This window comes from Enhygromyxa salina, from assembly GCF_002994635.1.
GTDB lineage: Bacteria > Myxococcota_A > Polyangia > Nannocystales > Nannocystaceae > Plesiocystis > Plesiocystis salina_B.
Window position 1 is genome coordinate 1 of the sequence record NZ_PVNL01000053.1, and the last position, 45489, is coordinate 45489.

The 45489-nt window shown below is 68.9% G+C and carries 36 protein-coding genes and 1 pseudogene; 32 read left to right on the forward strand and 5 right to left on the reverse strand.

Features of this window, described 5'->3' with window-relative positions; all coding sequences use genetic code 11:
• The coding region (locus ENSA7_RS45040; RefSeq protein WP_219907964.1) for a hypothetical protein at positions 1-366 on the forward strand (366 nt) is incomplete at its 5' end.
• 257 nt (positions 367-623) lie between these two features.
• On the forward strand, positions 624-1265 hold the full coding sequence (locus tag ENSA7_RS14045; protein WP_106089795.1) for a TetR/AcrR family transcriptional regulator: 642 nt from the start codon (positions 624-626) through the stop codon (positions 1263-1265).
• Here the strand turns inward: ENSA7_RS14045 and amrB are convergent.
• Positions 1258-2490 (reverse strand): AmmeMemoRadiSam system protein B, encoded by a 1233-nt coding sequence (gene amrB, locus ENSA7_RS14050; protein ID WP_181233718.1) that lies wholly within the window; start codon positions 2488-2490, stop codon positions 1258-1260. The genes ENSA7_RS14045 and amrB overlap by 8 nt on opposite strands.
• An 87-nt stretch (positions 2491-2577) precedes the next feature.
• On the opposite strand from amrB, the gene ENSA7_RS14055 reads away from it, so the two are divergent.
• The 4 genes from ENSA7_RS14055 to ENSA7_RS14070 are packed head-to-tail and all read left to right on the forward strand — an operon-like array spanning position 2578 to position 7112.
• Positions 2578-3813, forward strand: coding sequence for a hypothetical protein (locus tag ENSA7_RS14055; RefSeq protein WP_146157671.1), 1236 nt, complete (start codon positions 2578-2580; stop codon positions 3811-3813).
• A 57-nt stretch (positions 3814-3870) separates the two neighbouring features.
• Positions 3871-4857 carry a lysophospholipid acyltransferase family protein gene (locus tag ENSA7_RS14060; RefSeq protein ID WP_181233719.1) on the forward strand — a complete coding sequence of 329 codons (987 nt, stop codon included), beginning with the start codon at positions 3871-3873 and terminating at the stop codon, positions 4855-4857.
• The gene (locus ENSA7_RS14065) at positions 4835-6394 is read left to right on the forward strand and encodes an HAL/PAL/TAL family ammonia-lyase (RefSeq protein ID WP_106089799.1); all 1560 of its coding nucleotides are present in this window, start codon (positions 4835-4837) and stop codon (positions 6392-6394) included. The genes ENSA7_RS14060 and ENSA7_RS14065 overlap by 23 nt, the downstream gene beginning before the upstream one ends.
• A gap of 25 nt (positions 6395-6419) precedes the next feature.
• Positions 6420-7112, forward strand: coding sequence for an outer membrane lipoprotein carrier protein LolA (locus ENSA7_RS14070; RefSeq protein WP_106089800.1), 693 nt, complete (start codon positions 6420-6422; stop codon positions 7110-7112).
• A 69-nt stretch (positions 7113-7181) separates the two neighbouring features.
• Here ENSA7_RS14070 and ENSA7_RS14075 read toward each other — a convergent pair whose 3' ends face one another.
• Positions 7182-9014 carry a serine/threonine-protein kinase gene (locus ENSA7_RS14075; protein ID WP_181233720.1) on the reverse strand — a complete coding sequence of 611 codons (1833 nt, stop codon included), beginning with the start codon at positions 9012-9014 and terminating at the stop codon, positions 7182-7184.
• Between the two features lie 84 nt (positions 9015-9098).
• Here ENSA7_RS14075 and ENSA7_RS14080 point away from each other — a divergent pair, with 84 nt between their 5' ends.
• The 7 genes from ENSA7_RS14080 to recJ all read left to right on the forward strand — a co-directional run bounded on the left by ENSA7_RS14080 (position 9099) and on the right by recJ (position 19698).
• Positions 9099-11048 carry a Kelch repeat-containing protein gene (locus tag ENSA7_RS14080; protein WP_146157673.1) on the forward strand — a complete coding sequence of 650 codons (1950 nt, stop codon included), beginning with the start codon at positions 9099-9101 and terminating at the stop codon, positions 11046-11048.
• A gap of 55 nt (positions 11049-11103) precedes the next feature.
• Positions 11104-12147 carry a tRNA preQ1(34) S-adenosylmethionine ribosyltransferase-isomerase QueA gene (gene queA / locus ENSA7_RS14085; RefSeq protein ID WP_106089803.1) on the forward strand — a complete coding sequence of 348 codons (1044 nt, stop codon included), beginning with the start codon at positions 11104-11106 and terminating at the stop codon, positions 12145-12147.
• A gap of 45 nt (positions 12148-12192) precedes the next feature.
• Positions 12193-13488 (forward strand): tRNA guanosine(34) transglycosylase Tgt, encoded by a 1296-nt coding sequence (tgt, locus tag ENSA7_RS14090; protein WP_146157674.1) that lies wholly within the window; start codon positions 12193-12195, stop codon positions 13486-13488.
• 191 nt (positions 13489-13679) lie between these two features.
• A complete protein-coding gene (gene yajC / locus ENSA7_RS14095) occupies positions 13680-14120 on the forward strand; it encodes a preprotein translocase subunit YajC (RefSeq protein WP_106089805.1) in 441 nt (146 codons plus the stop codon).
• 3 nt (positions 14121-14123) lie between these two features.
• Positions 14124-16286 (forward strand): protein translocase subunit SecD, encoded by a 2163-nt coding sequence (gene secD, locus ENSA7_RS14100; RefSeq protein WP_106089806.1) that lies wholly within the window; start codon positions 14124-14126, stop codon positions 16284-16286.
• A gap of 11 nt (positions 16287-16297) precedes the next feature.
• A complete protein-coding gene (gene secF / locus ENSA7_RS14105; RefSeq protein WP_106089807.1) occupies positions 16298-17875 on the forward strand; it encodes a protein translocase subunit SecF in 1578 nt (525 codons plus the stop codon).
• A 26-nt stretch (positions 17876-17901) separates the two neighbouring features.
• Positions 17902-19698 carry a single-stranded-DNA-specific exonuclease RecJ gene (gene recJ / locus ENSA7_RS14110; RefSeq protein ID WP_106089808.1) on the forward strand — a complete coding sequence of 599 codons (1797 nt, stop codon included), beginning with the start codon at positions 17902-17904 and terminating at the stop codon, positions 19696-19698.
• Positions 19699-19725: 27 nt separating this feature from the next.
• Here recJ and ENSA7_RS14115 read toward each other — a convergent pair whose 3' ends face one another.
• The 3 genes and pseudogenes from ENSA7_RS14115 to ENSA7_RS14125 form a co-directional block, all read right to left on the reverse strand.
• Entirely contained in the window at positions 19726-20154 is a 429-nt protein-coding gene (locus tag ENSA7_RS14115; RefSeq protein WP_106089809.1) for a hypothetical protein, read from the reverse strand.
• Between the two features lie 548 nt (positions 20155-20702).
• Positions 20703-21413, reverse strand: coding sequence for a hypothetical protein (locus ENSA7_RS14120; protein ID WP_146157675.1), 711 nt, complete (start codon positions 21411-21413; stop codon positions 20703-20705).
• Positions 21410-21979: pseudogene (locus ENSA7_RS14125) on the reverse strand (RNA polymerase sigma factor); the annotation flags it as partial. The gene ENSA7_RS14120 and the pseudogene ENSA7_RS14125, both read right to left, overlap by 4 nt.
• A gap of 394 nt (positions 21980-22373) precedes the next feature.
• On the opposite strand from ENSA7_RS14125, the gene rimP reads away from it, so the two are divergent.
• The 19 genes from rimP to ENSA7_RS14220 all read left to right on the forward strand — a co-directional run bounded on the left by rimP (position 22374) and on the right by ENSA7_RS14220 (position 45052).
• Positions 22374-23093, forward strand: a complete 720-nt coding sequence (gene rimP / locus ENSA7_RS45045; protein ID WP_219907965.1) for a ribosome maturation factor RimP — start codon at positions 22374-22376, stop codon at positions 23091-23093.
• Between the two features lie 36 nt (positions 23094-23129).
• Positions 23130-24530 carry a transcription termination factor NusA gene (gene nusA, locus ENSA7_RS14135; protein ID WP_106089813.1) on the forward strand — a complete coding sequence of 467 codons (1401 nt, stop codon included), beginning with the start codon at positions 23130-23132 and terminating at the stop codon, positions 24528-24530.
• Between the two features lie 78 nt (positions 24531-24608).
• Positions 24609-25070, forward strand: coding sequence for a YlxR family protein (locus tag ENSA7_RS46145; RefSeq protein WP_372237563.1), 462 nt, complete (start codon positions 24609-24611; stop codon positions 25068-25070).
• Positions 25063-27894 (forward strand): translation initiation factor IF-2, encoded by a 2832-nt coding sequence (infB, locus tag ENSA7_RS14145; RefSeq protein ID WP_106089815.1) that lies wholly within the window; start codon positions 25063-25065, stop codon positions 27892-27894. Before ENSA7_RS46145 ends, infB begins: the two co-directional genes overlap by 8 nt.
• Positions 27895-27901: 7 nt before the next feature.
• The gene (gene rbfA, locus ENSA7_RS14150) at positions 27902-28315 is read left to right on the forward strand and encodes a 30S ribosome-binding factor RbfA (RefSeq protein ID WP_106089816.1); all 414 of its coding nucleotides are present in this window, start codon (positions 27902-27904) and stop codon (positions 28313-28315) included.
• Entirely contained in the window at positions 28308-29450 is a 1143-nt protein-coding gene (gene truB / locus ENSA7_RS14155; protein WP_181233721.1) for a tRNA pseudouridine(55) synthase TruB, read from the forward strand. Before rbfA ends, truB begins: the two co-directional genes overlap by 8 nt.
• Before the next feature lie 95 nt (positions 29451-29545).
• Positions 29546-29815, forward strand: a complete 270-nt coding sequence (gene rpsO, locus ENSA7_RS14160; RefSeq protein WP_052547238.1) for a 30S ribosomal protein S15 — start codon at positions 29546-29548, stop codon at positions 29813-29815.
• A gap of 218 nt (positions 29816-30033) precedes the next feature.
• A complete protein-coding gene (gene pnp / locus ENSA7_RS14165) occupies positions 30034-32136 on the forward strand; it encodes a polyribonucleotide nucleotidyltransferase (RefSeq protein WP_106089818.1) in 2103 nt (700 codons plus the stop codon).
• Positions 32136-32615, forward strand: a complete 480-nt coding sequence (gene dut / locus ENSA7_RS14170) for a dUTP diphosphatase (protein WP_106089819.1) — start codon at positions 32136-32138, stop codon at positions 32613-32615. Before pnp ends, dut begins: the two co-directional genes overlap by 1 nt.
• A gap of 114 nt (positions 32616-32729) precedes the next feature.
• Positions 32730-33701 (forward strand): phosphoribosylaminoimidazolesuccinocarboxamide synthase, encoded by a 972-nt coding sequence (locus tag ENSA7_RS14175; RefSeq protein WP_106089820.1) that lies wholly within the window; start codon positions 32730-32732, stop codon positions 33699-33701.
• 10 nt (positions 33702-33711) lie between these two features.
• Positions 33712-35118 (forward strand): amidophosphoribosyltransferase, encoded by a 1407-nt coding sequence (gene purF / locus ENSA7_RS14180; protein ID WP_106089821.1) that lies wholly within the window; start codon positions 33712-33714, stop codon positions 35116-35118.
• 86 nt (positions 35119-35204) lie between these two features.
• A protein-coding gene (gene prfB, locus ENSA7_RS14185) for a peptide chain release factor 2 (protein ID WP_181233722.1) occupies positions 35205-36333 on the forward strand; the annotation gives its coding sequence in 2 pieces (ribosomal slippage) (positions 35205-35291 and positions 35293-36333; 1128 coding nt in all).
• A gap of 19 nt (positions 36334-36352) precedes the next feature.
• Positions 36353-38599 (forward strand): FtsX-like permease family protein, encoded by a 2247-nt coding sequence (locus tag ENSA7_RS14190; RefSeq protein WP_106089823.1) that lies wholly within the window; start codon positions 36353-36355, stop codon positions 38597-38599.
• Between the two features lie 225 nt (positions 38600-38824).
• Positions 38825-39613 carry an ABC transporter ATP-binding protein gene (locus tag ENSA7_RS14195; RefSeq protein WP_244923797.1) on the forward strand — a complete coding sequence of 263 codons (789 nt, stop codon included), beginning with the start codon at positions 38825-38827 and terminating at the stop codon, positions 39611-39613.
• A gap of 48 nt (positions 39614-39661) precedes the next feature.
• Entirely contained in the window at positions 39662-42268 is a 2607-nt protein-coding gene (gene bamA / locus ENSA7_RS14200) for an outer membrane protein assembly factor BamA (protein ID WP_146157676.1), read from the forward strand.
• 442 nt (positions 42269-42710) lie between these two features.
• A complete protein-coding gene (locus tag ENSA7_RS14205) occupies positions 42711-43283 on the forward strand; it encodes an OmpH/Skp family outer membrane protein (protein ID WP_181233723.1) in 573 nt (190 codons plus the stop codon).
• Complete coding sequence (locus ENSA7_RS14210; protein WP_106089826.1) at positions 43280-43864, forward strand: OmpH/Skp family outer membrane protein; 585 nt, start codon at positions 43280-43282, stop codon at positions 43862-43864. The genes ENSA7_RS14205 and ENSA7_RS14210 overlap by 4 nt, the downstream gene beginning before the upstream one ends.
• Positions 43865-43949: 85 nt before the next feature.
• Positions 43950-44402, forward strand: coding sequence for a 3-hydroxyacyl-ACP dehydratase FabZ (gene fabZ / locus ENSA7_RS14215; protein WP_106089827.1), 453 nt, complete (start codon positions 43950-43952; stop codon positions 44400-44402).
• Positions 44402-45052, forward strand: coding sequence for a hypothetical protein (locus ENSA7_RS14220; RefSeq protein ID WP_106089828.1), 651 nt, complete (start codon positions 44402-44404; stop codon positions 45050-45052). Before fabZ ends, ENSA7_RS14220 begins: the two co-directional genes overlap by 1 nt.
• Positions 45053-45489 lie beyond the last annotated feature (437 nt).

The following is a 45489-nucleotide window of genomic DNA, read 5'->3' on the forward strand; positions in this document are numbered from 1 at the left end:
GGCTTGGGGCGGGCGGGCGTCGGGGTTGCCTCCGGGGCCTCGCCGGCCTCGCTGGCGTCGGCGATCGGCTCTTCGCTCGGGCTGGGGGCTGGCTCGGGGGTCGGCTCGGACTTCGACGGGTTTGGCTTCGAGTCGCTGTGGTTCGAGGCGCTGGGCTTGGACCCCGAGTTGGGCTTGGACCCCGAGTTGGGCTTGGACCCCGAGTTGGACTTGGATCCGGAGTTGGGCTTGGAGCTGGGGCTGGCGGACCCCTTCGAAGCGCTGACGGAGACGGAGCAGGCGGGCAGCACGAGGCTGGCGCCGAGGAACAAGGCAAGTATGGATGTACGGTGCATGGGGCCCTCGGATTCGGCTGACCGACGCTAGCCGATCGCCGCTATTCACGGGATATGGCGCGGCTGAGCGGGGCGGGGGCGCGCGCTGTCGCTCGACGCACGAGATCAGCTATGTTGGTCGAAGATCGTGACACCCCGCGGCGCGACAGCTCGCGTGTGTCGCGCAACCGTGTTGTCCAACATCTACCCGGTAGAATTCTACATATCGATTTTGTTATTGGCATGGGGCGCCTCTTACATTAGGGTGATTGGCGTGTGCCGGGTTGCGACTTCCTGTGGAGGTAAAGTGTGACAAGACAGCGCAGTGACGATCACAGGAAACAGCAGATCCTGGCAGCGGCCACGCGGTGCTTTGTGCGCCGGGGCTACGCCGCCACCCGGCTCCTGGACATTGCCCGCGAGGCAGGCCTCAGCAAGGGTGGGGTCTACTTTCACTATCGCGCCAAAGAGCAGCTGTTTCACGACATCCTGGAGAACCTGTCGAGGTCGCTGGAGGCGCGCTGGAGCTTCGACGCGATCAACGAGCAACCCGCGGATCGCAGCATCGGTCAGATCGTCAAAGCCCACCTGCGGACCATGCAGGACGAACCCGAGGAGGTTCAGCTGCACAACCTCCTGGTCGCCATGGCCGTCCAGGACCCGACGTTTCGAGACAAGCTCGAGGAGATCACCCGGATCATGCGGGGCCTGTACGCCGGGGTGATCGAGCGTGGGATCACCGACGGCATGTTCTCTCCAGGTGATCCAAACACGCTGGCGATCGCCGTGTTGGCCTACCTCCACGGGCTTGGGTCGTTCACCGTGCTCGACGCCAATGGCCGGCTGCCCGTCACGCCGGAGGCCGCCGCCGAGCACGTGCTTCGCATGCTCAAGCGCCACAGCAGCGCGAGCGCGGTCGAGTTCGCCGCCGAGCCCAACAAGCTCAACTGATCCTGATCGTCGGGCAGCCGATCCAGCCGGGTTGCTCGCCCGGCGCGGGGATGGCCCGATAGTCGACGAGCGTGGCGCGGTAGCCCGCAGGGAGCAGATCGGCGAGGGTGACCAAGCACGCGGTCCCGCTCGGGCGGCTGGCGGCGGGGCGCTCCATGCACTGCTTGGCGAGCTGCTCGGGGTGGTTGTCGAGCAGCGGCGCGAGCACGCGGCGGTCGTCGTCGGCGACCTGGTCGCGGTCCGGGAGCTCCTGGTGGCCATAAGCCGGCCCGACGTGGCTGAGTTCGGCGGCCGCCCAAACCAGGACCTCGCCCGCGCGGGTCGACTCGCCGAGCAGCTCGCCGAGCACCTCGAGCAGCTCACGAGCGCTCTGCGCCCCGTCTTGGGTGGTCAGGCGGGTCTGCCCACAGGCGATCGGCAACACGGGCGGGCAGCGATCGCCCCACATCGCGCGCAGCAGCAGCGTCACCCACTCGATCGGATCCGACAGGCGCAGGCGGGTCTGCTCGCGCAGCAGCCAGGGGATCCGCTGGTCGAGCTTGGCGAGCAGCTCGAGGTCGCAGGCCACGGTCCCGAGCGGCGTCGCCCAGTCTTTGTCGGCGCTGGCATAGGGCAGCAGACCTGGGGTGTGATCGGTCGCGAGGATCACGATCCGACGGTACTGCTCGGGCGGCGGCAGGCTCGAGAGTAGTCGGCGCAGGCCTTCGGCGATCGACGGCGGTGGTTGATGCGGGGTGACGACCGCGATCGGTGCGGGGAGCCAGGCAGGGGCCGGGGCCTCGCCCGCGTGCTGACCCGTGCTGGGGGTGGCTGTTCGCGCGGCGGGGGGCAGCGCGTCGCTCAGCCACGCGCGCAAGCTCTCGGGATCGTCGGGGTACAGCAGCCCAGCCCGACGTGGCGCACGGATCTCCTCGTCGACGAAGGACTCGTGCGCGGCCGCCCACGCGCCGCGGAACTGGTCATCATCGAGCAGCCCAGCGTCGCCGAGATCCTCGACGAAGTCCTCGAGATCCTGCAGCTCGACGCGGGCCAGCCCACGCATGAGCAACGACTGCCGGACTTGCGCGAGGCTGCGCTCGCCGTCGAGCGCGTCGAGCACGGGCTCGTAGCCCGGGTCGATCGCAAACGGCTCGGCCAACTCCAAAGGATCGCGCAGGACCAACAGCTCCTCGTCGCCGCGTCGCATGCGAAGCCGCTCGAGTCGCCGCAGCTTGGGTCCGGGCATCGCTCGACGATGCCAGCAAGCTCGGCGCCCCGTCCATGTCTGTGTCCAACCCGGCGGGAGGCGAGTGACGGCTGGTACCATGTGGGTGTGTGGGCGCTGGCGCTGGCCATGGCGATCGTGATGGGCCCGGCCTCGCCGGAGCCGTCGGCGATCGCGGTGCACTGGCAGGTCCAGTCCGATCGGCCGGACCAGCAGCCCGACGACGCGCTGCGCGTGAGCGTGCGCGAGCGGGTGGCCGCGCGCGACGCTCGACCGGTCGCGGCGGTCTCCGATCGCGCGCTCGAGCGGGCTCGGATCGCGGTGTCGCACGAGCTCCCGGTCGAGACCCGTGCGCGGCACCGAGCGCTGCGCAGCGAGCTCGACGACGCCGACGCGGCCTACCGGGAGGGGCGCTTCGAAGCTGCCCGCGCGGCGCTGGTCCGGGTCGACGAGCAGCTGCACCAGACCCCCGAGCTGCCGGGCGCGGCGGCGAGCGCCCGCGAGGCGGAGCTGCTGGCTGCCAAGATCGCGTGGGCCAGCGGAGAACCCGAGCTGGCCGAGCTCGCGTTGGCCGCGGCCTTGCGCCTCGATCCCGAGGCCCAGCTGTCCGTGCGCGAGGCCGCGCCCGAGCTGGTCGCGCGCTACCACGCGATCCAGGCGTCGCTGCTCGCGGCGCGCGAGCTTACGTGGATCGTGCCCGAGCTGTCGGATCGATCTGGGTCCAGCTTCAGGGTCGAGATCGACGGCGTGCCCGGGCTGCGCGCGGTGCCGCCCGGTCCACACTTGGTGGTGGTTCGCCGCGACGGTCACGAGCCGTTCGCGGCCTGGCGCAGCCTCGACCAGGCGTGGGTGCTGCCAGATTCCCCCGAGCGGATCGCCAGCGCGCCAGCCCTGACCGCCGCCACGATCGCGGCGGTCTGCGAGGCGCTCGCGCTCGACGTCCTGCTGCTCGCCGAGCGCCGCGACCACCAGATCGGGCTGCAGGCGCATCAGTGTGGCGTCGGCTTTGGTCCGCGCTGGACCGGCCGGCGAGAGGCGCTCGCGGATGGGATCACGGTCGCGCTCGACGGCCCCTTCGTCGAGCCGACCCCGAGCCTGGCTGAGCTGTGGCCAAGTCCGCTCGTCGAGGTCGCGGCGGGCCCCGAGCTGGACCCAGACCCGGTTGGTTCAGGTGGCGCGGAGCCTGCACGGCCCTGGTATCGGCGCGGATGGATCTGGGGCACCAGCACCGGGGTCGCGGCTGCGATCGCGGGTGGGGTCGTGGCTGGCGTGCTGCTCAATGGACGCGAGCCGCGACCGAGCTCGCTCGAGATCGACGCCAACGAGTTCATCGGCGGCGGGTGACCGCTGGGGGCAGCGGGGCCGGTGGACGCCGGGGGCTGGATGACACATGGTCTGGCCGTGACCGAGCTCCGCGAAGCGGCGTCGCCAGCGGGCGCGCTGGACCGGGCGTCGCCCAACGCGGAGGCGACCGAGGCGTGGTTGGCCCGGCGTGAGCGTGGCTCCCGAATGGGGATCCGGGCGCTGCTGCTGGTCACGCGGGTGCTCGGCCGCCGGGGCGGGCGGGCGTTGCTGCGGGTGATCATCTTCTATTTCACGATCTTCGCTGGGCCGGCGCGTCGCGCCTCGCGGGCCTGGTATCAGCGGGTCGTCGGCCGCTCCAGCTTCTGGACCGCGTACCGGCACCTGCTTCGATTCGCCGAGGTCGCGCTCGATCGGGTGTTCTTGGTCCGGGGCGAGCTCGATCAGTTCGAGTTCGATCACCAGGGCACGCAGCTGATGCGATCGGCGCTCGCCACCGGTCGCGGCGCGATCTTGCTGGGGGCCCACTTTGGTAGCTTCGAGGCGATGCGCGCGGCCGCGAGCGACGCCCAGCTGCCGATCAACATCCTCGCGCACAACGCCAACGCCCGGTTGATCGCGGCGTTCCTCGACGAGGTCAGTGGCGGGCGATCCCGGGTGCGTGTGATCGAGATCAACCCGCAGGACAAGACCTACATCCTCGAGGTCAAGCAGCGGATCGACGAGGGTGAGCTGGTCGCGGTGCTCGGGGATCGGCTGGGGCTCAACGATCGCTCGACGATCGTCGAGTTCTTCGGCGCGCCCGCGCGGCTCCCCAGCGGGCCGTACATCATGGCCAGCGTGCTGCGCTGCCCGGTGTTCATGGTGTTCGGCACCTTCGAGCCCCCGGCCCGCTACGTGCTGCGCTGCGAGCTGCTCGCCGAGCAGGTCGAGCTGCCGCGCGCGAACCGGGAGCAGGCGATCAACCGCTACGCCGCCCAGTTCGCCCGGCGCGTCGAGCACTACGCAGGCGCCGCCCCCGACAACTGGTTCAATTTCTACGATTTTTGGAAGATGCCAGCAGATGACCAGCAACCACAGCAGTGAGGCCCCCGCGGTCGTTTGCGTCGGCGCGGCGCCGATCGGGGTTGATCAGATCGTGGCGATCGCCAGCCACGGCGCCCGCGTCGAGCTGGCCCCCGGGCTGCGCGAGCGACTGAGCGTCGGCGCCACGGCCCTGGCCGATCGCCTCGCGGCGGGCGAGCGGGTCTACGGGGTCACGACCGGGTTCGGCGAGTCGTGCGTGAGCGAGGTGCCCGCCGCCCACGTACCGGAGATGCCGCTCAACCTGCTGCGCTTCCATGGCTGCGGGACCGGTCAGATGTTCGACGAGCGGCAGGCCGCGGCGATCGTCGCGGCCCGGATCGCGTCGCTGGTCGGTGGCTGGTCGGCGGTCCGGCCGGAGCTGGTCGAGCGCCTGTGCGTGCTGCTCAACCACCGCGCGCTGCCGCGGATCCCCGCCGAGGGCTCGGTCGGCGCGAGCGGGGATCTGACCCCGCTCAGCTACATCGCCGCGCTGCTCGTGGGCGAGCGCGAGAGCAGCCACGCGGGCGAGGTCTTGCCGGCCTCGGAGCTGCTGACCCGCCTGGGCCTCGAGCCGCTGCGGCTCGCCCCCAAAGAGAGCCTGGCGATCATGAACGGGACCTCGGTGATGACCGCCCTGACCTGCCTGGCGCTCGCGGGCGCCGAGCGGCTCGCGCGGGTCAGCGCCGTGATCACGGCGACGGCCAGCGACGCGATGGCCGGCAACCCGGCCCACTTCGACGCCCGGATCTACGCGGCCAAGCCCCACCCTGGTTCGATCAGCTACGCCCGCGCGGTCCGGGACCACCTCGAGTACACGCCGGGGCCCGCGTTCGAGGGCCGGATCCAAGATCGCTACTCGATCCGCTGCGCGCCGCAGGTCGTGGGCGTGCTGCTAGACTCGCTGCCGTGGATGCGGCAGTGGCTCGAGGTCGAGCTCAACGGCGCCAACGACAACCCGCTGATCGATCCCGACTCGGGGGCCACGCTGCACGGCGGCAATTTTTATGGTGGGCACGCGTGCTTCGTCGCCGACGCGCTCAAGAACGCGGTGGCCAACCTCGCGGACCTGCACGATCGGCAGCTCGCGCTGCTGTGCAGCGGGCACACCAACAACGGGCTCCCCGAGAATCTCAACGGTCGTCAAGGGCCTGACAGTGCGGCACATCACGGGTTCAAGGCGATGCAGATCGCCGCGTCGGCGCTCGCGGCCGAGGCCTTGAAGACCACGATGCCGGCGAGCGTCTTCAGCCGCAGCACCGAATGCCACAACCAGGACAAGGTCAGCATGGGCACGATCGCCGCTCGCGAGGCGCTGCGGATCGTGGAGCTGACCGAGCAAGTGTGCGCAATCTTGCTGTTGGCCGTCGCCCAGGCCGTCGATCTGCGCGAGCGGGCCGGCGGCGAGTGTCGACCCCGGAGCCTGGCCCTGCGCGACGCGGTCCGCGAGCACGCGGCCTTCGTCGACGTCGATCGGCGCCAGGATCTCGACATCGCGGCCGTGCTTCACATGCTGCGTCACGATCGGGCGGCCGAGTCGTCCTGGCCGGCGTTCACCTGATCCCCCACGCCACCCCATCATCATCATGATCGTCCGCTCTAACTCTGGCTCTGGAATTGTTCGTCGTCTGGTCCTCTGCGCCGCGCTGCCGTGGCTGGCGGGCGGGGCCGCGGGGTTGACCACCGGCCTGGTCGCGCCGGTCGCCGAGGCGGCCGCGCCCGTGAGCGTCGATGAGCTGCTCGTCGGGTTCGCCCAGATGCCCGGGCTCTACGCCGAGTTTCGGCAAGAGAGCCACTTTGGCCTGCTCGCCGAGCCGCTGATCGACACGGGCACGCTGCACTTCGCCAACGGCAGGCTCGCGCGCCGGACCCTCGCGCCCACGCCCTCGGTCGTGATCATGGACGCCAAGGGGATCGAGTACGGCGACGCCAGCAAGACCGAGCGCATCGAGCTCGACGGCAAGCCGGCGGTCCGGCAGTTCGTCGACGCGTTCACCAAGATCTTCGCCGGTGATCGCAGCGGCCTCGAGGCCCTGTACCGGATCGAGTTTCAGGCCGGTGAGGACCGCAGCTGGACGATGACGCTGGTCCCCAAGGTCTCGCCGATGGACAAGATCATCGCCAAGGTCGTGGTCAGCGGGACCAACCTCGAGATCGGCAGCATGCGGGTGGTCGAGCGCGGCGGCGACGAGACCATCACGGTGTTCTCGAAGGTCGACACCCAGCGCAAGTACGCCGCGGCGGAGCTGGCCAGGCTGTTCTCGGTCGCGGGCTCATGAGCCGACGGCGGTGAGCTGTTTTCAGCTCGGGCGAGACTCCTCGCCCGCTTGCAGGCGGCATTGCTAGCGCTAGGCCGGTCCACCGTGCGCGGTGAACTTGTTGGGGCGCCCGGCTCGGATCTGAACGCTGCGGTCGAGCAGCACCCGGTCCTCTCCGCACACGGCGGCGGTGCAGCGGACCTGCAGCTTGTGTCGACCCTCGCGCACGGGCTTGTCGGACAGCGGGGTGGTGCCGAGCTTGGTGCCGTCGACCCAGACCTCGGCCCACGCGACGGTCGGGGCGACGACGCTGAGCTGGCCGAACGCGAGCGGGGACAGGACGATTGACATCGGGTCTGGCGGTGGCGCCATGGGGTCGAGCTCGAGCGTCTTGGGGTGGTGATCGGCGTGGCGGATCACCAGCACCCGGGGGTGATCGCCCGCGAGCTCGACCACGAACGGCGGGCCGGGGAGGGGGGTGCCGTCGACGGTGACTTGAGCGTCGGTGGGGGTGAGGTTCAGCGCGACAGTTGGTGGTGGCTGGGGGACGGGCGGCAGGTCGGGGGCCACGGGTCCGCCGTCCGCGAGCTCGGAGTCGGTTGGCTCGGGGGGCGGCTCCGGAGTCGGCTCGGGACGGTCCACGTCGGCTCGGGCGGGCGCGGGTGGACGCTCGGTCGGGTCTCGCTCCGAGCGGGCGACGACGTAGCCGATCGTGCCGGCGAGCAGCGCCAGGATTGCGACGGCCCCACCCACGATCGCGGCGCCCGGCCACGACCACGGCAGCCCAGCCCGGCGCCCCGGGGCGCTGGTGAGCTCGTCGCTCGTGGCGGGGTCGGCATCCACCCCGATCGGCACGGCGACCGCCAGCGCGTGCTCGGGATCCGTCCCCAGCTCGGGCGTGGTGCTCGATCGCAGCCGGGTCGCAAACGGCTGGACCGGTCCGGTGAGCTTGGTCGCGGGCGTGTGCGATGAGCCGCCCGCGTCGCCAGCCTCGGACTGCCAGTCGTCGGGGAACAGCTCGCGGAGGATCGCGGCGAGGTCACGGGTCGCGAACACCGGGGCCAGCTCCGCGAGGATCGGGGCGAGCGCCCGCAGGAACTGATCGGCGTCGGCGAACCGCGCCCGGGGCTCGATCGCCAGCGCCCGCTCGAGCAGCGCGTGCAGCTGCACGGGGATGCTGCGCAGGTCGGGCGCCATCCACACCCCCTCGCTGGTGAACGCGCGCTCGCGGGTCAACAGCTCGTAGAGCACACAGCCGACGCTGAACACGTCGGCCCGCGGATCGACGGTCTCACCGCGGGCCTGCTCGGGGGCCATGTAGCCGGCCGAGCCCATCGCGCCGACGGCCTCGGTGTTGGCCGGCTTGGCGATCCCAAAGTCGACGATCTGCACGCGACCGCTGCGATCGACCAGGACATTGCGGGGGGTGATGTCGCGGTGCACGACGGGCTGGCGGTCGCGGCCTGGGCTGTGCGCGTGGGCCAGGCCGTCGAGGATCTCGCGCACGATGAACAGCGCGGCGTCGAGCTCGAGCGGCCGGTCGAGCTCGCGCAGGCGATCGCCCAGCAGCTGCAGCGAGGGCCCGTCGACCCAGCCCATCGCCGTGTACAGGGTGCCGTCATCGGCCCGACCGAGCTCGTAGATCGGCGTGATGTTGGGGTGACTGAGCGCGACGGCGGTCTTGGCCTCCGCGGCGAACAGCTCGACGAAGCGCGGATCTGCGGCCAGATCGGCCCGGATCGTCTTGACCACGAGCAGCTTCTCGAAGCCCAGCTCGCCGGGCAGCCGGGCCAGGTAGACCTCGCCCATGCCGCCGCGGGCGAGCAGGCGCAGCAACTGATACTTGCCGAGCTCGCGGGTGGCTTGGCTCGGATTGCCAGCAGGACCGGGTCCTGGGTCGGCGTTGGCGGACGAATCCCGCAAGCGAGGCATGTTATCATGCGCCGACTGATGACGGCGTCGGCCCGAAACGTCCCCACTCGGGCGCGCGCGCGGACAGGTGGAGCGTTGTTGGACGCGGGCGCGTTGGTGCTCGGGCTGGCGCTGGCGGGCTCGGGCTGCGGGCGACCCGAGTCGATCGAGCTCGCGGCGATCCGCGGCTGCGGTCTCGATCAGGAGTTCTCGGGCTTGCGGGTCCGGGTGCTCGGCGACTTCCCGGCCAGCGGCGGCAGCGAGATCCTGCTTGGACCCACGCAGCGAGGCACGATCCCCGAGCTGCCGGACGGGGCGACCGGGGTCGCGGCCGAGGGATTATTTGGCACCACGACCACCGCGATCGGCCGCAGCTGGGGCGTCGATCCCGAGCTCGCGCGCGGCCGCCTGCGTGGGTTCGACGAAGACGCGGCGGTGCTGCCAGTGTTCTTCGCGGCCCCGGATTCGCTGTGTGAGCTCGAGTTCCAGCCGGAGCCGGGCGCGGAGCTGATCGCCGCGGCCCACCCTGCTGGTGACGTGCTGCTGGTCGGGGGTCTGAGCCCAGGCTTGGCGCTGCGCGAGCAGGTAGTCCACGTGGATCTGCTGACCGGCCGGACCCGGGCCCTGGGCGCCAGCTTGGCGCAGCCTCGCCGTGGGCACAGCGTGTACCCGATCGACGGTCGCCGGTTCGTGATCGTCGGCGGTGCGTGGCCGGGCGCGCTGGCGCAGGACCGGGTGCTCGTCGACGTCGACGGGGCCGGGAGCGTGACGTCGGTGGGTCCGCTCGAGCTCGAGGGCGACGCGCTGCTGGTCAGCGATCACGCTGCAGCGCGCTCGCCGAGCCCGGCCGGACAGCTGCTGATCGCCGGCGGCTGCGACATCGTCGATCCGCAAGCGCGCTGCGACCCCGCGAGCGCGTTGACGGCCACCTACTGGATCGATCCGGCCCAGCCCGGCGCGACCGTGCCGCTGCCACCGCTGACGCAGGCCCGGTATGGCGCCCACGCTGTCGTCTCGACCGACGGTGTCGCGTGGGTCGCCGGTGGGTTCGGCAGCGATGGGACCCGGCTGCGCAGCCTCGAGCGCCTGCGTCCGGGCGGGACCTGGGCACCCGTGCACGAGCTGGCCGACGCTGGCGTGCACGGGCTCGCGGTCCTCGACGGCGGCCTGGTGGTGCTCAGCGACGACGCTGGCCTGATCCACTGGTGGTCCGAGGCGGGCAGCGGCAGCCTGGATCCGACCTCGCGGGCGCCCCCGCTGGCGATCGTGGCGACCGAGCGACCGATGCTCGCGCTCCCCGGCGAGCGCGTGTTGGTCGACACGTGGTTGTTCACGCCCGGGACTGCCGCCGTCGATCCGGCCTCGGGCCGGGTCGAGCTGCCGCCCCTGGCTCGGCACGGCGGTCAGCTCCTGGGGCTGCACGACGGCACCGCGTTGATCGTGGGCGGCTGGATGACGGACTCGCAGGCGCTCGCCGACGCGCCGCTGCTGCGTCTGCGCCCGCGGCTCGACGGCCCCGACGAGTGGACGCCCGAGCTCGCGGGCCCGCAAAACGACGCGTTCGTGGGCAACACCCCCGGTCGCGCGACCGTGATCGTCGGCGGCCTGCGGCTCGACGCGCTCGGTGGTGAGCCCGACGCGCTGCCGCCCGTGCGCGCCCACGTCCGCGGGTTTCGCAGTCGCGCCATGCGGCTCGAGTTCAGCTATGAGGCGGAGCCGGGCTCGACCGCCCACGTGATCGTGGGGCAGGGGAGCGAGTCACTGGTGGCGATCGCTTTGGGCAGCGAGATCGTGGTCCGGCGCCGCGGGCCCGACGGCAGCACCGAGACCCTCGACTGTGGGCCGGCCCCCGCCGACGGTGCGCTCGCCGGAGAGCTGGTGCTCGAGCTTGGCGCGGGCGGAAACCAACTGCGGCTCGACGCCGCCGGCACCACGCTCGCGACCTGCGAACTCGAGTGGCCGTCGAGCGCGGGCCTGAGCGTGGGCTTTGGCGTGACGGGGGCCGAGGGCGCGCGCTTCTTTGGGTTGCGCCTGGCTAGGCGCTGAGCGCCGGGCCGACACGGTGGCCGGCGTGGCGGCGGTCCGGGTATGGTCCGCGACCGTGCCCAGCCCCGCAGACTTCGACTTCGAGCTGCCGACCGCCCAGATCGCCCAGCGACCGCCCGAGCGCCGCGACGCGGCCCGGCTGTTGCTGGTGCCCCGCGCTGGTCCGGTCCAGCACCGCGGCATCGTCGACCTACCCCAGCTCCTCGCGGATCGCCCGCTGATCGTCGTCAACGACTCGAAGGTCGTCCCCGCCCGGATCCACGCTCGCCGCGAGACCGGCTCGCGCTTCGAATTGTTGATCGTCGATCCGGCCGCGCTCGGTCCGGGCGCGCGTGTGCATGCGTGGATCCGCAAGGCCAAGCGGCTGCGCGTGGGTGAGCTGCTGCAGGTCGAGGGCGCCGAGCTGACGCTGCGCTACCAGGGCCGCCCGACCGACCAACCAGACTCGCGCGCGTGCGTGCTCGAGATCGTGCATGGCCAGCTGCTCGCGGGCCTCGACGCCGCGGGCGAGCTGCCGCTGCCGCCCTACATCGCGCGCCCCGACGGCCCCTCGGCCCAGGATCTCGAGCGCTACCAGACCGTGTTCGCGCGCGACCGCGGCTCGGTCGCGGCGCCCACCGCTGGGCTGCACTTCGACGACGCGCTGCTGGCCAGCCTCGATCACACCGCGATCACCCTCCACGTCGGGCCCGGCACCTTCTTGCCGCTCGAGGCCGAAGACGTGCGCGCCCACAGGGTCGGGGCCGAGCGCTACGAGATCAGCGAGCAGGCGGCGGCGCAGATCGAGTCGGCGCGCGCCGAGGGTCGGGCGATCCTCGCCGTCGGCACCACGGTGACCCGGACCCTCGAGTCGGTCGCCGCGGCCCACGGCGGCCGGATCGTCGCGGGTGCGGGCGCGACCGAGCTGGTGATCACGCCGGGCCACCCGTTCTCGATCGTCGATCGGTTGCTCACCAATTTTCACCTGCCCCGCTCGAGCCTGCTGATGCTGGTGTGCAGCTTCGCCGGGCGCGAGCGGGTGCTCGCGGCCTACGCCGAGGCCGTGCGGGCCAACTACCGCTTCTATAGCTACGGCGACTGCATGCTGGTCGAGCGCTGACTCCGGCGTGGCGATCCGTGGCGATCCGTGGCATCCCAGCCGCGCGTGACGACCTCGAGTGAGCCCCCGAGCCAGATGACGCTCCGCTGCGACCCCTGCGAGGGCCTCGCGTCCTTCGCCGAACTCTCTTCCGATCTGGCGTCGGGTCTGGCATCAGATCCGGACCCAGGCTCGGCCACCAGTCCGCGACCGGGCACGCTCGAGCTGGTCGCCGAAGATCCGGCCAGTCCGGCGCGATCGTGCCGCCTGTGGACGGCCCACGGACCGGTCGAGACCCCCTGTTTCATGCCTGTCGGCACCTACGGGGCGGTCAAGGGGGTCATGCCCGAGGAGCTGCGCAGCGTCGGATCGCAGGTGGTGCTGGCCAACGCCTACCACCTGACCCACCGGCCCGGGCCCGAGCGGGTCCGCGAGGTCGGTGGCATTCACGCGTTCATGCGCTGGCCCGGGCCGATCCTCACGGACTCGGGCGGCTATCAAGTGTTCAGCCTGCGCGGGCTGCAGAAGATCGACGACGCGGGGGTCGACTACCGGACCCACTTCGACGGCACGCCTGCGCGCATGAGCCCCCGCAGCGTGCTCGAGGCCGAGGCCGCGATCGGCCCCGACATCTGCATGATCCTGGACCACTGCCCGCCGGGTGACGGCGATCCGGCGCTGGTCCGCGAGGCGATGGATCGCACGACCAAGTGGGCGCGCGAGGCCGCCCAGATCCGCCGCGAGATCCTGCGCCCCGAGCAGCTGTGCTTTGCGATCGTCCAAGGCGGCACGGATCTGGCGCTGCGGCGCGAGCACCTCGAGACCCTCTCGCCCCTCGACTTCGACGGGTTTGCGCTCGGCGGGCTCAGCGTTGGCGAGCCGATCCCGCTGATGCACGCGACGCTGGCGGAGATCGCTCCCCAGATGCCGCGGGACAAGCCGCGCTACGTGATGGGGATCGGGACCGCCGCCGATCTGCTCGCGGCGATCCGCGCTGGGGTCGACATGTTCGACTGCGTGATCCCGTCCCGCCACGCCCGCAACGGCCAACTGATCAGCTTCTTGGGCCGGTTCAACATCCGCAACGGCCGGTTCCGCGACGACGATCGCCCGGTCGACCCGGGCTGCGGCTGCATGGTGTGCGCCCGGTTCTCTCGGGCCTACCTGCGCCACCTCCACGCCCACACCGATCCTCTCTACGTGCGTCTCGCCACGATGCACAACCTCTACTTCTTCCACGAGTGGGTCGCCGTGCTCCGCCGGGCGATCCGTGCGGGCACCTTCACCGCCGTCGCGGCCGCCCTCGAGCAGGTTCTAGAATCCCAGGGCCAACCCGGCGCCGAGTCGCGCGCCGATTGGTAACTATCTGAAACTACTCATGAATGTGCGAGGTTTGCCCGCGCGGGGGCGGCGGCTGGCCGGCGCCCGGGCGGTGCAGCGGCCCGATTGACCCCGGCGGGCGCCGCTGCTACTAGGCCGCCATCGTGAGGTGATCGCGTGTCGGCCGTCAGATAGAGACCGATATCGCGTGATACTCCCAGCCACTTCCGGCCATGTTCGCTTCAACACCGATGCTGCTCGCCGAAGGCGCCATGGGTCCCCTCGGGGACTTCTTGCCCTTCATCCTCATGATCGGCGTCTTCTATTTCCTGGTGCTCCGCCCAATGAGCAAGCAGGAAAAGGAGCGCAAACAACGGTTGGCCGAGCTCAAGCGCGGTGACCGGGTTGTCCTCACGGGTGGACTGATCGGGCGCATCAGCCGGGTCGACGACGACATCGTCGTGGTCGAGATCGCCGACAAGGTCAAGGTTCGCGTGCTCAAGAAGGACGTGGCGGACTTCGAAGAGGCCGCGCTGAGCCAGGCCAAGAAGGACCGGGGCGACAAGGGCGACAAGTCCAAGGACGAGGCGAAGAAAGACGACAAGTCCAAGGACGACGACGCCAAGACCGCCGCCTCGGACAAGGACGACGACGCGTCACGGAAGGCCGGCTGATCCATGCGCCGCTTCGTCAAGATCAAGGCGCTGTTCCTGGTGGTGCTGCTCTCGGTGGCGACGCTCTCGATCCTGCCCTCGTTCGCGCAGATCGGGAAATTCGAGCTCCCGAGCTGGATCACCGACACCTTCACCCGACAGTTCAAGCTGGGGCTGGACCTTCAGGGCGGTCTGCACCTCGAGTACTCGGTCGCCGTCGACGAGGCGCTCGAGAACAAGCTCGATCAGATGGCAGGCGAGCTCGAGTCCGCGTTCAAGGACAAGAAAGACGTCGTCATCACGACCGAGCGCGACGGCAAGAACGCGCTGCTCGTCCGGTTCGAGAACCCCGAGGACATCAAGCTCGCGACCGAGGACGTCATGGCCGTGGTCGCCGGCTACCTCGAGCGCGAAGACGACTCCGATCTCGCCGCGCAGGGCGTCATCCGCATGACGGTGCCGGACTCGGTCATCGAAGAGGCCCAAAAGGCCGTCGTCGGCCAGGCGATCGACACCGTGCGGCGCCGCGTCGACGCGGTCGGTGTGGCCGAGCCCAACATCTATCCCAAGAACCGGCAGGTCGTGATCGAGCTGCCCGGCGTCAGCGACACCGCGACCGAGCTGCGGGCGGCCGCCAACGAGGCCGCCAACCAGCTGATGACCCTGCTCACCGCCAACGGCGGGGTGCAGGTCCAGGGCATCGAGAACCGCGACGATCCCGGCGCGATCGACTTGCGCGTGCCGGGCCAGGACGCCCGGGCCGTGATCGAGCAGGTGTTCGGCGCCCAGAAGCTGGTCCCGCAAGAGGACGGCTCCACCTTGATCTTCGACGATCGCCTGGGCGACGAGGTCGTGATCCTGCCGCCCGATCCTGGCGCGGCGCCGGATCCCGAGTCGGTCACGATCTCGCTGACCGAGGCCGCGCGCGACGAGGTGCTCGACAGCTCCTCCGACTTTCGCCGACTGCTGAAGATCATCGAGCGCGCCGCGGTGCTCGAGATGCACATGGTCGACGACGAGACCCTGTTCAAGGACACGGGCAAGCCCTACCTGCAAGCGCTGTTCGACGCTGGCTTCGTCACCCAGGGCATGGGCATCTCGGTTGCGATCGAAGACGACTACGGCAAGCCCGACAAGGGCGCGCCGATGGTCAAGGGGCCGATCGCGTTCTACGCGATGGAGCGCGAGACGCTCGAGCGCTTCTTCAACAGCCTGCCCCCCGAGTGGCGGATCCCCAGCACCCACAAGGTCGCGTACGGCAAGCAGCCGTGGCTGCTGCGCCGCAACGAGGAGCCCGTGCAGCTGTGGCGCACCCACATCATCCGGGCCCGCGCCGACATCACCGGTGACCGGATCACGACCGCCAACGTCGGCTACAAGTCCGACACCGGGACCCCGCAGGTCGAGGTCAGCTTCGACAAGATCGGCGCCCGCGACGTCGATCGCATGAGCGGCGACAACATCGGTCGCAAGATGGCGATCATCATGGACGACATGGTCGTCTCGGATCCGATCTTCAACGAGCGGATCCCCAACGGCAACGTCGTGATCACGCTCGGCTCGCAGGCCGGCGACACGCTCCGCCAGCAGGCCAACGACCTGGTCAAGGTGCTCAAGAGCGGCTCGCTGCCCGCGCGGCTCAACAAGGAGTTCGAGATCCGCGTTGGCGCCGATCTCGGCAAGGACTCGGTCACCCGTGGGTTCAAGGCGTTCTTGGTCGGGCTCGGGTTGGTCATCGTGTTCATGGCCATCTACTACCGGGCCGCGGGCGTGATCGCCGTGTTTGCGCTGGTCATGAACATGGTCCTGGTGCTCGCGTTCATGGCTTTGTTCGGAGCCACGCTGACGCTGCCCGGCATCGCTGGGGTCGTGCTCACGATCGGCATGGCCGTCGACGCCAACGTGATCATCTTCGAGCGTGTGCGGGAGTTCCTGCGCGAGGGCTTCACCGCCCGCGCCGCGATCGAGGCCGGCTACGATCGGGCGTTCACGACGATCCTCGACTCGCAGCTGACCACGGCGATCGCCGGGCTGGTGCTCTGGCAGTACGGCTCCGGTCCGATCCGCGGGTTTGCGATCACGCTGCTGATCGGCATCGCAACTTCAATCTTCACCGGCGTGTTTGCGACGCGGGTGTTCTTTGACTGGCAGGCCAACCGGCGCGGCTTCGACCGTGTCTCGATCTGAGAAAGGGGGGCATGAACATGGCTGACAACGACAACGATCAAACGACCCCCGAGGGCGCCACCAGCGGCTCACGCCGTCGCCGAGGACGCGGCAGCGGTGCCGGTCGAGGCGGCGATGGTTCAGGCCGGGCCGCGCCGCCGGATCCGAGCAAGCTCAAGTTTTTCAAGCTGATCCCGGACGACACCCACATCGACTTCGTCGGGCGGACCAAGGTCGGTCTGGTGATCTCGATGATCCTGGTGCTGCTCTCGCTGGGCACCATGGTGTTCAACACCGTGACCTCCGGGTCCGCGCTCAACTTTGGCATCGACTTTCAAGGCGGCTCCTCGGTCCGGCTCGCGCTCACGAAGGACGTCGACATCGAGGATCTGCGCAGCCTGCTCGACGAAGAGGGCTACTCGGGGAGCTCGGTCGTGGCGGTGCCCGACGCCGAGAACGAGGTGCTGATCCGCGTCAAGGAGGTCGTCGCGATCTCCGAGGCCGAGCTCGCCGTCTGCCGCGACTCGCTCGCGGGCCTCGAGGGCACCAAGCTGCTGCCCGAAGACGACGGCTTCGTGCACCCGGCCGAGAGCTCGAAGATCTTCATGAAGTTCACGGCCCAGCCGAGCTACCCGGACATCGAGCGGCTCATGACCGCGTCCGGGTGTCACGGCACGGCCTCGGCTGGGACCGGCAAGCCCGGTGAATTTCCGGTCGAGTTCGCGTTGGTCGGCGTCGGGAACGACATCGCCAACACGATCAACGAGCGACTCGGCGAGGGCACCGTTGCGCTGCCCGTCGTTGCGAGCGAGACCGTCGGCGCCAAGGTCGGCAGTCAGCTCAAGAAAGATGGCGTACAGGCAATGCTGTACGCGATCGGCTTCATCTTCCTGTTCGTGATGATCCGCTTCGACCTGCGCTTCGCGCCGGGTGGGATCGTCGCGCTGGCGCACGACGCGATCATCGTGGTCGGGGCGTTCGCGCTGACCGGCAAAGAGTTCAACCTGACGTCGATCGCCGCGGTCCTGACGATCATCGGGTACTCGATCAACGACACGATCGTGGTGTTCGATCGGGTCCGGGAGCGGGTCGCCCTCAACCGCGACGCGCCGATCCGCGAGACCACCAACTCCGCGCTCAACGAGACCCTCAGCCGCACGATCCTGACCTCGTCGACGACCCTGATCGTGGTGCTCGCCACCTGGATCCTCGGCAGCGGGCAGATCAAGGACTTCGCGTTCGCGCTGGTCGTTGGCCTGATCGCCGGGACCTACTCCTCGTTGTTCGTGGCCTCGCCCGTCTTCTTGTGGATCAACGACAAAATGTACAAGGGCAAGGGCCACCTGCTCACGGCCGACAAGGACGTCGAGCGGGGAACGGGGACGCTGCTCGGTCCCCAGATCGAGGGCGAGGGCGAAGGCCCGAGTGAGGGCGACGCCGTCGATGTCGAGGCTGTCGAGGCCGCGCCAGACGCTGAAGGTGCAGAATCGGATGCCGATGACAGCGACGGAGACGACGCTGACGACGACCTGTCCGTGAAGGTCTCCGACGCCGACAAGGGCCTCGGCGAGCGCAAGACTCGTCGGCGTCGTCGGCGACCCAAAGACTGATCCGCGCTGACCTCCTCCCTCTCCTCATGGACGAGCGCGCGGCCGAGGACGATGACGCGGCCGACGGCGAGTCGCAGGCGTGGGCGCTCGGTGAGCCGCCGCGCGTACGCCTGCGGGGAGCGCTGGCCGACTACACCAAGGCCGAGCTGCGCGAGCGCGCGGAGGCCCTCGGTATCCACCCGATCCTCGTCGAGCTCATGGTCGGGCGCGGGGTCGAGGCGCTCGAGGACCAGCGTAGCTTCCTCGAGCCGCGCCTGCGGGATCTCTCGCGGCCGACCGACATGGCCGGCTTCGCCCCCGCGATCGAGCTGCTGCTCACCGCGCGTCGCCGCGGCTGGCGGGTCGGCATGTTCGGCGACTACGACGTCGACGGGGTCACGACCACCACGATCCTGACCACCTTCCTCGAGTGCCTGGGCGTCGAGATCGTGCCCAAGGTCGCGAGCCGCGAGGGCGGCTACGGGTTTGGCCTCGGGCCCGCGCAGGCCCTGCACGAGGCCGGCGTCGACCTGGTCCTGACCGGCGACTGCGGGACTTCTGATCACGAGGCGCTCGCGTGGCTGAGCGCCCGCGACGTGCCGACGATCGTCATCGACCACCACCAGGTGCCGACGACGATGCCGCCCGCGACCGCGCTGATCAACCCGCACCAGACCGACTGCGGGTTCCCGTTCAAGGGGCTGTGCAGCGCGGGCGTCGGCTTCTACCTGGCCGCGGGCATGCGCTCGGCGATCGCCAAGGCCGAGCCGTCGAGCCGCGCCAACCTGCCTGACCCGCGCGCGTGGCTGGACCTGGTCGCGCTCGGGACCGTGTGCGACATGATGCCGCTCGTCGGCGACAACCGGGTGTTGGTCCGCGCGGGTCTCGAGGTCCTGAGCCAGCGTCGCCGGCCGGGCGTGCGCGAGCTGCTGCGCCGGGCACGGGTCGAGCCCGAGGCCAGCGTCGACGAGGGACACCTGGGCTTCATGCTCGGTCCGCGGCTCAACGCGCCGGGCCGACTCGGCAGCGCCGAGCCCTCGCTCGAGCTGCTGCGCTCGCGCTCCGGGGCCGAGGCCCAGGCGCTGGCCGCCAAGGTCGAGATGTTCAACAGCCAGCGTCGGAGCCTGCAGGAGCGGATCGTCGCCGAGGCGCTCGAGCTGCTCGCCGAAGATCCAAAGACGCCGCGACGCAGCGGGATCGTGGTCGCGCGCGACAACTGGGCGCCGGGGATCGTCGGGATCGCGGCCGCTGGGATCGTCGAGCGCTTCGCCCGACCGACCCTGGTGATCGGCGTCGATCCAGCCAGCGGCGAGGCCCGCGGCTCGGCTCGCAGCGCGGGTGGGGTCGACGTCCGCGCCGCGCTGGCCGAGTGTTCGGGGCTGCTGCGGCGCTTCGGCGGACACAAGGCGGCAGCCGGGGTCAGCCTCGACGCCGCGCAGATCCCCGCGCTGACCGAACAATTTGATCGAGCCTGCGCCGCCCAACTCGGCGAGGACGCTGGCACCGATCCTTATGACGATCACGACGGTGAGCTCGCCCTCGAAGACATCGATCTGGGCCTGATCGGCGCGATCGAGTCGCTCGGTCCGTTCGGCGTCGGCTTCGCCCGGCCCCGCTACCTGTGCGCGGGCGCCACGGTGGTCAACCTTCGCGTGCTTCAGGACCGCCACCTCGCGCTCACGCTCCGCCAGGGCCGGCACCAGCGCGACGCGATCGCGTTTCGCAAGGCCGAGTTCGAGGTCGGGCGAGGGGACGCGGTGGGCTGCCTGTTCACCCCCTCGCGCAACAGCTACCGCGGCAACGATCGCGTCCAGCTGATCATCGACCGGATCTGGCGGGCATGAGGGGCGAGCGCGAGCGGCGGAGCGCGACTACTCGCTGACCGTGCCCACGCGGCGATAGCAGACCGGCTCACAGTCGGGGCCGTTCGGCTGGATCGTCTCGTCGACGATCAGGGGCACCAGCGCGCTGGGGATCACCGCCTCTTGCGTCGACAGCGGGACCACCGTGACGCTGATCGTGGTGCCCTGCGCGTCCTCACCGGTGACCTCGAACCCGTTGGCGTCGCACGAGAGCCAGTCTGGCAGCGGCTCGCCGTCGGGATCATCGTTCAGGCAGGTCACCGTGGTGGTCTGGCCGCCGGGGTTGATCGTCAGCGCGTAGGGCTCGTTGACGACGACGTCGCCGTAGCTGACCTCCAGCGTCGAGACGCACCCGATGAGCGTGCAGGCTTGTTCTCCGCAGCCCGACGTGGCGACGAGCACGGACATCAGCGGGATCAGATAGCCGAGGCGTGACACAGCGCGAGAGCTTACCCGGTATACTGTCGCCCGTGTTTCGTCCGTGGTTGAGAGTCGCGCGACCCGACGACTGGACTGGCACCCTGGCGCGCTTCGGCCTGTGGCCGCTGTACTTCGTGGCGTTCCTGGTCGTCGGGATCGTTCGGCTGCCGAGCTCGTGGTGGGTGATCGGTGCGGGCTCTGAAGCGCTGACCCGCGTGCTGATCGGGCTCGTTGTCCTGTATGTGCTGGGCTGGGTCCGGATGATCGTGTGGGCGCTCGTCCCTGGCTCCGTGGTCCAGTACGGCCGGCGTCTGTGGTTTCGCCATCGCGGCCGCCGGATCCGCGTGATGATCCGCGACATCACGACGATCGACGTCGAGCAGCGTCCGCCGCCGATCGGCGAGGTCTTCGTGCTCGAGCTGGGCGGGGCGAACCACGAGCTGTGCCCGGTCGCCTGGGACGGGGCGGTCCGGATCTATGCAGTCATCGCCCGACGGGTCCGGCGCACACGGGGTCGGGCGGCCCGCCGGGACGCGCGGATCCAGCGACGTCAGGAGGGGGCGGCCTCAGCTTCCGGCGGGCCCGGGCTTGCGGTCGGGCTCGCGGTCGGGCGTGGGGGTCGCCCGGCGGTCGCGGAGCCGGCGGCGGTGGACGAACACGCCGATCGAGGAGGTGCCGATCATCAGGGCGGCCGCGACCCCGAGGTGACTGGGGACGACGTGGGCGGCCCCGGTCATCGGACACTGCCAGGTGATCGCGGTGAGGGCAGTGAGTGAGATCCCCGCCGAGATCCAGTAGACAGCCGAGGCCTTGCGACGCTGGATGAACGCGCCGCTGAGCAGCCCCATGAGCAACACCACGGTCGCGTACACGGTGATCATCAGGCCACAGCCGCCAGCGAGCTGAAAGTGGTGGTCGGACCCGAACATCGCGGGCTCGGGGACGCCGAGGGTCGCGGCCATCGTCAGCCCGACCGCACCCGCGGCCAGGCCGATCCGAGCGCCGCGGCTGGGGAACATCAGGCCCAACCCGATCGCCGGAAACACGATCAGACACAGGACCCACAGCACGCACTGCACGACCAGCTGCCACCATGGCTGCGCGAGCAGATCGGGGCGCAGCCCCATCATCAGCAGCGCGCCGCCGACCGCCAGCGTGACGATAGCGAGGGCTGGGAGGAAGTGGCGCCGACGCTCGCGCTGACACGACTCGAGGTCGGCGACGATCAGCTGGGCGGCGTCGATCGTGGGCTGCGGCGTGTGGCGTGGTTCTGTCATGAGCCCGACCCCCGCAGTATCCACACCTGCGCCACCCAAGCGAGCGTCGAGCCGAGCAGCAGCGCGCCCGACGCTCCGACACCGAGGCTCCGCGCCAGCGCCTTGTAGCCGCGGTGGGCCCGCACGCGCACCGCCCCTTCGCGGATCTGAAGTCGTTCGGCGACCTCGGCCATCGTCATGCCACGCAGCTTGTGTAGCTCGACCACCTCGCGCTCGCTGGCGGGGAGCAGGGCGATCGCGTCGCGAACTTGGTCGATGATCTCGTCCGCGCGCTCATGCTCGAGCGCCAGCGCTTCGACCGAGGCCGCGTCATCGGCGAGTTCACGCTCGGGGCCGCCCGCGTGGGCGTCGAGCTCGACCCGCCGTCGATCTCGGCGGCCCCGCTGGCGCAGGTGATCGGGCGCCACGTTGCGCGCGATCGCGAAGTACCAGCCCTGCACCGCGCCGTCTGGGTCGCCGCCCTGGACACAGAATCGATCGCGGGCCAGGTGAGCCTCGAGGAAGGTCAGCTGCAAGAGGTCATCGACCGTCGGCTCATCGCGCACGAGCTTCATCAAAAAACCACGGAGACGGGGCTGAGCGAGGCGTGGAGCGCTGAGAACGCTCGTGAGTCACCGTCGCCGTAGCGGTCGATCAAGACGTGGAGCCCACGCCTGTCGGTACCTCGCGTCACGCCTCCTGCCCGTACACTACGCCCGCCTGCGCTCGCTGTTTCGCAGTCCGAGCTGATATCAGCCATGTGATTTAGGTCGCTTTGTCTCGGCGGCTGGCGGCCCCCCTAAATGCCCTGATCGCTGGGCTTGCTCGCGCGAAACGGCTGTGATACCGATTCGTCCACAACTCCGAACTCGGCAAAGGGCGGGGGCCATCCTCCGCTCTTTTTTCGTCCCGGCGCCGACACCCAACTTTGGGTGAATGTCGCCAAGCCAAGGACGAACGCCGGGCGAGGAACGGTTTCGCATGACTCCAGCCCACGACACCCATGACTCCGACCGCTCTACGGCGGGTGCGGCGCGTCCGTCTGATCAGCAGGATCAGGACTCCGAGGGCGCGCGCGAGCATGGTCGCCACGCGGCGGCGGTCACACTGGTCGAGCAGGCGATCGAGCCGGCGATCGAGGCCATGGGCTACGAGCTGCTGCTGCTCGAGTGGATCACCTCGGGCAAGCGCCGGGTGCTGCGGGTCTACCTCGACCATCCCGCTGGGGTCTCCGTGGGCGACTGCTCGAAGATGAGTCGCATCATTGGCAACACGCTCGACGCCAGCGATCCGGCCAGCGCTCCGGCCAGCGCTCCGGCCAGCACCACCGCCCCAGCTGAGCCGGCGGACACGCCCGAGCCGAAGCCCGTCAACCCGGCTCTGGCTGCGCTGCTCAGTCGGCCCTACAGCCTCGAGGTCTCGTCGCCGGGCGTCGATCGGCCGCTCACACGGCTGCGCCACTTCGCCGCCCAGATCGGCGGCCGCGTGAAGCTCGAGACCTGGGAGCCGCTGGACCTACCCGAGCAGCAGGACAGCGAGCAGCGTAAATTTCATGGGCGAATCACGGCGGTCGAGCCAGACCCCGCCGCGCCCGAGCACCCCGGTCGCGGAGTCGTGGTGATTCAAGACGCCGATCGCCCCCGCGAGCTCCGCATTCCCTTGCCCCGGATCCGCCGGGCCAACCTCGTGTGGGAGGGCTGACCCCCCACCAGGTCGCTTCGTTTCGAGGACAACGACATGGAAGAGAACGTCAACCTCAGCACGGTCATCGACGCGGTCTGTCAGGAGAAGAACATCCAGCGGGATGTGCTGATCGACACGGTCGAGCAGGCCGTGGCGACCGCGGCCAAGCGTGTGTTCGCCGATCGTGAGATCGAGGCCAGCTTCGACCTCGACACCGGCAACGTGAACCTGTTTCAGGTGCTGTATGTGGTCGACAAGGTCGAGCTCGCGATGCGCGAGATCAGCGTCGAGCAGGCCCGTCGCGCCGGGCTCGAGGCCGAGGTCGGCGACGAGCTCCTGTTCCAGATCTTCTACCTCGAAGAAGACCACAAGCAGGCCGAGGCCCAGGCCAAGCAGTACCCAGAGATCCCGGCGCTGCAGAAGGTCAACACCGCGTTCGGACGGATCGCCGCGCAGACCGCCAAGCAGGTGATCATCCAGCGGGTCCGCGAGGCCGAGCGTGAGAACCTCTACGATCGCTACAAGGACAAGAAGGGCGAGCTGATGACCGGGATCGTGCGTCGCTTCGAGCGGGGCTCGATCGTCGTCGAGGTCGACAATGGCCGGGCCGAGGCGATCCTGCCCTCGCGCGACCAGGTCCCGCGTGAGTCGCTGCGCCCAGGCGATCGGATCGTTGCGTACGTCAAGGACGTCGACAAGTCGGCCCGCGGCCCGCAGATCATCCTGTCGCGCACCCACAAGGGTCTGGTCGAGAAGCTGTTCGAGCACGAGGTCCCGGAGATCTTCGAGGGCATCGTGCGGATCGAGGCTTGCGCCCGCGAGCCGGGCGCGCGATCCAAGATCGCCGTGTCGAGCCGCGACCGCGACGTCGATCCGGTCGGCGCCTGCGTGGGTATGCGCGGCAGCCGGGTCCAGGCCGTGGTCCAGGAGCTGCGCGGCGAGAAGATCGACATCGTGCCGTTCGACGAGGATCCGGCCCGGTTCGTGTGCAACGCGATCCAGCCGGCCCAGGTCTCGCGGGTCCTGATCGACGCCGAGCGCCACACGATGGAGCTGGTCGTGCCCGACGACAAGCTCAGCCTCGCGATCGGCAAGAAGGGCCAGAACGTGCGCCTGGCCTCGCGGCTGACCGGCTGGCGGATCGACATCCACTCGCAGAGCAAGATCCGCGAGATGGAGCGCCGCAGCCGGGCCGAGATGGCGGCGATCCCCGGGGTCGGTCGTGACCTCGCCGCCCACATGTTTGATCTGGGCTGGCGGTCGCTCCGCGATCTCGCCGTCGCCAACGTCGACGAGCTGGCCCAGGTCGTCGGCAGTGCCGACGCCGCCGACGACATCATCGACACCGCCAACGACGCCGCGAGCGGCAAGATCGAGCTCGAGGTCGTCTACGACGTCGAGGACGACGACGACGACCACGACAGCGCCCCTGCATCACCGGGAGGCGATGGCTGAATGACGATGACGGGTGACCAGGAGATCGCTCCCGCTGGGAGCGGGCTGCCGGCCGTGCCTCAGGCCGGCCCCGTGCGAATGTGCGTCGGGTGCCGCGCGCGTCACGCGCAGTCGCAGCTGCTCCGCTTTGGTCTGCGCCCCGGCGCAGACGGCAAACCGGCCCAGGTCACCCCGACGCTGAGCGCTAGGCGGTCCCTCGGGGGCCGCAGCGCCTACCTGTGTCCCCGTCGGGCGTGCCTCGATCGCGCGATCAAGCGCCGCGTGTTTACCCGCGCCTTCAGCAGCACGAGCGGTCGGCCCCGCGCCGGGCGCGACACCCTCAGCGCGATCGACCCAGCCGCGGCCGACGCCCTGTGGACCGCCACAGTTGACATTCTCCGTCGTGAGATCGATCTGCTCGATCGCTGCGCGGAAAAGACTCACGCCCACCTCGGTCGACGGGGACTCGAACGCCTCTTGTTTGAACTATCATCCCAGCCCGCACCCTCCGACCGCCGTTCCAGCGCGAACCGCCAGGGAGGTACCCCCACACATGGCTAAGATCCGCATTTACGAGCTCGCCAAAGAGCTCGGCACCGAGAACAAAGACCTCGTCAACGAGGTCCGCTCGCTCGGCATCGAGATTAAGGGTGTGATGAGCACGCTGACCAACGACGAGGCCGATCGGGTTCGTCGTCGGCAGCAGGGAGCCGGCGCTGCCCCGAGCACCGCTCCCGCTCCCGCTCCCGCTCCCGCCACGACCCCACCTGCTGGCGTCACCACCCGCCCGGGTGCTGGCCGCAGCAAGCCGGCGTCCAGCTCACCCGCCGCGGCCGAGGCCAGCTCGGCGCGACCGATCCGACGTCGGGCCAAGGGTCCACGCCCGGCGGTCAAGGAGCGCGAGAAAGAGCAGGAGCGCGAGCGCGAGGTCGAGGAGGCCCAGCGGGTCGCCGCGCCCGTCGCCGCCGCGCCACCGGTAGCTCGCCCACGCTTGACCGAGGTTCGCCGCAGCGAGCCCAGCCCAGCTGTCGCACCCGCTAGCGCTGCGCCCAGCGTCGAGTCGGCCAGCGAGCGACGCAGTCCGCCGGCCCAGCCGCCGGTCGAGGACAGCGACGCGGACTTCGACAGCGACGAGCCCAAGATCCCGCCGAAGGTCGGTGATCGGATCGAGCTGCCCAAGGGCACGCGCCGGTTCCGGACCGGGCTCGCGGCCAAGATCGAGCAGCAAGAGAAGGACGAAGAGATCCGCAAGGCGGAGGTCGTCGAAGACGAGCGGCGCGAGCAGGTCGAAGCCGAGCGTCGCGCCGTCGCCCAGGAGCAAGCCGCGGCTGCGGCCGAGGCCGCCAAGCCGTCGCGCAGCGACGAAGAAGATCGCCGGGTCGTCCGCAACGCCGACGGCGTGATCGTGGCCGCCGCGTCCAAGCGATCCGAGCCGAAGATCCTCGGCTTCATCTCACTGCCCTCGAGCCCCCGCCGCCAGCAGGTGATCATCACCGAGGCCAACAAGGGCAAGACCGAGGGTCGCGCGACCGCCCGCAAGCGGCGCGAGGAGCGATCGCAGCAGCGGGGCCGTCGGCCGCGCTCGCGGGTCCGTCGCGATCGCGGCGGTCCCAAGCAAGTCTCGACCATCGAGATGAGCGACGCGAAGAAGCGCATCCGCGTCGACGAGGCCATCCAGATCTCCGACATGGCCCACCAGATGGGGGTCAAGGCGTCCAAGCTGATCCGCACCTTGTGGGGCATGGGCATGCGCAACGTGACGATCAACAACGCGGTCGATGTCGAGACCGCGGAGCTGGTCGCCGCCGAGTTCGGCTACACGATCGAGAACGTCTCGTTCCAAGAGGACGAGTTCATCGGCGACTACGAGGACGAGGACGAGAGCCCGCTGCGGGCCCCGGTCGTCACGATCATGGGTCACGTCGACCACGGCAAGACCACGCTGCTGGACTACATCCGCAAGGCCAAGGTCGCCGAGGGCGAGGCCGGCGGGATCACCCAGCACATCGGCGCCTATCGGGTCGAGACCGCCCAGGGTCCGGTCGTGTTCATCGACACGCCCGGCCACGAGGCGTTCAGCGCGATGCGATCGCGCGGCGCCGCGGTCACCGACATCGTCGCGCTGATCGTCGCCGCCGACGACGGCGTGATGCCGACCACCAAAGAAGCGATCGACCACGCCAAGGACGCCGACGTCCCGATCGTCGTCGTGATCAACAAGATCGACAAGCCCGACGCCAACGCCGGGCGCGTCGAGCAGATGCTCATGAAAGAGGGCCTCGTCGGCGAGAACTACGGCGGCGAGACCACGATCGCGCACATCTCGGCCAAGACCGGCCAAGGTGTCGAGGAGCTGCTCGAGACCCTCGCGGTCCAGGCCGAGGTCCTCGAGCTGCGCGCGCCGATCGACGGCCCCGCGGCCGGCACCGTGATCGAGTCGCGGGTCGACAAGGGCCGCGGCACCGTGGCCACCGTGCTGGTCCAAGCCGGAGATCTGCGAAAGGGCGACATCGTGGTCGCCAACGAGTTCAGCGGCAAGGTCCGCGGCCTCTACACACCGGCGGGCAAGCGGGTCAAGAACGCGCTGCCGTCCACGCCGGTCGAGGTGCTCGGGCTCGACGGCGCGCCGCCAGCTGGCGAGCGCTTCTACGTGGTCGAGAGCGAGAAGGACGCCCGCCAGATCGTCTCGCACCGCCGCGAGCAACGGCGCCGCAAAGAGAGCGTGCTCTCGGGCCCGTCGCTGCTCGAGCGGATCAAGAGCAAGAAGGTCCCGGTCCTCAAGATCGTGGTCAAGGCCGACGTCCAAGGCTCGGCCGAGGCCCTCAAGGAGACCCTCGAGGGGCTCTCGGTCGACAAGGTCCGCGTCGATGTCATCCACGCTGGCGTCGGCGGCATCAACGAAACCGACGTCAAGCTCGCGGCCGCGGCCGGCAACCCGCTGATCATCGGCTTCAATGTGAAGACCGTGGGCAAGGCCTCGCAGCTGGCCGACCACGAGAAGATCCCAATCGAGACCTTCTCGGTCATCTACGAGGCGTCCGATCGGATCCGCGAGATGATGATCGATCTGCTCGAGCCCGAGTACCGCGAGGTGGCGCAGGGCGAGGCCGAGGTCCGGGCGCTGTTCCCGATCCCGCGCCTCGGTGTCGTCGCCGGTTGTCGCGTCATCAAGGGCAACGTCACCCGCAGCAGCCACGTCCGCGTGCGCCGCCAGGGCCGGGTGATCTACGAGGGCAAGATCGGCTCGCTGCGGGTGTTCAAGGACGACGTCAAAGAGGTCAAGGAAGGCCAGGAGTGCGGCATCGTCGTCGACGGCTTCGCCGAGGTCGAACCCGACGACATCCTCGAGGCCTTCGAACTCGAGACGATCCGCCCGGAGCTGTAGGAACAGCATGGCCAACCGGCGTCAGCAACGGGTCGAACAGCTCCTGCGTCGCGAGATCGCGCAGCTGCTCCTGCGGGGGGAGCTGCGCGACCCTCGGCTGTCGCCGGCCAGCGCGGTCTCGATCACGGGCGTCGACATCAGCGGCGATCTCTCGGTCGCGCGCATCTACGTCGACGTGCTCGCCGAGAGCCTGCGCAGCGCCGACGTGCTCGAGGCCCTCGCCAGCGGCGCCGGGCTGATCCGCCACAAGATCGGCGAGCGCCTGGTGATGCGGCGGGTCCCCGAGCTGCGCTTCGAGGCCGACGAGAGCATCGCCCGAGGTGCCCGCGTCGAGCGGATCTTGTCGGAGCTGCGCGACGCCGGGGCGCTCGAACCAGGCAGCGATGGTCCGGCGGCTGGCGACGCCCCCGAAGATGGCTAATCGCAAGCGCCGGCGGTCGACCGAGTTCGGCATCTTGTTGATCGACAAGCCCCCTGGCCCGACCTCTTTCGATGTCGTGGGCTGGGTCCGCTGGGCGCTTCACGAGCGCACGGTCGGCCACTGTGGGACCCTGGATCCGCCCGCCAGCGGCCTGCTCGTGGTCTGCCTGGGCGAGGCGACCAAGCTGGTCGAGCACCTGACCAACGACGACAAGCGCTACCGGGCCCGGTTCGCGCTGGGCCGGTCGACGACCACCGCCGACGCCGAGGGCGAGACCCTGAGCGTCGCCGAGGTGCCACCGGGCGCCGAGGCCGAGGGCGCCGAGATCTTGCGCTCGCTCATCGGGGAGCTGCAGCTGCCGCCGCCGGACTTCTCGGCCGTCAAGCTCGACGGCAAGCGCGCCCACGAGCTGGCCCGGGCTGGCAAGCCGCTCGATCTGCCCGCGCGCTCGATGGCGATCCACTCGCTCGAGCTCCTCGGCCACGGCCGCGACCCGGACGGGGGCGCGTGGATCGACGTCGAGCTCGAGGTCGCCAAGGGCACCTACGTGCGCTCGCTCGCAGAGGAGGTCGGTCGCCAGCTGGACGTCCCGGCCCACCTCGCCTCGCTGCGGCGGGTCGGTTCGGGCGACCTGCGAGTCGACGACCCTCGCGTCGTGACCGGGCTCGTGCCCGTGCACCTGCCCGAGATCGAGGGCCGCCCGCCCAAGTGGCGCGTCGAATTTCCGGCGGATCCAGCCGCTGCAGGGGCCAGCGTGACGCCAGGTCAGGACCCAGGGCAGGGCAGGGGCGACGCCGACGCCCAGCAGCGGGCCGAGGCCGGGGCGCGCCTGCGAGGCCACATGAGCAAGCCCTGGGACCGACTGCCGTTCCCGGTCAGCCTGCTCCCGGATGCGGGCGCTCACGAGGGCCTGATGACGCGCATGATCCAGGGCCAGCGCCTGGGGGCCTCGCCGAGCAACTGCGCGACCTTGCAGATCCCGGACGGAGAGGGCCTGTGTGTCCTCGTCCACCAAGCCCGGGGGCTCATGATGCTCGTTCGGCGCGAGCACCACGACGGCGGGCCGCTCCGGCGCCTCGCCCCGACTCGGGTCCTGCGCTTCGAGCCCGAGCCAGAGTCGAATCCAAGCCATTGACAGCAGCCCCTCCGATCTGGATGCTGCGCACCTTCGAACGAACGAAAAGTCGAACGACCAGAACCGGGGTGGGTCCCCGGAGAAGAGAAACCACCATGTCCCTTTCAGCCGATCGCAAGGCCGACATCATCGGCAAGTTCAAGCGGCACGACGGCGATACTGCCTCCCCCGAGGTTCAGATCGCACTCCTGACCGAGCGGATCATCCACTTGACCGAGCACTTCCGCACCCACGACAAGGACCACCATGGTCGTCGGGGTCTGCTCAAGCTCGTCGGCCAGCGCCGACGCCTGCTCGACTACCTGCGCGCGCGTGGGTACGACCGCTACAAAGCTCTGATCGAGGAGCTCAACATCCGCAAGTAGGTCCGCTGGACCGACCTCGAACGCGCTGCTCATCGAAACCCGTTTTGATGAGTGGCGCGCCGGTGTGTGGCGGATCCGATCGGATCCGGGTCTTGGACCCGACACCCAGCATCGTCCCCGAGGTCGAGCGTGCGCTCGTACCTGCTCGCCGTGGCCAGGTCACGCCCGCTCAGCGGCGCCAATTTTTTTGATCTGCCTCGGCGAGGGGAGCGAATGCAATGGAAGTCATACGTGAAATAGCGAAGGTCGGCGACAAAGAGATCATCTTCGAGACCGGCAAGATCGCCAAGCAAGCCAACTCGGTGGTTCTGACCCTCGGCGAGACCGTGGTCCTGGTCGCGGTGACCATGAGCCGCGAGCCCAAGAACCTGCCCTTCATGCCGCTGACCGTCGAATTCCGCGACGCCAACGCGGCCGCCGGCAAGATCCCGGGCGGCTACTTCAAGCGTGAAGGTCGGCCGACCGAAAAAGAGATCCTCACCTGCCGGCTCAGCGATCGCCCGATCCGCCCGCTGTTCCCCAAGTCGTACCGCTACGACACCCAGGTGATCGGCAACGTACTCAGCAACGACCTGCAAAACGAGCCTGACGTGCTCGCCATGACGGGCGCCTCGGCCGGCCTGATGCTCAGCCCCGCGCCGTGGGCCGGGCCGGTCGCCGGGATCCGCGTCGCGCGGGTTGGCGGCAAGCTGATCGCGTTCCCGACCTTCGACGAGATCGAGGCCTCGGACCTGACCGTGATCGTGTCGTGCACCCGCGACGAGATCGTGATGGTCGAAGCCGGCGCCAAGCAGGTCAGCGAGGCCGAGATGATCGACGCGCTGATGTTCGCCAAGGACCAGTCGCTGCCGCTCATCGAGGCCCAGGAGCGGCTTCAAAAGCGCGCGGGCAAGCCCAAGATCGAGTGGAAGGATCCCGAGATCGATCAGGTGTTCCGCGACATGGTCATGGATCGCGCGCGCGGGGACATGACCTCGGCGCTCGAGATCCTCGGCAAGCACGATCGCCACGGCGCGATCGCGGCGGTCACCGCCAAGGTCACCGCCGAGCTGGGCGACGCCGCGAGCGGCCGCGAAGACGAGGTCTCGGCCGCGATCGGCAAGCTCGAGAAGCTGCTGGTTCGCAAGTCCACGATCGCCGGTCGCCGCGTCGACGGACGCAAGACCACCGACATCCGGCCGATCTACATCGAGGTCCACCCGCTCACCCGCCCGCACGGGTCGGTGCTGTTCCAGCGCGGCGAGACCCAGGCGATCACCACGACCACGCTCGGCACCGAGCGCGACGCCCAGCGGCTCGACACGATCCGCGGCGACGTCAACAACACCTTCTTGCTGCACTACAATTTCCCGCCCTACTGCGTGGGCGAGGCTCGGCCCATGCGTGGCACCTCGCGCCGCGAGATCGGCCACGGGGCCCTGGCTCACCGGGCGCTCGAGGGCGTGCTGCCCGACAGCGAGACCTTCCCGTACACGATCCGGATCGTCTCGGACACGACCGAGTCCAACGGATCGAGCTCGATGGCGGCCGTGTGCGGCGGCTGTTTGAGCATGATGGACGCGGGCGTGCCGATCACCGCGCCGGTCGCTGGCATCGCCATGGGCCTGATCCAAGAGGGCGACCAGTTCGCCGTCCTGTCCGACATCCTCGGCGACGAGGATCACCTCGGCGACATGGACTTCAAGTGCTGTGGGACCAAAGACGGGATCACGGCGCTGCAGATGGACATGAAGATCCACGGCCTGCCCCGCGAGGTGCTCGAGCAGGCGCTCGAGCAGGCTCGCGTCGGCCGCCTGTACATCCTCGACAAGATGCTCGAGCAGCTCGCCGAGCCGCGCGCCGACATCAGCCAGTACGCGCCGCGCGTCGAGACCGTGTGGGTCAAGATCGACAAGATCCGCTCGATCATCGGCCCCGGAGGCAAGGTCATCCGCGGGATCACCGAGCAGACCGGCGTGGTCATCAACATCAACGATGACGGTCGCGTGACCCTGGCGTCCGCCGACCTCAACGCGATCGGCCGGGCCAAGGCGATCATCGAGGGCCTGACCTTCGAGGCCGAGCCGGGCCAGTACTACAACGGCGTGGTCAAGCGGATCGTCGACTTCGGCGCGTTCGTGGAGATCATGCCCGGGACCGACGGGCTCGTGCACATCTCCGAGCTCGAGAACCGGCGGATCGAGAACGTCACCGACGTGCTGTCCGAGGGCGATGACTGCATCGTCAAGGTCGTCAACATCGATGACACTGGCCGAATCCGGTTGAGCCGGAAGCAGGCGTTCGGGGTCGACCCGGACGAAGTCCTCAACCTGCGGGGCTAATGTCCAGCGCGGGGGAGCAGCGCGAGCACGTCCACCCACCGCTGCAGCTGCGCCGCCTCGACGCGCGCGCGGTGCTGCCTCGGCGGATGACCGCGCTCGCGGCAGGTCTCGATATCGCCGCCTGCCTGCCCGAGGGTGCCCCCCTCGAGCTGGCTGTCGGCGCCCGCGCGCTGGTTCCGACCGGCTGGGCGCTGGCGATCGCGCCCGGTTATGAGGGCCAAGTTCGTCCGCGATCGGGGCTGGCGCTGCGTCATGGGCTGACCGTGCTCAACGCACCCGGGACGATCGACGCCGACTACCGCGGCGAGCTGCGCGTGCTGCTGGTCAACCTGGGTACCGCGCCGATCCGCATCGAGCACGGCACCCGCGTGGCCCAGCTGGTCGTCGCGCCGATCGCCACGGTCGAGGTCGTCGAGGTCGAGCAGCTGCCGCCGAATTCCAAGCGCGGCGCCGGCGGCTTCGGCAGCACTGGATCCTGATCGAAGTCGGACCGCTGCGGAGCTGTCTGCGGGGTCATCGACGCCGTGGGATCACCCGACGCCGCGGGTTTCGACGCTGGGCCGGTCCGGTAATTTGGGCTAGGTTCCGCAGCGATGACGGTGTCACGCGAGACCCTCGCCCGCGCGATCGCCGAGGACCTGGTCCTCGACGAGCTCCCCGCTAGCTTCGACGTCCTCGGTCAGCGCTACAGCGGCAAGGTTCGCGAGAACTTCACCCGCGCTGGCGAGCGGCTGATCATCGTCAGCGATCGGGTCAGCGCGTTCGACTGCGTGCTCGGGACCATCCCATTCAAGGGCCAGGTGCTCAACCAGCTCGCCGCGTACTGGTTCGAGATCACCGGCGACCTGTTTCCCAACCACCTGATCTCGATCCCCGACGCGCAGGCCGTGCGCGCGGTCGAGTGCGAGCCGTTCATGGTCGAGATGGTCGTGCGCGGGTACCTGACCGGATCGAGCTCGACCAGCATCTGGCGCGCCTACGACCGCGGCGATCGAACCTTCTGCGGGCACCAGCTCGCCGACGGCATGGTCCGGCACCAGCGACTGCCCGCCAACATCGTCACCCCCACGACCAAGGCGGCCAAGGGCGAGCACGACGAGAACCGCAGCAAGGCCCAGCTGGTCGCGGATGGCGTGATCAGCATGGAGCTGTTCGATCGGCTCGAGCAGCAGTGCCTGAGCCTGTTCGCCCACGGCCAGCGGCTCGCCGCCGAGCGCGGGTTGATCCTGGTCGACACCAAGTACGAGCTCGGTCGCCGACCCGACGGCGAGATCGTCTTGATCGACGAGATCCACACCCCCGACAGCTCACGCTACTGGTACGCCGACGGCTACGACGACGCGATGGCGGCCGGGCAGGATCCGCGCGCGCTCGACAAAGAGTACGTCCGGACCTGGCTGGTCTCGCAGGGGTTCACGGGTGACGGCCAGCCCCCCGCGCTGCCCGATGAGGTCCGGATCGAGGCCGCCGCCCGCTACATCGAGACTTACGAGCGCATGACCGGCCGAACCTTCGAGCCCGACATGGCGCCGCCCGTCGAGCGTCTCACCGCGAAGTTGCTGTAGGACTACCCGCATGTGTGGCGTGTTTGGCATCTTCAACCATCCCGAGGCGGCGAACCTCGCCTACCTCGGGCTCCATGCGTTGCAGCATCGCGGCCAGGAGTCGGCGGGCGTGGTCAGCAACGAGCGCGGCACCCTCCACGCCGTGCGCCAGATGGGCTACGTCGCCGACGTGTTCGATCAGGGCCGGCTCGCGCAGCTGCCCGGGCGCCTGGCCGTCGGCCACGTGCGCTACACGACCGCTGGCGGCTCGCTGCCCAAGAACATCCAGCCGCTGACGGTCGAGTACCGCCACGGGTCGGTGGCGATCGCCCACAACGGCAACCTCGTCAACGCCGATCAGCTGCGCGAGGAGCTCGAGGCCGAGGGCTCGATCTTCCACACCAACTCCGACACGGAGGTGGTCCTGCAGCTGATGGCCCGCAGCGCCGACCATGACTGGGTCGAGAATTTGTTCGCCGCGCTGGTCCGCCTGCGCGGCGCCTACAGCCTGGTGATGACCGCGGGCGAGCGCCTGGTCGCCGCCCGCGATCCGCATGGGTTCCGGCCGCTGATCCTCGGTCGGGTCAAGGGCGACCACCCGCACCCGCACTACGGCAAGCACGCCTGGGTGGTGGCCTCGGAGACCTGCGCCTTCGATCTGATCGACGCCGAGAAGGTCCGCGACATCGAGCCCGGCGAGGTCCTCGTCATCGACGGCGAGGGGCTCCGCAGCAGCCGGCTCAAGCCCCAGCCCAAGCGGTTTTGCGTGTTCGAGCACGTGTACTTCGCTCGGCCCGACAGCGTGCTCGACGACGTCGCGGTCTACGAGGCTCGGGTCGAGATGGGCCGCGCGCTCGCGCGTGAGCAGCCGGCCGCCGCGGATGTCGTGATCCCGGTCCCCGACTCGGGCGTGGTCGCGGCGATGGGCTACGCCAAGGAGGCCGGGCTGCCGTTCGAGATGGGGTTGATCCGCAACCACTACGTGGGGCGGACCTTCATCGAGCCCAAGGACTCGATCCGGCACTTCGGCGTCAAGCTCAAGCTCAACGCCGTCGCGCAGCTGCTGCGTGGCAAGCGGGTCGTCGTCGTCGACGACTCGATCGTGCGCGGGACGACCTCGCGCAAGATCGTCAAGATGATCCGAGCCGCGGGCGCCTCCGAGGTCCACGTCCGAATCTCGTCACCGCCAGTCACCGGCCCATGCCACTACGGCATCGACACGCCCACCCGCGCCGAGCTGATCGCCTCGGGTCACAGCGTCGAGGAGACCGCTCGCTTCATCGAGGCCGACAGCCTCGGCTACCTCAGCCCCGCTGGCTTGCTCGCGGCCGTGGGCGAGGATGGCGAAGAGAACTTTTGCTCGGCCTGCTTCACGGGGCGCTACCCCGTCGCGCTTCAGACCACGGGTCGGCGACAGCTCCGCTTGATCGAGGTGTAGCCGCGACGAACTTGCGGCCCCCGGGCCCGACGGGCAGGGGCCGCGTCGTTGCACAGCTCGGCTAGACCGGCTAGCTTGCCGGGGCAATGACCGACGCCGCCTCGTCCATCCCCGAGCACGCCAAGGTGACGGATCTCGTGTCTCGCCTCGAAGACCGGATCGGCGAGCTGCGGAGGCATCTTTGACTACGAAACCAAGATCGAGAAGCTCGAGGAATTCGAGATCGCCACGGCCGACCCTAGCTTCTGGACCGACAACGATCGCGCGCAGAAGCAGCTCCGCGAGCAGGCCACGATCAAGAAGCTCGTCGCGGAGATCGACGGCGCGCAGCAGGTGTTCGACGACGGCCGCGAGCTGTACGACCTGGGCCGCGAAGAGTCGGATCCCGACAGCATCCGCGAGGCCTGGGCCAACCTCGAGCGCGCCGACGAGCTGCTCGGCAAGCTCGAATTTCGCCGGATGCTGGGCGGCGCGCACGACCAAGACAGCGCGCTGCTGTCGATCAACGCCGGCGCTGGCGGGGTCGACAGCCAAGACTGGGCCGAGATGCTGCTGCGCATGTACCAGCGCTGGGGCGAGCGCCACGGCTTCGGGGTCAGCGTGCTCGACATCCAAGAGGGGGAGCAGGCCGGGATCCGCGGCGCGGATCTGTCGATCGAGGGCGAGTACGCCTACGGCTGGCTCCGCTCGGAGATCGGCGTGCACCGGCTGGTCCGGATCTCGCCGTTCGACTCCCAGGCCCGGCGCCAGACCAGCTTTGCGAGCGTCATGGTGCTCCCGGATCTGGGCGAGAGCGACGATCTGGACATCGAGGTCAACCCCGCCGATCTGCGGATCGACAAGTACCGGGCCTCGGGCGCCGGCGGCCAGCACGTCAACAAGACCGAGTCGGCCGTGCGCCTGACCCACGCGCCCACCGGGATCGTCGTCGCGTGCCAGCTCGAGCGGTCCCAGCACAAGAACATGGCGACGGCCATGCGCATGCTCAAGGCCCGGCTGTGGGAGGTCGAGCAGCAAAAGCGCGAGAAGGAGATCACCGCGCTCGAGGGCGACAAGAAGAGCATCGAGTGGGGCAGCCAGATTCGGTCGTACGTCATTCACCCGTATCAGCAGGTCAACGACCACCGCACCGAGCTCAAGCAGTCCAACGTCAGCGCCGTGCTCGACGGTGAACTCGACTCCTTCATGGAGGCGTTCTTGCTCATGCAAGGCTGAGGCTGATCGAGTTTAGATCATGGCTGCAGATCCCTGGACTCACGCGCTCGAGTGGCGCATCGCCTGGCGGCACTTGCGGGTCGGCGAACGGCACCCGCGCTGGGTGGACGCGCTCACGCTCGTGAGCGTGTTCTTGTTGGTGGTGGGTCTGGCCTTCGTCGGCTGGGCCGCCCACCTGGGTCCGTCGCCGGAGCCGGGGGAGCAGTTGTTCTCGGCCGCGCTCGCGACGGCGCAGCAGCGCCAGTACGGTGTGTTTGGCGGGGCGAGCATCGCCATGGGCGTGATGCTGCTGGTCCTGGCCATCCTCGCCCGGTTCTTCAACCTGCTGGCGACGATCATCACCGAGTCGGTGCTGCTCGGGTGCATGGCGCTTGTCGTCGTGCTGTCGCTGATGAGCGGGCTCGAGGCTGATCTGCGCGACAAGATCCTCAATCAAAAGGCCCACCTGCGGGTGTCGAGCAGCGACGGCAATCGGTTCACGGACTACGAGTCGCTGGTGTCCGCGCTCGACGATCTGCCCGAGGTCGCCGGCGCCAGCCCCTACCTCGAGGCCGAGGTCATGGTTCGCAGCGGCATCAACCGCCAGGGGGCCGTGCTGCTCGGCGTCGAGCCCGAGCGCCTGAACTTGGTCTCGAACCTGGCGGAGATCATTAGCGAGGGCAGCTTCGACTCGCTCGCGCACCCGGAGACGATCGCCGATCCCGATCCGTTTGCGACCACCGATCCCCAGACCCCGTGGCGCTTGCGGCACCTCGACAAGGCCGAGGTCCAAGTCGGCGAGAAGGTCGGGCTGACGGGCGCCCTCGCGCCGGCCAAGCCGGCCGTCAAGATCGATCGCGCGCTGCCCGACACCTTGCCCGACACCTTGCCTGACGTGGACGACGACGACGAGGGCGCCGACACCGAGCAAGATCCAGACGCCGCGGATCCCGAGCCGCGCGTGGGAGCTGGCGTGGGGCTCAACACCGGGCGGCTGCCCCCGCCGACCGAGCTCTTTGGTGGACCTGGCAGCGGAGAGCCGTTCGCCGGTCCGTTTGGGCGCAGTGGGTTGCCGAAGCCGTTCGCTGGCGGCGACGACGGCTGGGAGGATCCCGTCGAGGTGCTCGGGCTCGACGAGGAGCCCGCGGCTGCGCGCGCTCCGTCGGCGGTCGCCCCGATCCCACCCGGTGACGATGTCGGCGTCGACGAGGTCGAAGCGGACGGCGGTGACGACGGCTGGGAAGATCCCGTCGAGGTGCTCGACATTTCAGAGGAAGGGTCAGAGGATGGGTCAGAGGACGCGCCAGCAACCCCGCCAACTCCAGCGATTGCCCTGAAGCCCGAGCCCGAGTCGGAGCCCCGCCAGGAGGGCATCGTGGATCCGATCCTGATCGGCCGCGAGCTCGCCAACGAGCTGGCGGTGGGTGTCGGCGCGCGCGTGCAGCTGATCACGCCGGTCGGCCGCTTGACCCCGGCAGGTCGGGTCCCGGGGATCCTCGCCGCCAAGGTCGGCGGAGTGTTCCACTCCGGCATGTACGAGTACGACCGCAAGAACGTCTACACCCCGCTGCCGGTCGCGCAGGCGTTCTTGCGCACGGGTGACCGGGTGTCGGGGATCGAGGTCAAGCTGCACGAGATCGACCGCGTCGACGCCGGCAAGCTCGCCGTCGAGGCCAAGCTGCGCGAGCTCGGCCGCTCGGCTCCGCTGTTGCGGCGGACGGTGACGCGGCTGGTCAACAGCATCTCCGACGTGGCCCTGCGCGAGCAGGTCGCCGCCACTCAGGGGATCTCGCTCGGCGAGTCCGAGCTGATCGTCGAGAGCTGGAAAGAGCTCAACCGCAACCTGTTCTCGGCCATGTTCCTCGAGAAGATCGCCATGTTCGTGGCCCTGATGTTCGTGGTCCTGGTCGCGAGCTTCGGGATCTTGGCCTCGAACCTGATGAGCGTGCTCGAGAAGTCCAAGGAGATCGCCATCCTCAAGGCCATGGGCAGCCCGGATCACCTGATCCAGCGCGTGTTCGTGGCCGAGGGCCTGTGCCTGGGGGTGCTCGGCGCGATGGGGGGGATCAGCGTGGGTCTGGCCCTGTGCTGGGCGCTGGATCGGTTCGGCTTCCCCTTCAACGAGAACGTCTACTACATCGAGCGGCTGCCGGTCGTGGTCAACCCGGTCGAGGTCGGGGTCGTCGGGGTCGCGGCGCTGGTGATCGTGTTCTTGTCCAGCCTGTACCCGGCGCGTGTGGCTTCGCGCATGCGCCCCGTCGACGGGCTCCGGCACCAAGAAAAGTAAACTCTCGTGTGCAGGGTGTAAGGGGCGTTCTTTGCCCCCACAGACACCATGTGTGGCCCCCTCGGAGGGGGCGCTGAGCACATGTCTGTGGGTCTGTGGGTCGCACGACGTTCAACGAGCTCTGGCCACGAAAGCGATGCGGCTGCACGGCGGGCACGCGGCGACTGCCCGCCGTTGACACCCCCGGATCTCGGCTCTAGGGTTGGCCCCGTTTCGCGCTCCAAGATGCCTTCGCCCGCCAAAGACGCGCCCGTGCTCGTGCAAGTGCGCGACATGTACAAGAGCTTTCGGCATGGGTCGCGCAAGCTCGACGTGCTGCGTGGCGTCAACCTGACCGTTCGCGCGGGCGAGATGGTCACGATCATCGGCGCCTCGGGAGCAGGCAAGTCCACGCTGCTTCACTGCCTGGGCACCCTCGACCTGCCGAGCTCCGGTGAGATCCTGTTTCAGCCGGTCGGCGGCGGGACGCCAACCGACATCACCCGGCTGCCCCCGCCCGACCTCGCGGAGTTCCGCAACCGCACGATCGGCTTCGTGTTTCAGTTTCATCACCTGCTGCCCGAGTTCTCGGCCCTCGAGAACGCGATGATGCCCGCGTTGATCGCCCGGACGCCCACTCGCCAGGCCCGCGAGCAAGCCGAGGAGATGCTCGCGGCCGTGGGCATGAGCCATCGGCTCGCGCACCGCCCCGGCGAGCTGTCGGGTGGCGAGCAGCAGCGGGTTGCGATCGCCCGGGCCCTGGCCATGCGCCCCCGGCTGCTGCTGGCCGACGAGCCGACCGGCAACCTCGACACTCGCACCAGCGCAGAGGTCCACGAGCTCCTGTTCCGACTCAACCAAGAGCACGATCTGAGCATGCTGATCGTGACCCACAACATGGAGCTCGCGCAGCAGATGCCGCGCGTCGTTCGAATGGCCGACGGCCGCATCCTCGAGGGCGACGGCCAAGACGCCGAGACCGCTCCGCAACTCGCTGCCGCTGGCGCAGACCCGTTCGGCGCGGGTCCCGAGTGAGCCGTGATCCGTAGGCTTGCTCAGTCTGACGGCGGGAGGCGAACCCGCGTGCACGCGGCTGGTTCGGGCCTGCCTGCCATGCTGGTCATGCTGGTCATGCTGGTCATGCTGGTCATGTCCGTCATGACGCTGGTTCCGCGGCTCGCGGCTGCCGGCGACCCGGTGCCCGGGTTTGGCCCGCCGAGGCTGATCGACCCCAGCCTCAGGCCTTCGCTGCTCGAGTTTCAGGACGTCGAGGACGACGTCTGGAACCAGCCGATCGCCGAGATCCGGTTCCGCGGCAACCGGCGGGTCGAGTCCGACGCGATGCTGCTCGAGCTCGACAGCAACGTCGGTGAGCTCGTCACCCCCGACAAGCTCGCCCGCGATCTCAAGGCCCTGTGGGCGCTCGGCTACTTCGAAGACGTCTACGTCGAGGGCGAGCTGGCCGCGGCCGGGGCGGTCCTGACCTACGTCGTCAAAGAGCGCCCAACCATCCGCAAGCTGATCGTAGAGGGCAACTCCAAGGTCAAGCTCGACGACATCAACGAGATCCTGGATCTCGAGACCAACGCGGTGCTCGAGCTCGGGGCGGTCAAGGCCAACGTCGAGAAGATCAAGGCGCTCTACACCCAAAACGGGTTCTTCCTGGCCGAGGTCGACTACGCGGTCCGACCGGTCGAGGGCCAGCCCGGCAAGGTCGACGTGGTGTTCGTCGTCAACGAGGCCGAGGAGGTCATCGTTCGCAGCATCACCTTCGTCGGCAACACCGCGCTGACCGACGACGAGCTGCGCAAGGTCATGATCACCCGGGTCGGCGGCTACCTGACGATCGTCAGCAAGAAGTCCGGCGGCGTGTTCAACCGCGAGGCGTTCGTCGCCGACTACGCCAACCTGCGGGCCTACTACGCCGACGTCGGCTACTTCGACGCCGACTTCGAGGACGTCGAGCTGGCCCTGAGCCCCGATCGCCGCTTCGTGCACCTCACGCTCGCGGTCGACGAGGGCCCGCAGTACCGGATCGGCGCGATCTCTGGCCGCGAGCAGACCCGCGCGGGCGAGGATCCTCTGTTTCCCCCGGCGATCCTGGCCGAGTCGATCGACCCGCTGCTCCGCACCGGTGACGTCGCGTCGGCCGGCAGCCTGCAGCTGATCCAGCAGGACATCGAGCGGCGCTACAAGGACAAGGGCTACGCCTACGTCAACGTCCTGCCCAACTATCAGCAAGACCGCGAGAAGCTGCTCCTGTACGTCGACTACCAGATCGACAAGGGGCCGCTGGTCTACATCGAGCGCGTCAACATCTTCGGCAACGACCGCACCGCCGACAAGGTCATCCGTCGCGAGATCGTGCTGCGCGAGGGCGACCTCTACTCGGAGAGCGCCAAAGAGGCCACGCAGCTGCGGGTCCTGCGGCTCGGCTACTTCGAGGACGTCCAGATCTCGAGCTCGCGGGGCACCGCCGACGATCGGATCGTCGTCAACGTCGAGGTCGTCGAGAAGCTGACCGGCACCTTCCAGATCGGCGCCGGGTTCTCGACGATCGAGAACTTCGTGCTGCAGGCGCAGATCCAGTACGACAACTTCTTGGGCCGGGGGACCACCGTGACCCTGGTCGCCCAGCTGTCGAGCCTGCGCCGGCTGTTCAACTTCAGCTACTCCACGCGCTACTTCCTCGACAGCAACTGGTGGTTCATCATCAACGTGTTCAACACGTCGAACGTGTATCCCACGTTCACGCGTGGCAGCACCGGCTTCGCGGTCTCGTGGGGCTATCCGATCCCCAAGGTCCGGGGCTTGACCGCGTTCATCGGCTACAACCTCGAGTACGTGCAGGTCGGGTTTGGGGCGGTCGGAGCGGTCGGAGGCATCTTCGCCCCAGGCGCCACGACGGCGCTGCCCGAGCAGTCGCTGATCAACAACCTGTTCGCCAACGGCCTGACCTCGGCCGTGACCGCGCGACTTGTCTACGATACCCGCGACAACGTGCTGTTTCCGACCTCGGGCATGTTCCACCAGCTCAAGGGTGAGTTCGCCAGCAAGTATTTCGGCTCGGACAACGAGTACAACCGCTACACCTTTGACGCGCGCTTCTACGTGCCGGTCATCAAGACCGAGCGCAGCTTCCGAGCCTGGGTGGTGTTCCGCTCCAACTTCCAGCTTGGCTACATTCAGAGCCCGACGGACGGCGGCGTGCCAGTGTTCGAGCGCTACTTCCCGGGCGGCATCTATGGCCACGGCTCACTCCGTGGCTATCGCCTGCGCTCGCTGGGTCCGCGGATCCTGGTCCAGAGCTCACCCAACCCGTCGGCCGCCCTGTATCCATTCGAGGTCGGCGGCAACCTGCTCGCGGCCCTCAACCTCGAGCTCGAGTTCATGGTCGTGCCGCCGGCCAACATCAAGGCCGTGGTGTTCGCCGACATCGGCAACGCGTTCAACACCGAGGCGCAGTACTGCCAGGAGCCGAACCCCGAGCAGCTGCCCAAGGCCGATCCGTGCACGTCGTTCGCGTTCCAGAGCCTCCGCTACAGCATGGGCTTTGGGTTCCGCTGGCAGTCGCCGATCGGCCCGCTCCGGTTCGAGTGGGGCTTCCCGCTGGATCGCCTGGGCGGCACGTCGCTGCTCGCCCCAGAGGACCCCGTGGTCTTCGAATTCAACGTCGGCACGGGGTTTTAGTCATGACCCCCACAGAGGGTTTCGCACTGCGCGGTCACTCGCTTCGCTCGCTCCCATCGGGCTGGCTGGTTGCGACCGCATGTGTGGCCCCCTGAAGGGGGCTCGATATGATCCCCACAGGCGCACTGCGCTTCGCCGACCGCAGCCGCTTCGCTCCTCGGGGCCGTTTGTTCGCGGGCGCATGTGTGGCCCCTGGAAGAAGGCTCTCAACGCATGTCCTGTGGGCATGGGGCGCGCTGGCTGCGATCGCTGAGGGGCGTCCGGAGCCAAGTCGGCGCCACGTGGGGCGGGAGAGCTGCGCTGTCTCACGGCCGCGGGGCCTGATAGCGACGGGGTCTTGGCGAGTTTGCTCCCGGCCGCCGTGAATCGGGTCGCGGCAGGTGCCGTCCCACGCCCCGTCGGCTTGCCCGAGACCGAGACCAAAGGTATGTCCGCCTCAACCATGCGCTCGCCAATCTGCTCGTTGCTGCTCGCTAGCGCAGTGTTCGCCGCCCCGCTCGCAGCCCCCTTGGTGGCGCTTGGGGTCGGCGCGGCGCCCGACCTCGCCCACGCGGCGGTCCCAGAGACCAAGCGGATCGCGCTCGTCGATCTCCAGCGGGTCCTGATGGAGACCACGCAGGGCAAGAACTCCAAGAAGGATCTCGAGAAGGCCGTCGCCAAGAGCAGCGCCAAGCTCGAGCGCAAGGCCGCGGATCTGCAAAAGCAGTACGAAGATCTGCAGGCCAAGGCCGCGATGCTGTCCGAGTCCGAGCTGATGCGCCGCCAGCAGGAGCTGATGGTCGCGGAGCAGGAGCTGCAAGAGCTCTACGCAGGGGCCCAAGAGGACCTGGCCAAGAAAGAGGGCCTGCTGATGGAGAAGATCTACAAGAACGCCTCGGCGATCGTGCAGTCGATGGCGGCCGAAGAGGGCGTCCAGATCGTCCTGGTCCGGTCCGAGCTGACCGTGCTCTACGCCAACCCCCAGCTGGACATCACCAACAAGGTGATCGTCGCCTACGACAAGAAATTCAAATGACCATGTCTACTTTTGTTGGTTCAGAGCTCGGTGCAAAGCTGGGCCGTCTGTCTCGGGTCGCGCTGCTGTCCCTCGCCGTGTTCGGCACCAGCTTGGCAGTCGACGCGGTCGAGCAGCGCGCCGAGGCAGCTGGTGTCCCCGAGATCGGCAAGGTCGCCGTCGTCGACATGCAGCGGATCCTCAACGAGACCGCGGCCGGCAAGAAGGCCCGCAAGGACCTCGAGACCAGCTCGCTGGCCAAGCAAAAGAAGCTCGACAAGCGCCGTGAGAAGCTCGAGGCCGACCAGGCCAAGATCGGTAGCCTCCAGGGCGACGCCCAGCAGCAGGCCGCAGAGAAGCTGCAGCGCGACTACTACGAGCTTCAGAGCATGTACATGACGCTCCAGCAGGAGCTGGCCGAGCAAGAGGGCCGCACGCTCGAGAAGATGTACGCGAACTGCCAGGTCCTGGCCAAGGAGCTGGCCAAGGACTTCAGCCTGGACCTCGTCCTGATCCGCGATCAGTCGACGGTGCTGTACGTCGGCAACGGCGTCGACCTCACCGATGAGGTCATCAAGCGCTACGACAAGCAATACAAGTAGGGTGGGGGCGATCGCGCGAGAGCCGACGGTGGGACACCGTCGGCTTTTTCGTTATGCTCGGCCGCTCCCCCGCGCCGTGTCGCCAATGGCCCTCGACATCATCCAGATCCAAGCGATGCTCCCGCATCGGTACCCGTTCTTGTTCATCGATCGGGTGTTGTCGTGGGAGGCCGAGCAGTCGCTCCACGCCCGCAAGCTGGTGTCGATGAGCGATCCGATCCTGCAGGGGCACTTCCCTGGGCACCCGATCTTGCCGGGCGTGGTCCAGGTAGAGGCCATGGCCCAGGCGGCCGCGCTGCTCGCCCAGGTCTCCGGCGCGTTTGATCCAGCCACGCAGCTGTGCCTGTTCATGGGTATCCAAGAGGCAAAGTTTCGGGCGCCGATCGTCCCGGGGGACATCCTCGACATCCACGTGGAGTCGCACCGCTTGGGGCGCATCGGGAAATTCTCGGGTCGGATCGAGGTCGAGGGGGCGCTGCGCAGCTCCGCCAAATTTACGGCGATCATCGAAAAGCGACCTGACCAGGAGGCAACCTGATGGCACGCGAGCGCGGGATGGGGTGGGCCCTGACCGTCTGTCTGGTGACTACGGTCGTGGCCGGCTGTGGCGGGCACGCTCGGGCCTTGGTTCACGCCAGCGGAGATCTCGGCAAGTCCGTTCGCCGAGCTGACCGAGCGCAGATCGACGAGAGTGTGCTGCCCGCCACGCGGTCGAGGGTCGACTACCAGGTCTTGCTCGAGGACGCGTCTGGGTGGAGCGATCGGCTGCGGCGCCCGACCGGCGCGCGACCCGAGGCGCTGCTGTATCTGGGCAACGACGAGGTCGTAGAGGCGGTTTGGACCGACAAGGGCTGGCGCTTCTCGACCGACCCGACCGAGTACTTTGGCCAGTCGACCCCCCGCGAGGCGCTGCGCAGCCTGGTGCGTGCCAGCCGCCAAGGTCGGTGGGACATCATGCTCAACCTCGCGCCAAGGCGCTACCGCATGGGTCTCTCGGAGCAAGACCTCACGGCCGCTTGGACCGAGGGGCCGCAGGCGCAAGCGCTCAACGAAGCCCGAGATCGCCTCGCCGAGCGGCTCGCTGGCACGATCCGGGCTGATGCACATCAGGCGATCTTGGACCTCGGAGACGGCGAGTACGCCCGGCTCGAGCGCGAGAAAGATCGCTGGGTCGTCGTCGACTTCTAGCTGATCTCGGGTAGATACGCCGCCCTGGCGGCTATTTGACCACGATCTGGCGCCGCGCTGGCGCTGGTGTGGGGACGCCCCAGCTGCCAGGTAGCCACAACGGTTGTGGGTATACGTGCTCGGTCGGAGCACCGGTTGCCAAGGACGGATGCTGCATTAGCCTCGAATCGTAGGCCGATGTTCATTCGCGATTGCCACACCATGACACGCTTGTCCCGGTTTGACGCGGCCGGGACAACACGGGCCAGGACCGGGACCTGCCAGGAATTTGAGCGCGAACGGCAAGTAGGCGAGAATTGTGGCCATCTCGGCCAAACCGGCGCGAACGCACGCTTGGTTTATGAGTTGCAGTATTTGTCAGCGCGGTCACACCAGATCGACACAGAGAGGACGGCACCATGGCACACTCAGTGAGCATTCACCGCCCCCGTAAACGC

Coding starts and splice junctions, on each gene's coding strand:
- purF (WP_106089821.1), top strand. CDS start 33,712: ATGTGTGGCGTGTTTGGCATCTTCAACCATCCCGAGGCGGCGAACCTC.
- ENSA7_RS14220 (WP_106089828.1), top strand. CDS start 44,402: ATGGCACGCGAGCGCGGGATGGGGTGGGCCCTGACCGTCTGTCTGGTG.
- secD (WP_106089806.1), top strand. CDS start 14,124: ATGCGCCGCTTCGTCAAGATCAAGGCGCTGTTCCTGGTGGTGCTGCTC.
- fabZ (WP_106089827.1), top strand. CDS start 43,950: ATGGCCCTCGACATCATCCAGATCCAAGCGATGCTCCCGCATCGGTAC.
- rbfA (WP_106089816.1), top strand. CDS start 27,902: ATGGCCAACCGGCGTCAGCAACGGGTCGAACAGCTCCTGCGTCGCGAG.
- dut (WP_106089819.1), top strand. CDS start 32,136: ATGTCCAGCGCGGGGGAGCAGCGCGAGCACGTCCACCCACCGCTGCAG.
- ENSA7_RS14120 (WP_146157675.1), bottom strand. CDS start 21,413: ATGACAGAACCACGCCACACGCCGCAGCCCACGATCGACGCCGCCCAG.
- amrB (WP_181233718.1), bottom strand. CDS start 2,490: ATGCCCGGACCCAAGCTGCGGCGACTCGAGCGGCTTCGCATGCGACGC.
- secF (WP_106089807.1), top strand. CDS start 16,298: ATGAACATGGCTGACAACGACAACGATCAAACGACCCCCGAGGGCGCC.
- rimP (WP_219907965.1), top strand. CDS start 22,374: ATGACTCCAGCCCACGACACCCATGACTCCGACCGCTCTACGGCGGGT.
- rpsO (WP_052547238.1), top strand. CDS start 29,546: ATGTCCCTTTCAGCCGATCGCAAGGCCGACATCATCGGCAAGTTCAAG.
- recJ (WP_106089808.1), top strand. CDS start 17,902: ATGGACGAGCGCGCGGCCGAGGACGATGACGCGGCCGACGGCGAGTCG.
- ENSA7_RS14070 (WP_106089800.1), top strand. CDS start 6,420: ATGATCGTCCGCTCTAACTCTGGCTCTGGAATTGTTCGTCGTCTGGTC.
- ENSA7_RS14210 (WP_106089826.1), top strand. CDS start 43,280: ATGACCATGTCTACTTTTGTTGGTTCAGAGCTCGGTGCAAAGCTGGGC.
- ENSA7_RS14195 (WP_244923797.1), top strand. CDS start 38,825: ATGCCTTCGCCCGCCAAAGACGCGCCCGTGCTCGTGCAAGTGCGCGAC.
- nusA (WP_106089813.1), top strand. CDS start 23,130: ATGGAAGAGAACGTCAACCTCAGCACGGTCATCGACGCGGTCTGTCAG.
- truB (WP_181233721.1), top strand. CDS start 28,308: ATGGCTAATCGCAAGCGCCGGCGGTCGACCGAGTTCGGCATCTTGTTG.
- ENSA7_RS14190 (WP_106089823.1), top strand. CDS start 36,353: ATGGCTGCAGATCCCTGGACTCACGCGCTCGAGTGGCGCATCGCCTGG.
- pnp (WP_106089818.1), top strand. CDS start 30,034: ATGGAAGTCATACGTGAAATAGCGAAGGTCGGCGACAAAGAGATCATC.
- ENSA7_RS14175 (WP_106089820.1), top strand. CDS start 32,730: ATGACGGTGTCACGCGAGACCCTCGCCCGCGCGATCGCCGAGGACCTG.
- ENSA7_RS14205 (WP_181233723.1), top strand. CDS start 42,711: ATGCGCTCGCCAATCTGCTCGTTGCTGCTCGCTAGCGCAGTGTTCGCC.
- yajC (WP_106089805.1), top strand. CDS start 13,680: ATGTTCGCTTCAACACCGATGCTGCTCGCCGAAGGCGCCATGGGTCCC.
- infB (WP_106089815.1), top strand. CDS start 25,063: ATGGCTAAGATCCGCATTTACGAGCTCGCCAAAGAGCTCGGCACCGAG.
- ENSA7_RS46145 (WP_372237563.1), top strand. CDS start 24,609: ATGTGCGTCGGGTGCCGCGCGCGTCACGCGCAGTCGCAGCTGCTCCGC.
- ENSA7_RS14065 (WP_106089799.1), top strand. CDS start 4,835: ATGACCAGCAACCACAGCAGTGAGGCCCCCGCGGTCGTTTGCGTCGGC.